This is a genomic window from Gilliamella sp. BG7, from assembly GCF_046635565.1.
In the GTDB taxonomy this organism is placed as follows: domain Bacteria; phylum Pseudomonadota; class Gammaproteobacteria; order Enterobacterales; family Orbaceae; genus Gilliamella; species Gilliamella apicola_P.
Genome location: NZ_JBIDFB010000012.1, coordinates 1 through 57,671, shown reverse-complemented (window position 1 = coordinate 57,671; position 57,671 = coordinate 1). Strand labels below are relative to the sequence as shown.

The following is a 57,671-nucleotide window of genomic DNA, read 5'->3' as shown; positions in this document are numbered from 1 at the left end:
TAAAATATTATCGATAATAAAGTTAATCACATCCATGGTATTCTCCTATTTGTGAATTTAAAGCAGTCCTTTTTGTTGCAATACTGGGCTTAACTTTTCATCAATTTCAGCTTTCGATACAATATTTTTGAGATAGACAATTGAGGTTTGTTCGCTAATATTGAATTTAGCAAACTGAGGCCGGAAATTTTCAGCCGTAATGATAATATCGGCGTTCATTGCCGCGGCAGATGAAATATCGGTATGATCTAACTTAGCCTCAATACCTTTGGCTTTTAGTACATCTTCGGTCGCCATTTGTGCTGCAAAACTACTACCTAACCCTGCGCCACAAACAAATAAAATGGTTAAATTACTCATGTTCTATCCTCCTACAGGTTTAATGGTCAATCCGACTCGGGATCATTAAATAAAATTGTCTTAAATTGCTGTATCGAATGGCACATTGTTAAGCGTTCAAGTTTTTTTTCATCATTAATCAACTCAATCAAACTGCGCATAATATTGAGATGAGAAAACGAATCGATAGCTGCCAAACAAAATATAATTTTTACCGGACCCATTTCACAATTACCAAAATCAACAGCATGACGCATGGTTACCACACTAACCCCTAATTGATTTACGCCGTCTTCAGGTCGAGCGTGAGCCAAAGCTAAATTCTTGCCTATTACTATATATGGACCATATTGTTCAACGGAGCTAATCATGGCTTCAATATAGGAAGGTAAAATAAATTGTTTTTTTAATAACGGCTCAGCAGCAATTTTGATCGCTTGTCGCCAATCTGAACTATCTTGCTGCAATATGATGTCATCATCAGTAAGAATATCTTTCAACATAGGCTGAATTTTCCTTTTATTGATCTTAAGATTATTGAACGCTAAACACTTTTCTAGTTGGTTATAGATAGGAGCAGACACAATACCGCCACTTTTTTTAATTAAATCGACAAGTGAATAAAACAGATCGGTTGCATCAGTTAAATGATTTACAATGCGTTGGTTAGCTCGATGTTTATATAAAAAATCCGTAATAATAGGATGATTTTTTTCTTTCAAAATAGGCTCTAATACCAATACAGGATGACCTGAGTGCTGTAATGGAAATGTAGAAAATATTAAATCAAAATCAAGTTGATCCAACAAAACCAAATCATTACGATCCAAAATTGCCAAGATATCGATACTGAAAAATTCCTTGAGCGTCTGAGCAAGTAAATTAGAAGTCGCAATACCATGATCACATAACACTACAGCTTTAAAATAGTAACTACGATCTTGATTAATTGCGCTAGCAAAAGTCGAAAAATGGATAGTTAAAAATGCGATCTCATCATCTGAAATTTTATGACTCAGCGTTGTTTCAAAATCGTGCATAAAAGTGGTAATAACGGCGTGAATTTCGCTGTAGTTTTGTTTAACGCTATCGAGCAATGGATTGATAATGTGGATATTGTTATTTACTCTAGCGATAAGCCCAGCTAAGTGTTTGCATAGATTCTCGTATAATTGCTCTTGTTTGGTCGAAAATGGAATTTGTGTTTTATCTTCCACATAATTAACTAGTTTTATAGCTAATAACTGGGCATTTAACCATTCGACATAATTATTAATATCCTTGGTATTGAACGCTTCTAACATATAAATGATGTATTGTTGCTCTTGCCTGCTAACCTGCAAAGCAATCTGTTGACAAGTTAAATGAATAAACTTAGCTATTTCGCCCAAATCATTATTATTAAAATCAGTTCTTATCATGGTGAGATGATGATGTTGTTGGTTTCTAACAACCCAAATAGCAGTAAAAATCACAAGTTGTTGAACATAAATTTCATCATGAATTCGATTAATAGTTTGATGAGCTAATTGCAATAATTTATGAAAAAGTGATTGAGGAATATAATTAAACAATTGCTGTTGTATTAAACTTAATTCATGTAAAGGTTTATTTAGTTCTAAATTACCCGCATACTGATTAATAGCTTCATACATCATTAAACGAATAGAACGCTCTACACCAATGAACTGCATACCTTGCTTCGGTTGGCTAATTAACTCAATGTCATATTTCTTTAATCGAGCCTTGATTTTACGAATATCATCATCTAAAACACTTTTCGATACAAAATAAACATTTTCTTTATGGCTTAAAATAGTAGGAGAAGCAGAAAAAGCAATGGACAATAACAAATCAAACTGACGTTCATCTTTACTTAAAACAGAAGAAACAGGTACACCCAATAATGCTTTATAGATTAATAACTTTTGATCTTGAGACGCATTTATGACAAAACCTTTGTTACGTACTGTTGAAATTAAAGGTAACTGTTTTTGTGTTAAAAACTGATTAATTTCCTGAATTTCATTACGAATAGTTCGCACACTAATCTGAAATTCTTCTGACAACATTTCGACAGTAACTGGATAGTCGATTGAAATAAATTTTTTAAATACTTCAATGGTTCTTGTTCGCATAAACTTACTCACTTATACTTCATAAATTAAGTATAAGTGAGATAAATTTGCTTACATAGTTGGTATTTTTGCCAATAAAAATGGCAAAAATTGAATAAAGTCTATTTATATAATAAAAAAAACAATATTTTTTACTGAAACGTAGGGTTACCTGAAACTTTTTGACAAAATTATACTCACTTGTTTACTTAATTTTTTAAAGACAAATGAAAAATTCATGCTAATAAAAAAGATGTTTGCTAATATATTTTTACGATTGTTTTAATTAACCGTATTGAAGTTCAACTAATCTATTGATTTCGTATGAAACTTAAATAGTTAGGTAGCCAATACGGTTATAACCATCTAAATTAGGTTCTGATAGCTGATTTTTGCCGAACAATTTCAAATAAACAAACACCAGTTGCAACTGATACATTTAGTGATGACACAATACCTGCCATTGGAATGCTCACCAATTCATCACAGTGTTCTTTGGTTAAACGACGCATACCTTCACCTTCAGCACCCATTACCAATGCAAGTGCGGTCTGTGTTGATGTTTTATAAAAGTTTGTTTGATAAAGCGCTCTATCCGCTTCTCCAGCGGTGCCCACAATCCAAACTTGGTACTCATCTTGCAGCATTCGCATTGTACGGGCTAAATTGGTCACCCTAACTACGGGCACGCTTTCAGCTGCGCCACAAGCAACTTTTTGTGCCGTTGAATTGAGCGGTGCAGAACGATCCTTTGGTACAATAATAAAATCGACACCAGCAGCATCAGCAGTTCTTATACAGGCACCTAAATTATGCGGATCAGTTACACCATCTAAAATTAAAATAACTGGATTTGGCTGTTGTTCCATGAGCAAAGGTATATCATTTTCTTGATAACCTCGATTCGGCGTAACCATGGCTAAAATACCTTGATGTACACCATTTTTAGATTTTTCATCTAACCATTGGCGATTAGCAACTTTAACTGGCAAACCAAGTTGCTCTAATTGACGCACAACAGCAAGAAGGCGTTTATCTTCACGCCCTTTAATAATAAATACTTCAATAATTCTTTCTGGCGAACGTGCTAATAATGCTTCAATGGCGTGTAGGCCATAAACTGTTTCACTCATTTATTTGTTACTCTTTTATTTTATTAACTATTTAGTTTTATTCGTTGATTTAGATTTACTACGTTTTTTACTTTTGGTTTTCACTTCGACTTTAGCACTTGCTTTCATGTTTGATTTAGCGCTTGATTTTACCTTTTTTTGTGTACTTGATTTAGTACTTGGTCTCGCACTACTTTTTTTACTGGTTGATTTTTTGCCTTTTCGTTTTATTGGTAAATCGGCAATTTGATCGTTTTTTACTTGTTTGGACTTATCTTTTGCCGTTTTACCCTGACGTTTTGGCTTATTATTACTGCCAACCAATGAAAAATCAATTTTACGTTCTTCTGGATTAACATTATCGACTTTCACTTGCACTTTATCGCCTAAACGATAAGTAAAACGTGTATTTTCACCAACTAGGCGATTGTGCGAGGCATCAAAAAAATAGTAATCATTTTCAAGCGATGACACATGCACTAAACCATCGATAAATAGATCGTCCAACCTCACAAAGAAACCAAAATTAACCACGCTTGAAATAGAGCCGTTAAATACTTCACCTACATGATCTTGCATGTAATCACACTTAAGCCAATCCACGACATCACGTACGGCCTCATCAGCTCGCCGTTCGGTCATTGAACAGTGTTCACCAAAGTAAAGCATTTCATTTGTATCATAACGATACCCCCCTGTTTTACTGGTTTTATGTTTTTCATCAGCTAAAATCCATTTGATAGCACGATGCAAAAGCAAATCAGGGTAACGGCGAATTGGCGAAGTAAAATGTGCATACTCCTCAAGTGCCAAACCAAAATGTCCTCGATTTTCTGGGTCATAAATAGCTTGTTTCATAGAGCGTAAAATCACGGTTTGCAACATATCATGATCAGGGCGTGTTTCAACCACTTTCATTAATTCGGCAATATCTTTAGGTTTAGGACTTGCACCACCACCAAGTGATAAACCAAGTTCACTTAATACACTGCGCAAGTTACTCATTCGATCTTCATCGGGTCTGTCATGTACGCGGAATAATGATGGCACTTGGGCACCAATCACTAATTTTGCCGCTGAAACATTGGCTAAAATCATACACTCTTCAATAATTTTATGTGCCACATTTCGCTGTGCCAGTTCAATACTTTCAATACGTTTATCGGCATTAAAAACAAATTTCGGCTCTTCTGATTCAAATCCTATCGCACCACGAATAACCCGTGCTTTATCAAGCACGTTATAAAGTCCATAAAGATTTTCAAGATGAGGGACTAATTCATGATAATATTCACGAAGTTCTTCATCACCATCTAAAATCTTAGCCACTTTAGTATACGTTAACCGAGCATGCGAGTTCATTACCGCTTCATAAAACTCAAACCCCGTTAAACGCCCTCTATTAGAGACGGTCATTTCGCAAACTAAACATAAGCGATCAACTTGCGGATTTAACGAACAAAGCCCATTAGATAATGCTTCTGGAAGCATTGGTACAACTCGTGAAGGAAAGTAAACCGATGTACCTCGTAAACAAGCTTCTTTATCTAACGCCTTACCTGGTCTAACATAATAACTCACATCTGCAATAGCCACCCATAACCGATAGCCACCACCACGATTTTTTTGGCAATAAACCGCATCATCAAAATCACGGGCATCTTCACCATCAATTGTTACCAAAGGTAATTGTCGCAAATCTCTTCGCCCTTTTTTAGCGCTTTCTGGAACTTGTTCGGTGAATTTGCTTACCTCTTTTTCAACAGCCTTTGGCAATTCATAAGGAATTTCGTGATTCCGCAGAGCAATATCAATCGCCAAATTAGTCCCCATTATTTCACCGAGCACTTCTTTTATAATGCCAACAGCTTTTTGACGGCGTTCAGGGCGTTGTTGTAACTCAACCACCACCACCGTTCCCATACGAACCGTGCGGCTAGGTTTACCCGCAATTAAAATATCAAAGTTTAAACGGCTATCATCAGGGACAACAAAACCAACACCTTGCTCAATAAAATACCGCCCAACAATTTGATTATTGCGTGGCTCTAAAATTCGCACAACACGAGCTTCCATTTTTCCGCGATATTTTTTAGTTCCCATTGGCTGAGCTAAGATTATATCGCCTTGTAAAACTTTTTTCATTTGCTCTGGTGATATGAAATAATCTTCAGTACTTCCTTCAACGCGTAAAAAACCAAATCCATCACGATGCGCAATCACACTGCCTTTAACCATATCAAATTTTTCAGGCAAGGCATAACATTTACGGCGTGTAAAAACTACTTGTCCATCACGCTCCATTGCGCGCAAACGACGATGCAATGCCACTTTTTGCTCTTCATTTTTAATATCAACAGCTTGAGCAATTTTTTCTAAACTGGCAGGCTTTGCTTCTTGTTTAAGGTAATCTAAAATAAGCTCTCGACTGGCAATTGGGGAATCATACTTCTCGGCTTCGCGGTCAAAAAATGGATCTTTTATCATAAAAGGAATATCCTGTGACTAATATTAGCGCTAGCATAACATAGAGTGGTATAAGTTAACATCAACATTCTATTTTATAAGCAAAAATCAATGGATTATTAGCTTAATTTTAAAATAATATTTCAGTATCTGAGTTATAGTAAAATAATAACAGTTAAAAATAAGGAAATAAAAAAATGGAAAAATCCCTAACATCAGCATTAAAAATAGTGCATTGGAGTTTAATTATACTACCAGGGTTGTTAGGAGCAAGTTTGTTTGATTACTCAGCAAATAGTTGCTTTGAATTAATACATGAACATATTATTTTAATTTTTGTTTTGTTAATTGTTTCTGTATTAATGATATTTTTCTCATTAAATCAATATTATGAAGACGTATGTGATTTTCTTATTTTATCAATAATAATCACCGTAGCTACATCCTATATTGCAATTTTATCACCGCCTGTTGCTTATTTTGTCAGGGGTTATGGTTTTTATAATTTAATGGCGCTTTTGGACTTTTTATAATTATAAATATGCTGCCAGTTATATTAACATCGATGTCAATGTAGTTTATTTTTTTGGAAAAAACTGGCAAAAAACTTTAATAAAATCAATTCATTTCCTGACCGATTTTTTGGGGTTTTTGTAGTGTTTTTTATAAAAAAGTGACTCATAAAAGCCACTTAAGGTTATGTTATCTGTCTTGTTCCGGCGTCAGACAAATTTGTTTGGAACAAATTTAAACACCTGAGCACAGCGAAGATGGCCTCGTAGAGGCAAGTATCAGGATGATACGAGTAGCGCCCAAAGGCCACATTCTGTAGCCAAAGCGCGGGATTGCAAAGGGAATTCGCTTTAATTCCCTAACACGAACGTGTTCACTGTGGCTATTTTATTCACCCAAAGCCCAAACGTCCGAAACCACCGCACTCAACCCACTCTATGCACTAACAAAAAAAAACTATTTTGATAAAAAATAATTCAGGAAAAGCATTGATTTTATTATAGTTTTTATTGGGTGTTTTTTTAAAAAAAAACACCCATCACCGCTATTTGTTTTGTTCCCGCTCAATTGCACGGTAGCCAATATCATGGCGATAAAAACAACCATGCCAATAGATGTCTTTGGCTTGCTGATAAGCACGTTGTTGAGCTTCAAGTACTGTGTTGCCAAGTGCGGTTACACATAATACTCGTCCCCCATTGGTGTAGACTAGCCCTTTTTCTAAACTAGTACCTGCATGGAAAATTTTGCAATCTTCGGTTGATTCTGCCGGTAGTCCAAGAATTATATCTTGGGTATGATATTCACCCGGGTAACCGCCTGCAGCTAGTACTACACCTAATGCGGATCTTGGATCCCATTTTGATTTGACCGTATCTAATTTGCCTTCTACCGCCGCTAAGCAAAGTTTGACCAAATCTGATTGCATTCGCATCATTATCGGCTGTGTTTCAGGATCGCCAAATCGGCAGTTGAATTCAATAACTTTGGGATTGCCGTTTTTGTCAATCATTAAGCCAGCATATAAAAAGCCGACATAGACGTTGCCTTCTTGCGCCATACCATTGACCGTTGGATAAATGATTTCATCCATTACCTTTGCAAAAACCGCATCAGTTACAACAGGAGCTGGCGAATACGCGCCCATGCCACCCGTGTTTAAACCTGTATCGCCATCGCCAACACGTTTATGATCTTGGCTAGTTGCCATTGGCTCTACATGTTTACCATCCACCATGACAATAAAGCTAGATTCTTCACCCTCGAGAAACTCTTCAATCACTACTCGGTGACCTGCATCACCAAAGGCATTTCCAGCTAACATATCACGAACGGCGTCTTCGGCCTCTTTTAGTGTCATGGCAACAATAACGCCTTTACCAGCCGCAAGTCCATCGGCTTTAATCACGATCGGTGCGCCCTTTTCACGGATATAAGCAATTGCTGGTTCCACTTCAGTAAAGTTTTGATATTCAGCTGTTGGAATTTTATGACGTGCTAAAAAATCTTTAGTAAAAGCTTTTGAGCCTTCAAGTTGAGCGGCCGATTTTGTTGGACCGAAGATTTTCAATCCTGCTTTTTGGAAGCTATCAACAATGCCAATAACCAGTGGTGCTTCAGGACCAACAATGGTCAAATCCACTTGCTGTTGCTGGGCAAAATTAAGCAGTCCACTCACATCGGTGACTTTGATATTAATATTTTCTAAACTTGGTTCCAGTGCAGTACCAGCATTGCCGGGGGCAACAAAAACTTTAGAAACCAATGGAGATTGTGCTGCTTTCCAAGCAAGTGCATGTTCACGCCCACCATTACCAATTACTAATACTTTCATAAAAGATCCTTTTAAGATGCCTTTCATAATATAAAGATATATATAGATAACTAATTTTTAAAAAGCTAACAAAGTGATCACATAATTAATGCCTAAAATGACGCATTTTAGTAAAGATCATCGAGATATTGTGCTCATTTGCGGCTTGGATCACTTCATCATCTCGAATGGAGCCACCGGGTTGAATCACACAAGTCACACCTGCGGCTGCAGCGGCATCGACGCCATCTCTAAATGGGAAAAACGCATCTGAAGCAACAACTGATCCTGCAACGTTTAAATTTTCATCTTTAGCTTTAATTCCGGCTATCTTAGCAGAGTAAACACGACTCATCTGCCCTGCTCCAATACCAATTGTCATATTATCTTTTGCATAGACAATGGCATTTGACTTAACAAATTTTGCCACTTTCCAACAAAATAGCGCATCTGAAAGCTCTTGAGCAGTTGGTTTACGTTTGGTTACTACTGTTAATTCATTTGGCGATATCATGCCTAGATCGCGATCTTGGACTAATAAACCGCCATTGACACGTTTAAAATCTAAACTTACTGATGCTGGTGTTGACCACTCACCACATTCAAGTACACGCACATTTTTTTTAGCTTGAGTAATGGCTAAAGCTTCTTGGCTAACTGATGGGGCAATAATTACTTCTACAAATTGTTTATCAACAATGGCTTTTGCGGTATCTACATCAAGCTGTCGATTAAAGGCTATAATGCCACCAAAAGCTGAAGTTGGATCAGTTTTAAAGGCTTTTTCATAAGCATGTAAAATATTATCACTAACCGCTACGCCACAAGGATTAGCATGTTTTACAATCACACACGCTGGCTCATCAAATGATTTTACACATTCAAGCGCAGCGTCGGTATCAGCAATATTGTTATAAGAAAGGGCTTTACCTTGCAATTGGTTTGCTGTTGCAATCGAGGCTTCTTTGACATCTTGCTCAACATAAAAAGCCGCTTGCTGATGCGCGTTTTCACCGTAACGCATATTCTGTTTTTTAATGAATTGTAGATTTAAAGTTCGAGGAAACTCGCCCGATGGTTGATTGGTTTCACCCATGTAAGGTGGCACTAATCGCCCAAAATAGTTGGCAATCATACCATCATATTTAGCCGTGTGTTCAAAGGCTTTAATTGCAAGGTTAAAACGATATTTAAATGAAAGGGAGTTTTGGTTACTATCCATCATATTGATGATATTTTCATAATCACTACAATCAACTACAATGGCAACATCTTTATGATTTTTGGCAGCAGATCGAACCATTGTCGGGCCACCAATGTCAATGTTTTCAACCGCATCATCTAACGTACAATCTGGTTTAGCGACAGTCTGCGCGAAGGGGTAAAGATTAACAACAACCATATCAATCGGTGCAATTTGGTGTTGTTGCATAATATCATCATCAATACCCCGTCGCCCTAAAATTGCCCCATGAATTTTAGGATGTAAAGTTTTAACTCGCCCGTTCATCATTTCAGGAAAACCAGTGTAATTTGATACTTCAATAACAGGTATTTGGTTTTCCATTAATAATTTTGCTGTCCCCCCAGTCGAAAGGAGTTCCACATTACGTTCTGATAAGGCTTTTGCAAATTCTAAAATACCGGTTTTGTCGGACACACTAAGTAAAGCACGACGGATAGGACGAAACTGCTGCATGAAAGGCTCCGAAATTGATATCTACAATCTAAGTTATTGAGCCAACATTATATATAAATTAAAGATAGAAGTTTAGTGTTAACTTATCAAAAACGATCAAAGTAGTTGAATGATAATATTTGACTTTATTTCGGTTTTGACAAATCAGCTATATTTTATTCTTGACAAAATACCTAACACTTCCAACACGCTTTTTTGACGTGTTATGCTCGCTTATTTGTCAGCATATTTTGACGACGTATAAATGGTTATATTAACCTTTTAACGTTATAAAGATAGGTCTATTTTTCGTTTTACATAACTCAGGTAGTATATTGATTTTATATTTTCTCAAAAGATAGATTGTCGTAATACTGTTACTTTTGGATACATCAGTAGTAGAAAATTTACAACATTTTGGTTGAATAAAACCCTAGACTAGCTAGGGTATTAATTAAGTTTATTGATTTAAATATTTAACTATTAATTCTTCGCTTTATATTCAGCATAATATTCTTCTGCTAATTTACTCATTGATAATCCAATTGCGGCATATTGATATTCATTTAAGTTTGCTAACGATGCTCGAGCAGAAGGATGTTCTACAGCAAATCCCTTACCCGGTAGTAGTACAACACCTGCTTCATCAGCAATTCTGAATAACATTTCAGATGGATTTTTATTTTTTAGGATCCATTTAGCAAATTTATCGTCATATAATTCTCGGCAAATATGTTCAAGATCCACTAGAGTGTAATAATCTACACTGTTTTCATCGGTTTGATGTTTAAGACCTAAATGTTGATAAAGTGATGCTGCGCGGCGTCGAATTAGCGATTTTAATGCTGTTTTATAGCTTTGATCGCTATCCATCATTTCACATAATGCAAATAATACCATTTGTACTTGCTGTGGTGTTGATAGTCCAGCAGTATGGTTTAATGCAACCGCACGACTATCGGCTACTAAGCGGTCTATAAATTTTAGATTTTCAGGGTCAGTAACAATTGAGCTATATCGTTTATTTAAGATCTGTTTGGTTTTGCTTGGTAACGCTTTAATGGCTTTATCTATTACATTATCATGTGCTGTTGCAATAACACCTAAACGCCAACCTGTAGCACCAAAATACTTAGAGAATGAATAAACTAAAATAGTATTTTGAGGGCAAATTGCAAATAAAGATTGGAAATCATCGGCAAATGTTCCATAAACATCATCAGTCAAAATGATCAATTCAGGACGTTTTTTAACAATCTCAGCAATGATTTTTAAACTTTTGTCATCAATTTTAACTGATGGTGGATTTGAAGGATTAACAACAAAAAAGGCTTTAATTGCTGGATCTTCTAATTTACGCAATTCTGACTCAGGATACTGCCAATTTGAGTTAGGATCAGAATTAATTAATACCTCAACTAATTGGTAATCGTTAAGTTCAGGAATTTCGAGATAAGGCGTGAATATAGGTGCGCCAATGGCAATTTTGTCACCTTTTTGGATTAATCCATTTTCTTTCATTGAGTTAAAAATATAAGCCATGGCAGCTGTGCCACCTTCAACAGCAAATAAATCTATATCATTACGATCCAGATATTGAGCACCCATTTGTTGTAAAACATATGCTTTAACCACATCTTCACTAAAATGTAGCATTCTATCTGGTACTGGATAATTACATCCTAAAATACCTTCTACCATTTCTTGTAAAAAGGCGTTTTCGTCAAGCCCTAGTTGATCACGAATATAAGAAAATGCCTTACCTAAAAAGGCAACACCAGGAGTGTTGTAATTTTGGCAAATAAAATGTTCAAAGCGTCCGGTTAGTCCTGCTTTAATTGGCATGCCACCGATACCTTCATTTAAATATGAAAATGACATTTCGGATTCTTGGGTTGCAAATACACCTAATTGGAAAAAAGCTTGACGAGGCCAAGTAGCAAGAAAGTTGGGATTACCTCTACCTGCATTTAACATTACTCGATCAGTATGACTTTGTGCCAGTTTAATTAAGTTATCTTTTAATTCAAAAGGACTTAAATTAGCATATTGACTGTATTCTGTTTTGTTTTTCATACATTTGTATCCTTAATTTGATGGATCAATTAAACAAAAGCAACAACTAATGGTCCTAATAAAGTTAGGAAAACATTAGCTAAAGCATAAGTAATGGCAAAAGAGTTGGTTGGTGTTGAGTTACCAGCTTTATTTAGCACTTCACCAAAAGCAGGATTAGCGCTACGCGAACCCGCTAAAGCACCGGCAAACACCGCTACATTTTTATAGCCTAATACATATTTACCAAAATAAATGGCAAGTAACATTGGCAATAAAGTAACAACAACACCAATTAAAAATAGAGATAAACCTTGTTCTTTAATAGTATTAATCGCTTGAAGGCCAGAACTTAAACCAACAACCGCCACAAAACCAGCCAAGCCAAAATCTTTTAAAAGTTGCACAGCACCAGTTGGTATGTTACCGATAGTTTGATGAACAGAGCGATACCAGCCGAATAATAATCCCGATAAAAGCGCACCGCCGCCAGCTCCTAATGTAATAGGAATATCGCTAACACGTATAACGATTAAACCAATAATAAGACCAACAACAAGCCCTAAACCATGAAATATCCAGTCAGTTTTTTCACTTTTAGTGATTGGAGCACCAATTTTATCTACAACACGACGAAGATCACCATCAGCACCATAAATAGTAATAACATCACCAAGTTTTAAATTAATATCGTTAGTAAGAGGAAGGGATTGTCCATCACGATGAATAGCCAAAAGGTATATTCCATGTTTTAATTTCATAACTTCGTCAGATTGAAGTACTTGAGTAAGATTTTGATCCACATAACGGCTATTACGCATTTCAACATCTAGTTTGTTCATCACTACATCCATACCTGATGCTGAATTTACTTCGCTACCAAGTAGATCTTGTGCTTTAATCATAGCGTCACGATGACCCACAACCAGAATGATATCTTTTGACTTTAATACTGTTTCAGGGGTTGCTTCTATTATTTTATTGCCACGTTTAATACGTTCAATACTGATACCATTTACAGTTTGTTCAATATGGGAAACAGTTTGGTTGATTTTATTGGTAATACGATACAAACGACCACTAATATCAGATAAAGCTAAATTTTGATCATTGCCCAATAAGAGCGAACCATGAAGCTGTTCTGCTTGTGCTTTAATTGCATCATCGCCAATATCTCTACCCATTATTTTTGGTAGAATATTGACACACACTATAATGGCACCTAGTGAACCAAATATATAAGTGACTGCATAACCAATAGTGACATTAGCTTGCATTTTACTTAATTCTTCAGCACTTAATCCAAGCTGGCTTAATGCATCAGAGGCTGTGCCCATAATGGCAGATTGGGTCAATCCTCCTGCTGCTAAACCAGCAGCAAGGCCTTTGTCTAAATTGAATATTTTAGCTAAAATTACAACAGTCACAAAGCTTGCGACAGCAATAAATAATGCTAAGAATATTTCGCGTAATGTTTTCACGCCTAGTGAACGGAAAAACTGAGGACCACTTTCATAACCCACAGCATAAATAAATAGTGCAAAGAGAATCGACTTAACCCCAGCATCAATAGTAACGCCAAAAACACTTAAAGCAACAGCGACAAGTAACGAACCGGCAACACCACCGAGTTGGAATTTACCCATTCGAATGCCACCAATTAAATATCCTAAACTTAACGATAAAAATAATAGAATTTCTGGGGAGTGTTTAAGCCCATCTAAAACCCAATTTGAAAGCCATTGAAACATATTAATTGTCCTCAAGGAGAAACATAAAGAAATGTAATTAAAGGAAAGAGTTTACCCATTAATTTTTATGGATTGTTTATATATTAAACCTATTTAGAATAATGGATATTCAGTTTTGACAATTAATGCTATCGTTAAAAATTAATCAGTTGCTGATAAACTTTTACGTTAAAAGTGAGCTTAATTTATGATTTTTGAATTTTAGGTCTAAGAGGATATAAGTATTTGCTAAATAAAAAAGGGCTATTACAGCCCGTTTTCTTGTCTGAAAAACAATCTTTCTACACTTTTCATCACGTTCTTCGAAATTCTTTCCGATAGCTTTTGCCTACGTTGATAGCAGACTGAGATAATTTTATGTGTTTCTAAGTGAGATAAAATAAAGTCATCACTCGTACTGATTTCGTCAACTAAGCCTTTATTTTTAGCTTGAGTTGCAAACCAGTGTTCGCCTGTTGCAACTTGTTCGATATCAACATTTGGGCGATACTCTTTAACAAAGTCTTTAAATAAAAGATGAGTTTCTTCTAATTCTTGTTTGAATTTTTGACGTCCTTCTTCGGTATTTTCACCAAACATCGTCAATGTACGCTTATACGCACCTGCCGTTTGTAATTCAATATCTACATCATGTTTTTTGAGTAAGCGGTTAAAATTAGGGATCTGCGCAACCACACCAATTGAACCCACAATTGCAAATGGTGCTGCCACAATTTTGTTAGCGGTACAAGCCATCATATATCCCCCACTTGCCGCAACTTTATCAACCACTACAGTGAAAGGTATATCACGCTGTCTAAACCGTAATAATTGCGATGCAGCAAGACCATAACCGTGAACCACGCCACCTGGGCTTTCAAGCTTAATGACAACTTTATCTTCAGGCTTAATAACAGCTAATACAGCAGTGATCTCTTGGCGTAATTCTTCAACTTCGTGTGCGTTCATGCTGCCATTGAAAGATAATACAAATAATTTAGGTTTAACTTGTTGGTTTGTATTACTTTCTACTGGTTTCGCTACATTATCTGAATCTGACGAAGTTTGTTCGGCAGATTTTTCTTGATTTTTAGCTTGTTTCTTTTTTTGTTTAGCTGCTAATTTCGCTTGCTTTCTCTCATTTTTTTTCTGTTTTTTAAGATCTTTCATAAACAGCTTAGCTTCTAACTCGTCCATGCTTGACATTAACATGTCGTCTTTAACTTGTTCATATTCTTGGCTAATATCTTTAACCGATAACCGCCCTGCCACCGTTGCTGATTTACGGCGTTGGCTTAATATAAAAACAAGCACAGCTAAAATTGCAATAACAACTGTTGCTGTTTCAGCTAAAAAAAGAGAATACTCAGAAAACCAATTCATTTAATTATTATCCTTTAATGAAATATATGTTGATTGAATAGATTTAGTAATTATAACAAGATAATTGCGAATTGTGCCGAAAAACGATAAAGATAAAATTGTCGCTTTATTCGGCAAATCAAATTATTTATACTGATAACCCAAATTACTGTTAGATGAGAATTAATATGCCATTACATCCAATTACCGAAATAGCTAAACAATGCAACATTCCAGAAGAATTTGTCCTGCCTTACGGCAAGCATGTGGCAAAAGTTGATCTATCCATTCTTAAAACCAAACCAAACAAACCTAACGGTAAATTGGTATTAGTTACTGCTATCACGCCGACGCCACTTGGTGAGGGTAAAACAGTTAATACTATCGGGCTAAGTGAGGGCTTAAATTATATTGGTAAGTCAGCAATCGCTTGTATCCGTCAACCAAGTTTAGGTCCTGTATTTGGTGTTAAAGGTGGTGCTGCTGGCGGTGGTAAAGCCGAGGTTTTGCCAATGGAAACATTAAATCTACACTTAACAGGTGACATTCATGCCATTACTGCCGCACATGATTTAGCTTCTGCTGCTTTAGATTCAAGGCTTTATCATGAAGAACGTTTAGGTTATGAATTTACTGCACAAACAGGCTTACCGCGTTTAAACATTGATGTAAATCGCATTGTGTGGAAGCGAGTGATAGATCATAACGATCGTGCGCTTCGTAAAATAACTGTCGGTGTTGGTGGTGGCGTTAATGGTGTTACACGCCAAGATGGATTTGAAATTACCGCAGCATCAGAACTCATGGCAATTTTAGCCTTAGCTTCAGATTTACATGATATGCGTGCTCGTATTGGTCGTATTATTCTTGCTTATAATACGCAAGGCGAAGCCATTACCGCAGAACAACTTGAAGTTGCTGGCGCCATGACTGTGTTACTTAAAAATGCAATTAATCCAAACCTGATGCAAACTGTTGAAAACACACCTGTACTTATTCATGCTGGACCTTTTGCTAATATCGCTCATGGTAACTCATCTGTCATTGCTGATCGTATTGCGTTACAACTTGCTGATTATGTTGTGACTGAAGCGGGCTTTGGTTCAGATATGGGCATGGAAAAATTCTTTAATATCAAATATCGCCAAGCTGGCATTAAAGCTTCATGTGTAGTGCTTGTTGCAACAGTTCGTAGTTTAAAATCTAACAGTGGTAAATATAATATTAAACCTGGGCAAGCAATTCCAAAAGAAATTTCAGAATCTAACGTTGAATTACTTGAAATTGGTGCTGCCAATTTAGCATGGCATATCAACAATGCCAAAAGCTATGGATTACAAGTAATTGTCGCTATTAATCGCTTTCCACATGACAGTGAAGAAGAATTAGCGTTTTTACAAAAATATGCGATTGAACATGGTGCATTTGCCTGTGAAGTTAGTGAAGTCTTCACTCAAGGCGGTAAAGGCGCTGAAAAATTAGCAAAACATGTTATTAAGGCATGTGATATACCGAGTGAAGTCAAATTGCCTTATCCTGATAATATGCCACTCGCAGATAAGATTCAAACTATGGTAAAAAAATATGGTGCTAACACGGCTAATTTATCAGACACTGCACTGGAAAACATCAAAGAGATCGAAGAATTAAAACTGGATCATTTGCCACTTTGTATTGCTAAAACGCCAATGTCAATTAGTGCTGATGCAAACTTAAAAAATGTTCCTACCGATTTTGATGTCGATATCAGTCATTTAGCTATATCTGCCGGTGCTGGTTTTATTCGTGTTTATGCTGGTAATGTGATGACCATGCCAGGGCTAGGTACTAATCCTGCTTATAGACAAATCGATATTGACAAAGATGGTAATATTGTAGGTTTAAGTTAATGCAAGAAGTAATTATGCAAACCCAAGAACAATATAAAGCATTTATTGATGAAGAAAACTGTATTGGCTGTGGCAAATGCATTCGTGTTTGCCCAACTGATGCCATTGTCGGCAGTAAGCAAGTGTTGCACACAATTTTGCCACAGTTATGTACCTCGTGCAGTAATTGTATTAATACCTGTCCAACAGACTGTATTACATTAAGCACTTTAGGCACTGTATTAAGTGAATCAGAAGAGTTAGCGCTAACTGAGAAAAAGCAACAGCGAATAAACCATAATCAATTAGTGCCACCAACAATTTTGTTTCCTCGTGTCACACCGATGGCAAACAAAACTAGCACATCGATCGACCGAAAACAGTCTATCGCCGATGCCATTGCTAGAGTAAAAGCCAAAAAAAACCTCGCTAAATAACGAGGTTTTCATATTACGATAGAACTAATATTAATTAGTCTTTGTTACCACTTCTAAATGCACGTTTTCGGTCATTTTCCGTCAAATGACGTTTACGAAGACGAATAGATAACGGTGTTACTTCCACTAATTCATCATCGTCGATAAACTCTAACGCTTGTTCCAATGACATTTTAATTGGTGGTGAAAGTGTTGTTGCTTCGTCGGTACCTGATGCTCGCATATTAGTCAATTTTTTACCCGTTAAACAGTTAACAGTTAAATCGTTTGAACGAGTATGTATACCAATGATTTGCCCTTCATATACTTCAGCACCATGACCTAGGAATAACTTACCACGATCTTGTAAACCATATAACGCATAAGCCAATGCTTTACCTGTACCGTTAGAAATCATTACGCCATTATTACGCTGACCAATTTCGCCTGGGCGAATATCATCATAATGACTAAATGTAGAATAAAGTAAACCTGTACCTGAAGTCATAGTCATAAATTCAGTTCTGAAACCGATAAGTCCACGGCTTGGAATTACATAATCTAAACGTACGCGACCTTTACCATCTGGTAACATGTTTGTTAGATCACCTTTACGTAAACCAAGGGCTTCCATTACTGAACCTTGATGCTGTTCTTCAATATCAAGCGTAACTTGTTCAAATGGTTCTTGTTTTTTACCGTCAATTTCTCTAAAAATAACCTTAGGGCGAGAAACACCTAACTCATAACCTTCACGGCGCATATTTTCAATTAGTACTGATAAATGCAATTCACCACGACCCGATACTCTAAAAGCATCTGGATCTGGAGTTTCTTCAACGCGCAACGCAACATTATGTACAAGCTCTTTATTTAAACGCTCAAGAATTTGTCGAGATGTTACATATTTACCTTCTTTACCAGCAAATGGTGAGCTATTAACATTAAAGAACATCGTTACTGTTGGTTCATCAACAGTTAATGCCGGCAGAGCTTCAACGCAACTGTTATCACAAATCGTGTCAGAGATACCGAGTTCACCAAGACCAGTTAATGCAATAATATCACCAGCTTCGGCAACTTCAGCTTCATAACGTTGCAGCCCTAAATGACCTAGCACTTGCCCTACTTTACCTGTACGTTTGTTACCTTCACTATCAACTATAGTCACTTGTTGATTTGGTTTAACACGACCACGTTTAATACGACCAATACCAATAACGCCAACATAATTATTATAATCAAGTTGAGAAATTTGCATTTGGAATGGACCATCTAAATCCACTTTTGGTGGTTCAACATGTTTAACAATCGCTTCAAATAGTGGCGTCATATCTTCAGCCATATTTTCATGATCTAAGCCCGCAATACCCATTAATGCAGAAGCATAAACAATAGGGAAATCTAGCTGTTCATCAGTAGCTCCTAAATTAACAAACAGATCAAACACTTGGTCAACCACCCAATCAGGGCGAGCTCCTGGTCGGTCTACTTTATTGATAACCACAATCGGTTTTAAACCATAAGCAAATGCTTTTTGCGTTACAAAACGTGTTTGAGGCATTGGTCCATCCATTGCATCAACGAGCAATAATACAGAATCAACCATAGACATAACACGTTCAACTTCACCGCCAAAATCAGCATGTCCTGGGGTATCAACGATATTAATTCGGTAACCATTCCAATCAATAGCGGTATTTTTAGCTAAAATGGTAATACCACGCTCTTTTTCGAGCGCATTAGAGTCCATGATGCGTTCGTTATCGTCACCCCGTAGATTATCTAGCGTACCTGACTGTTTTAATAACTTATCAACCAATGTTGTTTTACCATGGTCAACGTGAGCAATAATGGCAATATTTCTTAAATTTTCAATCACAATTAAAATTCCAATTAGGAGACAGATTCTATAGGCGCAGTATTGTACACCTTTTTAGCCGAAATGTTGATCTATATCACAAAGTTTCTTTAAAAGAAGTTGAACACTTGATATCTTTAGAAAAATATCAATTTATTTGTAAAAAAGTTTCCGGTAACTATACGTTTAAGTATAAAACTGTTCAGCAAATTCATCTACCTTTGCCCAATTTGTATATTCAATAACCGGTTTTGTTACATCAGTGTCACCTTTCCCTAACAACATAATAAAGCGGATCATATTGCGATCAAACCAATTATATTGAGGATAATAAAGCGCGCCAGCAAAAACAGCAGTAAAAGCTGGTTTCCATGCTATTTTAGCTAAAAACTTTTTGGTATATAAATTTGTTTCTGGTGTATTTTTATTGGGTTTCCTCGCAACCATATTTACCCCAAAAAATCCAGACTTCATACTATTTAACTGCTGATAATTCTTATCGATAAATACTTTCATCACTTTGCTATAAAATCCATAACGAATCGAACTTCCCAATAAGGCTGCTTGGTATTGCGTCAAATCGATTTTAGTATCAGGTAACAGTTCAATAACATCACAATCACATCGACCATTAAGTCGTGTTTTTATACGTTGCATAATCTTAAATGTCTGTTTTTCATGTGTGGTATAGAGTAATAAAACTTTTATAACGGAATTCATAACTTGCTGCCTCTTTTGTTAAACTCTTGGGTAAATATCAATTTTACTTTTTTTATGATAAAAATTAAAAGATTGGGGATGATTTCATTAAAAATTTTGATTATAGTGTTACACTAATTCAATCAAATCGGAACCAATTATGGCAATTTCACCACCAAAGCTAAGTGCAATTATTTTGGCGGCAGGAAAAGGCACACGGATGCATTCCAACCTACCTAAAGTTTTACATAAAATTGGCGCCAAGCCGATGTTACAACATGTGATTGATACAGTTCAACAACTTAATACAAATCGCATCAATATTGTTTATGGACATGGCAAACAACAGCTTAAAGATGCGCTTAAAGAGCAACATGTGCAACTGGTATATCAAGCTGAACAACTAGGTACTGGTCATGCTGTGCAACAAGCTATCCCTTACATTCAAGATGACGAAGATATCTTAATTTTATATGGCGACACTCCCCTTATATCGGTTCAAACACTACAAACTTTAATTGCCAGTAAACCCCAGCAAGGTATCGCTTTATTAACTGTTATTCTTGAAGATCCAACAGGTTATGGTCGAATAGAACGCAAAAATGGCAAAGTTGTTGCTATTATTGAACAAAAAGATGCTACACCAGAACAACAAAAAATCAATGAAATTAACACTGGCATAATGCTAGTTAACGGAAAATTATTGAAAAGTTGGTTATTACGTTTAACCAATAATAATGCGCAAAAAGAGTTCTACTTAACCGATATTATTGCTTTTGCTTACCAAGATGGTTATAAAATCTTAACCTCGCACCCAGTTCAACAATTTGAAGTTGAAGGTGTTAATAATCGCCTACAATTGGCAATGTTAGAAAGACAATATCAACATCTGCAAGCTCAAAATTTATTACTAGCTGGTGTAACACTGCTTGATCCAAATCGCTTTGACTTACGAGGCACACTATCGCATGGTAAAGATGTTACGATTGATTGTAATGTAATTATTGAAGGAAATGTCAAACTAGGCAATAACGTATTTATTGGTGCAGGCTGTGTCTTAAAAAATTGCTCAATTGATGACAATTCAACAATCAGTGCGTATAGCATTATTGAAGATTCAACTATCGCTAAACAGTGCACTATCGGACCTTTCGCCCGTCTACGACCTGGTTCACAGCTTGATGAACAAGCCCATGTTGGCAACTTTGTTGAATTAAAAAAAGCACATCTAGGCCAAGCAAGCAAAGCCGGACACTTAAGCTATCTTGGCGATAGCGAAATTGGTAGTAACGTCAACATAGGTGCAGGCACCATCACCTGTAATTATGACGGTGCAAATAAATTTAAAACTATTATTGAAGATGATGTGTTTGTCGGTTCTGATACGCAATTAATTGCACCTGTAAAAGTGGGTAAAGGGGCAACTATTGCAGCAGGGACAACGGTTACCAATAATGTGAATGAGAACGAATTGGTCGTAAGCCGAGTAAAACAAAAACAACTTGCTGGTTGGAAACGACCAACAAAGCTAACTAACGAGGAATAAGATATGTGTGGAATTGTAGGTGCTATCGCCAAACGTGATGTTGCTGAAATATTATTAGAAGGTTTAAAACGATTAGAATATCGTGGTTATGACTCGGCAGGACTGGCAATTATTTCACCACAAGGTGAATTACAACGCGTTCGTCGTGTTGGCAAAGTACAAGCACTTAAAGATGCCATTGAACAGCATCCACTAGAAGGATCTATAGGAATTGCTCATACTCGCTGGGCAACTCATGGTGAACCAGCTGAACACAATGCTCATCCACATGTATCTGGTTTTATTGCCGTTGTGCATAATGGAATTATCGAAAATTTTGAACCACTACGTGAAAAGCTGATCGCCAAAGGTTATCAATTTCGTTCAGAAACGGATACTGAAGTTATTGCCCACTTAATTCATAACATTATATCAACAGAAGATTGTTCCTTATTTGACGCTGTACAAAAAGCTATTCCACAACTACGAGGGGCTTACGGTACAGTCATTATGGACACTCGCAATCCAGATATACTGGTTGCGGCACGTTCAGGCAGTCCTTTAGTTATAGGTTGTGGCGTAGGAGAGAACTTTATCGCATCCGATCAATTAGCACTATTACCCGTCACTCGCCAATTCATCTATTTGGAAGAAGGTGATATCGCACTTATCACTCACCGAAAAGTAACAATCTTAGACAAAAATCATCAAAAAGTAGCAAGACCATGTTTAGAATCTGATGCAAAGTATGATGCGGGTAGTAAAGCAGGCTACAGCCATTACATGCAAAAAGAGATCTACGAACAACCTAATGCAATAAAAAATACGCTTGAAGGCCGCATGGTACATGGTAAAGTTGATTTGTCCGAACTTGGTGATGAAGCCAAAGCCATCCTTAAACAGGTTGAGCATGTTCAAATTGTTGCCTGTGGTACTGCTTATAATGCAGGTATGGTTGCACGTTATTGGTTTGAAGCTTTAGCAGGAATTCCTTGTGATGTCGAGATTGCATCAGAATTCCGTTATCGAAATCCAGCTCGTCGCAAAAATAGCTTATTTATCACCCTTTCACAATCTGGTGAAACGGCTGACACACTCGCTGCATTGCGATTAGCCAAAGAAAATAATTACCTAAGCACCCTTGCTATCTGTAATGTGGCAGCCTCAACACTCGTGCGCGAAGCAGATTTAGTTCTATTAACCAAGGCGGGGGTTGAAATCGGTGTTGCGTCAACTAAAGCCTTTACCACACAATTAACGGTTTTATTGCTACTAGTTGCTAAATTAGGACGCATAAATAATATGGCTGAAAGTACTGAGCAGGCTATTGTGCATGCACTACAAGTCCTACCAAACCGCATTGAACAAGTGCTCACAGCAGAACCTCAAATAAAAAAACTAGCTAGTCATTTTGTGGATAAACATCATGCGCTATTCTTAGGTCGAGGTGATGAGTATCCAATCGCTATGGAAGCTTCGCTAAAGCTCAAAGAAATATCTTATATTCACGCTGAAGCCTATGCTGCTGGTGAACTCAAACATGGTCCACTTGCATTAATTGATGCTGATATGCCAGTGATTGTTATGGCACCAACCAACGAAATGCTAGAAAAATTAAAATCTAATATAGAAGAAGTTCGAGCGCGTGGTGGTCAACTGTATGTTTTTGCTCAAGAAGATGCAGGTTTTGTTAGTGATGATACTATGCATATTATCAATCTTCCCCATATTGAAGAACTTACTGCACCAATATATTACACAGTACCTACACAACTACTTGCGTATCATGTTGCTTTGATCAAAGGAACCGATGTCGATCAGCCTCGTAATTTAGCAAAGTCGGTTACCGTGGAGTAAGTTTGGCTGGATTAAATGTGATAATTATTTGTTTTAATATTTTAATCAAGCATAATAACCTGATGAACTGACACCAAGTAATGAGCATATCCTAGTAACGGGATAGCAGGTTAAATGATTTTTCATATAAGCGTACTTCACCGACTTGGATTGTTGATGAAGTACACATGCGCCTTTTTTAGTATATCATTGGCCATTTTCAGTTCTTTAATCTCTTTTTCTAATGCCATAATCCGCTGTTGCTCAGTTGTTAACTCTCGACGGCTGGTTTTATTTGGGGAAAGTTGCCTAATCTATTTACCTAGGGTTGATTTACCCACACCTAGATGGTTGGCAAGTTCGCTGATAGAAAGGTGTGCATTAGATAACGCATAATCCACTGATTGTTGTTTGAATTCGATACTAAATTTTTTGACCATGATATTTGTCTCCTATGATTTTTTTTATATCATAGAGGTGACTTTTGTCCACTTTTTTGGCGAGGAATATAATGTTAAAACAATCTTTTAATATTGAAGCTATATCAAAAATTATCAGTAAGCGAGATGTATGGAAATGGTCTCTTTGGAATAATAATTCAGAACACGAAAAGTGTTTAATAGAATTAGAAAGAAAGATTAATTCTAACAAATATTCTATTGCACCATTTAAAGAACATATACATAAAAATAAAAAAAACATTTCAAGCTTCCTCTATCGAAGATACATTATCTATCAAACTATTGGATAAATATTTAAGACGAATATATAAGGTAAAACAATCTGATAGGCAAAAATTAATCCTACAAATAAAAAGCTTATTAACCGACAATGAAGATTTTAAAATAATTCGACTTGATATTGAAAAATGTTATGAATCCATTAATTTTTCAAAAATTTTAAGTAGATTAGAATCTGATATGCTTTTAGCACCTAATTGTCTTCAACTTTTAAATTCAATTCATGATATATGTAAAAAACAAAAAATTTCGGGCTTACCTAGAGGATTATCTATTTCTCCTACTTTGACTGAACTTTTTTTAGAAAAAATTGATAAAGGGTTAAAACACCAAGATGGTGTTATATATTTCAGAAGGTATGTTGATGATTATTTTATAATAGTTGAGTGTGGTAAAGAATCAACAATAGAAGGCTACATTATAAATGAATTAGATCAGATAGGGTTAAACATTAATAAAAAATCTGATAAATATGCAATTGCGCCATCAAGAAATTGTTGTTTTGACTACTTGGGATATAACTTTTCGACAAAATATAAAGAAAAAAAAGGAAATACAGTTAATCTTTGTATTTCTAACTCAAAATTATCTAGAATAAAAAGTAAAATTGCCTTGTCCTTTAATGATTACAAAACAAATAAAAATTTCAATCTATTAAAGCAAAGAATTAATTATTTATCCTCGATCCGAATTATAAAAAAACACGAAAATGGTACTCTTTTAGGAGGGATTGCATATAGTTATTGTCATGTAACCGATGATTTTGAATTATTAAAAAAAATTGATGGCTTTTATATAAAAATGATTAATTCAAAAAGGTTTGGATTGACCGTTGCACAACAAAATGAATTGAAGAAAAAATCTTTCTATGGTTTTGTAAAAAATAAAAAAAAGTCTACTTTTACAAGAAAAAAAGTACAACAAATAGTAAGGATATGGAAAAATGCCTAACATCATAAAAATTGATTTATCAGATAAATATCGCACACTTCTAACTGATGTATTACCTTATGAACTTCCTTTATGGTACAACAATTATAATATGTATAACTGTCTTAAAAATAATTTAAGTAATTATATGACAGTTTCAACTTTAAAAAATAAAATTAGTGAAAACTTAATTCCTTTTAACTATAAAGTTTTTAGAGGGGGAAAATAAAAGCCCTCGTGTTTTATCTATTATTCACCCACTATCTCAATTACATGTGTGTGATTTTTATGAAAAATATGCAACTATTATAGAATATTATTGTAGTAAGTCTGATAAATCTCTTAGATACCCATTTAAAATTGCCACTAGCTTTTATGGAAAAGTTAACAAAATGGGGGCTCAAAAAAAAATTGATAGTATTGAAATGTATGAAGATGACCCCAAAACTGCTAGTTCATATTTTAAGTATCTTAAATATCCCTTTCTATATCGTTTTTTCGAGTCTTATGAATATCATAAATTAGAAAAACGTTTCAATCATATGATGCAAGTTGATATATCTAAGTGTTTTCCTAATATATATACACACAGCATTGGTTGGGCGACAAAAAACAAAAGGCTAGCAAAGAATAGAAGTAATGGTTCATTTGAACATCATTTTGATACATTAATGCAAAATACAAACTACAAAGAAACTAATGGTATAGTCGTTGGACCAGAGGTTTGTAGAATATTTGCCGAAATAATTTTACAACAAATAGATATAGATATTGTAAAAATATTAAAATCAAAATATGAAGATGGCATTGATTATGAAATAAGAAGGTACGTTGATGATTATTTCATTTTTTACAGATCCTTAAATGTAGGAGAGGCAGTTCATTTAGCAATTTCAGATGCACTTGTAAAATATAAGCTACATCTGAATGAAGCTAAAACAGAGTATATTGTTAGACCATTTACAACAAAAATATCTATTACTAAAAATAATATTAAAAACACTATTCATAAATTATTTAATTATAAAACTGAAAAAAATGGAGAAATACATAAAATAAATTATCCAGACAGAAAAGCAAATCAAATTATTTCTAAAATTAAAATGGTCATTTTTCAAAATAATGTTTTGTATAGCTCAATTTCTAATTACCTTATTAAATCAATTGAAAACCAATTTACAGTTCTTATAAATGAAATAAATGGATTAGATAAAAAAGAAGAACATCACTTAAATTGGATTTTAGTTGATTTAGATGTTTTATTCTTTTTTTATGCAATGGATATTAGGGTAAGAACAACGGATAAAATTGCAAAACAAGTTGAATTTTTATTAACAACAATATCAACTTGGAAAGAAGAAACAATAAAAGAGGTTATTTATAAAAAAATATTTGACCTTATAAAGCAAGCTATTGATATTTTCCTTATCACAAAAGGTGAATTATACGGTCTTGAGATACTTAATCTATTAGTTTTATTAACATTATTACCTGTCCATTATCAACTAGATGTAAATAGATTAGATCAATATTATCTACGATTAATAGGTACTACATCAGAAGATGATTTTTATTTTATATGGGTTACTTTTTTATTATACATCAAAAATAACAATGTCTATGATGAAATAAAATCGAAGTTAATTACTTTGGCTAAAGATTATTTAACAAATAATAAAGATCTTTTCAACTCATCACATTATTTTATTTTATTTTTTGATTTTGCATCTTGTCCATATGTGGAAAAAAATATTCGGTCTGATGTGATCAATAAAGTAAAAAAAATAAATAAGGCAAATTATAAAGATAAAACAAAAGATTATATTTTAAATAATGATTTTATTGTTCAATGGAAAAAAACTGACTATTTACAAAATAGCTTAAATAAGCGAGAATTTATATTCTCGTATGAGTGATTATGTCCCTCAACCTGATAATTTTTCTTTTGATAGAGATATTGATTGGGTGTTCTGGCACCACACACGAACAAGGTTGAGGGGCTCCAACTGTAACTATCCCCTAAAACAGTACAACAAACTTTTCTGACTATTAATAAACTAACCCAATATTCATCTAACTAATCTCAGCCTTTATTTCCCACTATTGCAATTAGTCGGTATAATGCCAACAATTTTATTGTTAAGTGAGTTATGCATGAAAACGCTATTTGCCAGTACATCTCGTGGGCTTGAAGAGTTATTAAAAAAAGAGTTAGAACAAATTGGTGCAATTAATTGTAAAATTGCGCAAGGTGGTGTTTATTTTGATGCCGATGAAAAAACGCTATATCAATCATTATTATGGTCGCGTTTGGCATCTCGCATTTTACTACCTATTGCCGAGTTCGACATCTATAGCGATTTGGATCTGTACTCTTGTGTGTTTAATATTAAATGGCCAGATATTTTTGCTGTTGATAACTCTTTCGTGATTAATTTTGTTGGCGTAAACGAGTTTATCCGTAATAGTCAATATGGTGCGCTAAAGATCAAAGATGCGATTGTTGATCACTTTTTGCGTCATACTAATGAACGTCCTAATGTAGCAAAACAAGATCCCGATATTCGACTTCATGCTTATTTAAATAAAAACCGTGTCACACTATCTTTAGATCTAAGTGGTAATAGTTTACATGAGCGTGGTTATCGAGAGCAAACAGGGAAAGCCCCACTAAAAGAAAGCCTAGCGGCAGCTATTATTATGCGTTCTGGTTGGAAAATAACTGAGCCATTGCTCGATCCGATGTGTGGTTCAGGTACATTACTAATTGAAGCGGCAATGATCGCATCACAAATCCCTCCTGGTTTACATCGTAAACAGTGGGGATTTTTTGCTTGGAAAGGCTTTAACCCGACATTGTGGAACAAATTGCTTTTCACCGCAAAACATAACGTATCTAAAACAAACACACCATTTATCGGTTATGATAATAATGCGACGGTACTTGAACGAGCCAAACAAAATGCCCTCCAAGCAGGTGTAGGGGATTTAATTACTTTTTCGATGCAAGATGTGACTCAACTGACCAATCCATTGCCAACTGAAACAGTAGGCATGATCATCAGTAATCCACCTTATGGAGAACGCTTAGAAAGTGAACCTGCGCTTATTGCTTTGCATACGGCACTTGGTCGACAAATCAAACAAAATTTTGGTGGATGGCGTTTATCATTATTTAGCGGTGCGCCACAATTGTTAGATTGCTTACAAATGAGAGCAGAAAGACAATTCAAAGCAAAAAATGGCCCTCTCGACTGTCTACAAAAAAATTATGTCATTGCTAAGCGTAATACTGAAGAAGCAATCACAAATTCCACTATTCCAGCTGTGGATTTTGCTAACCGATTACGCAAAAATAAGCAAAAATTAGAAAAGTGGGCAACCCAAGAACAACTAGAATGCTATCGGCTTTATGATGCAGATTTGCCTGAATACAATGTCGCTATCGATCGTTATAAAGATAAAATAGTGATGCAAGAATACGCAGCGCCAAAAAACATCGATCCACAAAAAACTCGCCAACGGCTTTTTGATACTATAAATGCCACCATGTCAGTGCTTGAGCTTACCGCCGATCAGTTAGTATTAAAAACAAGAGAAAAGCAAAAAGGCAAACAGCAATACCAAAAACTAGGACAAAAACAGGACTATTTTTTAGTCCATGAATACCCGATTAATCAGCGCAAAACCACATTTTGGGTTAATGTGACCGATTATTTAGATACAGGATTGTTTTTAGATCATCGCTTAGCACGAAAAATGATTGGTGAAATGAGTGCAGGAAAAGACTTTCTAAACCTATTTGCCTATACAGGTAGTGCAACGGTTTATGCTGGACTTGGCGGAGCAAAATCAACCACCACGATCGATATGTCTCGCACCTATTTGGAATGGGCAGATCGTAATTTAAAACAAAATGGTTTAACAGGTAAAAAACATCGATTAATTCAGGCGGATTGTTTGCTCTATTTATCTCAAGCTGATGAGCAATTCGATTTAATTTTTATCGATCCGCCGACATTTTCAAACTCGAAACGGATGAACGATACCTTTGATGTTCAGCGTGATCACTTAAAATTGATGACCGATTTAAAACGCTTGTTACGCCCTAATGGAACAATTATCTTTTCGAATAATAAGCGTGGTTTTAAAATGGATAGTATCGGTATGCAAAACCTAGGGTTAACCTATCAAGAAATTACCAATAAAACGCTATCGCTTGATTTTAAACGCAATAAACAAATTCACTGCTGTTTTATTGTAAAACATCAATAAACACAAACCGCCATAAGGCGGTTAATTTATTAAAATTATGACAAAATAAAACATTCAACAAAATTAAACCATTTCAGCTGGGTTTGATTTGCTAAATAATATATAAGCAGTAATCACTAATAATAAAATTCAATCTTGTAAAAAAGTTTCAGGTAACTATACGTTTTAGTATATTTTTCTCTTACCACCTTCCAGAAGAGTGATCTTAATCACAAAAATAAAAAATAGACCCATTTTAACAATGTGATACTCATCACACTTATCAATTTTTTTTAATGAATTGAATAACTAAATCCTTCTACAATAACAGCATGATGATTATACAATCAATAAGGAAAGTTTTATATTATGACAAGTTCAAACATCAAATTAAAAGTTCAAAATTTTGGACGATTTTTAAGTAATATGGTCATGCCAAATATCGGCGCATTTATTGCTTGGGGATTTATTACCGCTATTTTTATTCCAACGGGCTGGTACCCAAACGAAACCATTGCCAAGTTAGTTAGCCCGATGATCACTTACTTATTACCACTGTTGATTGGTTATACTGGCGGTAAATTAGTTCACGGTGAACGAGGCGCCGTTGTCGGTGCAATTACGACAATGGGGGTCATTGTTGGTGCAGATATTCCGATGTTCTTAGGTGCTATGATAGTCGGACCACTTGGTGGCTGGGTAATAAAACAATTTGATAAAACCATAGACGGAAAAGTCAAAAGTGGCTTTGAAATGTTAGTCAATAATTTTTCAGCTGGTATTATTGGCATGCTACTTGCGTTGCTTTCTTTTTTTGCAATTGGACCTTCTGTCGTTGTTGCATCAAGTAAATTAACTCTTGCTGTTAATTTCCTAGTTGAGCATAACTTACTACCTTTAACTTCAATTATTATTGAACCTGCCAAGATTCTTTTCTTAAATAATGCAATTAACCACGGTATATTCTCACCATTAGGTATTCAACAAGCAGCAGAGCATTCTCAATCTATTTTCTTTTTAATCGAAGCAAATCCTGGTCCTGGATTAGGTTTATTACTTGCTTATATGTTGCTTGGTAAAGGTTCTGCAAAAAGTTCAGCCAGTGGTGCAGCAATCATTCATTTCTTTGGGGGAATTCATGAAATTTATTTCCCATATGTATTAATGAACCCTCGCCTTATTATTGCAGTGATTTTAGGTGGAATGACCGGAGTATTTACTTTAACACTATTTGGTGCCGGTTTAAGTTCACCAGCATCGCCAGGATCAATCATCGCCGTTCTTGCGGTCACTCCAAAATCATCAATGTTTGGCGTAATTATTTCTGTCATTGCAGCAACAATGGTTACTTTTATCGTTTCCGCTATTTTATTAAAAACCACCAAAGAAGCAGATAAAAGCCTTGAAGAGGCAAAATCGAATATTTCTGCAATGAAAAATGAATCAAAAGGAATTGTAAATGGTACACTTGATCTTGCTAAAGTGAAAAAAATCATAGTAGCTTGTGATGCAGGAATGGGATCAAGTGCTATGGGCGCAGGTGTATTACGTAAAAAAGTTCAAGATGCTGATTTGGATATTTTTGTCACTAATGTTGCGATTAATAATCTACCTGATGATGTTGATATTGTTATCACACATAAAGATTTAACTGATCGAGCAAAACAACATGCACCAAATGCACATCATATTTCATTAACTAACTTTTTAGATAGTCAATTATATAGCCAACTCGTGGCGGATCTTTTAAGTTCTCAAGCAAGTAGTGCCACAATAGAAACTACATTAGAAAACAATCAAACGACTGATACTATTCCGCTATTTAAATTATCACAACAAAATATCTTTTTAGGGTTAACCGCTAGAAATAAAGAAGAAGCCATTCGTTTTGCAGGGCAAAAATTGGTTGATAATGGTTATGTCACACCAACTTACATTGAAGCAATGCTAGAGCGTGAAAAATTAACATCAACTTATTTAGGAGAATCAATAGCCGTTCCACATGGCACTATTGAATCAAAAGACGATGTTATTAAAACTGGTATCGTATTTTGCCAATACCCTGTTGGGGTTCAATTTGGTGATGGAGAAGATGATAAAGCAAAAATTGTGATTGGTATTGCTGCTCACAATAATGAACATCTTGATGTCATAGCAAAACTGACTAATGCATTAGATGATGAAACTATTATTGCAAAATTAGCAACGACAAATAATATTGAGGAAGTTTTAGCAATACTAAGTTAACCTATTTCTACTTCCCACTTTACACGGGAAATAGAGTGAATTATTTCAAATTAAATTATAAAGTTAAGGATTATTATTATGCAAGCACTACACTTTGGCGCAGGTAACATTGGACGAGGTTTTATCGGCAAATTACTATCCGATGCTGGTGTACAAGTTACATTTGCTGATGTCAATCAGGAAATTATTGATGCCATCGCCACTCGTCATGAATATCAGGTAAATGTTGTTGGCGAGCAATCTACCACTGAGATAGTTAAAAATGTTGATGGAATTAATAGCACCTCTAATGAAGTGATCGATTATATTGCCAGCGTTGATTTACTCACCACTGCCGTTGGTCCACAAATTTTAGCGCGTATTGCTCCAACGATAGCCCAAGGAATTATTGCAAGACATAATCGAGGTAACAGTAAGCCACTTAATATTATTGCTTGTGAAAACATGGTACGAGGTACCAGCCAATTTAAACAAGAAATCTTTAAAGCGCTACCAGAAGAACTTCAGCAATGGACAAACGCCCATATCGGTTTTGTCGATTCTGCGGTGGATCGTATTGTACCACCTGCAACATCAAAAACAGGTGATATACTAGAAGTGACTGTTGAGACTTTCTCGGAATGGATTGTTGATGAAACACAATTTGTAGGTATTATTCCAATTATTAAAGGCATGCAACCCGTTGATAATTTAATGGCTTTTGTGGAACGTAAGTTATTTACACTTAATACTGGTCACGCAATAACTGCTTATTTAGGATTTTATAATGGTATTGGCACAATACGTAATGCAATTTTAGACGAACGTATTCGTTTAATTGTACGCGGAGCCATGGAAGAGAGCGGGTTAGTACTTATCAAACGTTACAATTTTGATGAGCAAAAACACATGGCATATATTGAAAAAATATTATCCCGCTTTGAAAATCCTTATTTACAGGATGATACTGCACGTGTTGGTCGTCAGCCAATTCGTAAATTAGGCGCAGACGATCGTTTAATAAAACCATTACTTGGCACCTTTGAATATCAAGTTAAAAATACTAACTTACTAATTGGAGTTGCTGCTGCGCTTAACTATCGTAATAATGATGATGAGCAAGCAGTTAAACTAGAAAAACTCATTACTGAAAAAGGCGTTAAACAAGCTTTTTGTGAAATCTCTGGTATTGATGTTAATAATTCTATTGTTATGAAGGTTGAAGAAATTTATACTGCAATGCAAGATCATCAATTTGTCTAATTCTCAATGCCAGAATCGATATTACAAGAAGATATAATATTAGAAAAACTCAACCAGCAAGCTGATATTCACAGCTTGCTAAAAGTTGCCATTAAATTGATTAATGATAATGTCAACAAATTGATTCTTAAAGTCTTCCGAAAAGAGCCTCACGCCATTAAATTTGTTATTCCCTCATTGGTGGGTAAAAATGGACCGCTTAATGATACTTCAGTGTGCCTAAAACTGCTTTATGTGTTGGGTATTATTTCTCGTGAGGATTACGAAGATATAGAGCTACTGATTGCTGTTTTGGACGAACTAGAGCTAGACGACAAACAATACACTTATTTAGATGATGAAATTTTAGGTCCTATTAGCTTATTACATGATATGGTATTACCACCAAGCTGGGAATCGCAACACGAAAAAGTAAAACAATCAGGTATTGTCGATACTTTAAAATCTTCCATTTACCAAAATCGCTATCAACAAATGATACGCTCGGCACTCATCATCGCTATCACAGAGTTAACGGTTCGAATCATTAATAAACAAAAGATTGACTATTTTCCATAATAATATTGATTGTATATTTTGTTGATACGTTAAATTTACTCTGCTCGTCACTTATATCTATTTAAAGAAATGATTCGCAATTTAAAAAAAATAATTTAACGAGTAAAAACATCGATTAATTCAGGCGGATTGTTTTGCTCTATTTATCTTAAGCTGATGAACAATTCAATTCAATTTAATGTTTATCTTTCCGCCCACATTTTCAAACTCGAAACGCATGAATAATACCTTTGATGTTCAGCGTGATCATCTAAAATTGATGACGGATTTAAAACGTCTGTTAAGACCTAATGATACTATCATTTTCTCCAACAATAAGCGTAGTTTTAAAATGGATAGTAGTGGTATGCAGAATCTGGGGCTCACCTATCAAGAAATTAATAATAAAACCCTTTCGCTGGATTTTAAACGCAACAAACAGATTCACTGCTGTTTTATTGTAAAACATTAATAGACGGAGCTGGAAAACAGCTAATCCACCCGAATATCAAAATAGCCGTTAGAGGGTACTGGGCACTAATACGATGTTAGTATGCTAAACATAGATGTTTGGCATGATTTTACAATGTCCTAAATAATTCACAACTAGTATGTTAAAACCGAGCGATGACTTAAGCTACTCTTGGGTATGTAAACATATCTCCTTAGATTGTTTTTAAAGGCTGTGGTATAACTGGTTTAATTCGGGTGTTGTCATCGTATAGAAATGATCACTGAAGTTTATAACACCCGAAACCTGTAATTCTAAATATTTAAAAAGAATTCATTGGGATATTCACCTAATTTTATTTAATTTTTCAACAAAACTTAATCATCCTACCTAACAACTAACACCGAAGTTTTAGCACCACGAACCACCCCAGAAGCATTAGATCCTAAAAGATGAGTTGAGATATTAGGACGACGTGAGCCTAGAATAATTAAATCGGGTTGAATTTCTTCCGCTAAACGGAGAATCTCATCCCTTGGATTACCAAATGCAATAGAAAAGGATACATTTTCACGCGGTAAATCAATCGAGTCAATAAGTTTATGCAAGTCTTTTTCCGTTTGTACTGTAGCTTTATCCTTAAATTCGTCAAAACCAAATGAGTAAACATTCACAATGGCTGAGGCAACTGGTAATGTATGAAAAAAGATAACTTGGGCATTGGACAGTTTGGCTAAGCACTCTACATGTGGAATCACTTTCTTGGTTAATTGGTCTTCAAGCACATCGATAGGAACTAGAATTTTTTTGTACATAACTCCCCCTTACTTTGTTAAAGATTCAATTATATATTCAGTGAAGCTAAAATAGATTTTACCTAGCTAGTATGATACTCATTTTAAATTTAATCTTTAATTATTTTTTATTCATTTTATGATGGAGATCAACATGAGCTATATTATTTATCAATCCAATTATAAAAATCTAGTTAGAACACATAGTTGATCGTTATGGTCATATCGGGTTTAATGAACACCCTTTTGCTTGGATTTTAAGAGATAATTAAAATGAGAATCATATTAGCATCAACATCTATATCCCGTAAAAAAGTGCTCGAAAAATTAGCTATCCCTTTTGAGTGTGTACCGCCAATTTGTGACGAAACACCCCTAGCAGGTGAGTCAGCTAAGCAATTGGTGGTTCGACTAGCAAAACTTAAAGCCCAATCATTAGCGACGCAGTTTGCTGATAGTTTAATTATTGGCTCTGATCAAGTTGGTGTGTTAAACGGTAATATTGTTTGCAAACCGCATACAATTGATAATGCCCGTAAACAGCTTCGACAAAGCAGCGGTAAAGCTTTCTATTTTTATACTGGTATGGCAGTAATTAATACCAAAACACAACAACAAACTACTATTTGCGAACCATTTAAGGTGACTTTTCGGCATTTAACTGATTCAGAAATTGATGTCTACATTAGCAAAGAGAAGCCACTACAATGTGCTGGTAGTTTTAAATGTGATGAACTGGGCATCACCCTGTTTGATAAACTTGAAGGTGATGATATTAATTCATTAGTTGGGTTGCCATTATTAAAACTCAATAAAATTATGATCGAAATGGGTTGTAATCCACTTTTAATATAACAATTCAGTTAATAAATAAACCCATTAATCAATAAATCGCCCTGCTGACATTTTCATAACTTTTTGGCTATAACGAGCAAAATCGTGATAAGGGCGCTTATTTTTAATACTATTTTATAAATTAAATTAAGAAAATAAACCTGTGAATAAAATAACATTAACCGATATTTTTATTTTTTTATGCATTAAGTATATACTTAGGCAAAATTGAGTTCTGAATATATTGAGTAACAAATCTTATGCCACTATCGACATTAATTGTTTTGCCACTTTTTATTATTACAATTGTTTTTGCCTCACTCTTTAAACAGACAAAATGGCAAATGTTAAGCATAATTTTACTAACAATCTTTATTGTAATGGAGCTAACTTCTATCTATTTTAGTGGTGGCTTTATTGATTATCAGTTTTATGTAAATTTAAACATTAATGACATAATCGAAGGGCTATTTATTTTTAAATTACAAGCAGTCTTAGTTATCGTTGTCTTTTTTGCCCTTATTTTTTTGCTATCAAAACTCGCAGATTTATGCAAACGTAAATGTCATTTAGTGTTTCGTCTGTTACTAGCCTTTGTGGCAATAGTATCCATCAGTTACCATAATGGTCCATTCAGTCGCTTATACGAAATCTATCAAGTTACAAGCGCACCTCGTGAGCCATTTGAGCAGGCGTTACAATCACTTAATATGACTCACTATACCAATAAAGATCAGCTTGTTAGCTATCAAGGTAAAAATATTATTGTTTTATCTTTAGAATCATTTGAACAAGGCTTTTTCGATTTTGAGGATATTACCCCTAATTTACAAAAACTTCGCCAAAATTATACCTTTTTTGCTAATATGCCCATGAGTCCAGGAAGCTCATGGACTACCGCATCAATGTACACTTATATGACCGGTATGCCCTTTCTAATTGGTGGCTACACAACATCACCACTAATGCGCGCAGAAAAGACCAATCTAGTTAGCCTAGGCGATATTCTTAATCAAGCGGGTTATCAAACCCGTTATGTAATGGCTAGCCCTGATTTTGCTGGTATTGGTCACACAGCAGAACTGTTTGGTATGCAAGTCATTTCTGAAAAAAACTATGTCGACCAATATCCACTAGCACCTTTTGGGCTGTATGACAAGGACATTTTTGATGTAGCGCAAAAACAAATTACTGAAATGCGCAAAACAAAAAAACCTTTTGCTTTATTTATTTCAACTGTTTCAACTCATGCCCCAAATGGTTTTGATGATGAAAGAATGAAATCGGTTATTTCACCAAAATCAGATAATATGTCTTTCGTTGCTGCTTCACTAGATCATAATTTGGGAATTTTTATCCAACATCTAAAAGACGAAGGTGTATTAGAAGATACTGTATTTTATATTTTTCCAGATCATTTAATGATGGGAGCAGGCACACCAACAATCAATCGTCTTTCAGAAACAGAACGCAAACTTTATTTATTAACAAATGCACATACGCAAGATCTACAAAAAAACACTGGGCAGACTATTTATCAGATTGACTTACCTCGTTTAATTTTAAATGGAGCCCAAGTCAAAACTAACGCTAAATTTTTGACTGACTATTTAACTGAACCTAATTTTGATAAAAAACAGTTTATTGAACAAAATAAATCTAATATCGCAACGCTCAATAATTCGGCACAAGTATTTAAATAGGCATGAATAATGACGTTTGATACATTAATTTTTGTCTCTACAGTCAGCTTTTTAGGTATGATCTCACCTGGACCTGATTTTTTTGGTGTTAAAAAATAGCTTAAGCTATAACCACAAGATGGCATTGCTCTCTTGCCTAGGCGTCATCATCGCCATCTTAGTTCATATGAGCTATTGTATTGCGGGCATTGCAGTACTTATCACCACAACTCCACTACTTTATAACGCCTTACGCTATGCGGGTGCCACTTACTTAATATGGCTTGGCATAAAGGCACTACTCGCTCAAAATCTGAATACCACCTATATTGGTAAGCCACAACTCACGCAGCCAATTTCAAAAAAATCAGCCTTTATGCAAGGTTTTTTATGTAATTTACTTAATCCTAAAGCAACGTTATTTTTTTAGCTACCTTTACTCAAGTGCTTAATGCAGAATCATCAACACTTGATAAGCTAATCGTTGCGTTTATTATTTGGATTGAAGGTGTTTTTTGGTGGCTTTTTATCGTCTTTATTTTTCAAAGAATAAAGTGTACAACGACGTTACTTTAAAATTCAATTTATAATTGATAAATTACTAGGAGGCATTTTAATTACACTAGGAATTAAAGTCGCCTTAGGTTTTTAGCTTATTAAAAAGTAACTAGCAAATATTAAGGCTAAAATGCATACTTTTTTGAATATTTAAACATTAATTGTTAAACTAATACCTATTCAGTTTTTATAATCATTTCAACCTTGCATCCTGATTATAAATTCACAGATGACTCATTTTATTCAATAGGCTAATTAAATGGATAAATTATTACAATATGGTCGAGAGCTTCTTGAATTAGAGATACACGAAGCACAAAAATTACCAAATCGACTTGGCAGAGATTTTGTTAACGCATGTCAGCTTATTTTAACCACCAAAGGTAAAGTCGTTGTTTCGGGTATCGGAAAATCTGGACATATAGGAAAAAAGATTGCCGCCTCGTTAGCTAGTACAGGAAGCCCTGCTTTTTTTATGCATCCATCGGAAGCCTTACATGGCGATTTAGGAATGATAACTCAAAACGACGTAGCCATTTTAATTTCTTACTCAGGTCGCGCTAAGGAATTCAATTTTATTTTACCAATTCTTATTGAAATGCAGGTACCTGTTATTGCTATCACTGGAGGATTGGATTCGCCACTCGCTAAATCAGCCCAAGCAATTCTTGATATTTCAATTGAGAAAGAAGCTTGTCCCATGGGGCTTGCACCAACATCTAGTTCAACTAATACATTATTAATAGGGGATGCGCTAGCAATTGCAGTAATGCGAGCACGAGGCTTTAAAGAGGAAGATTTTGCACGCTCCCACCCTGCAGGTAGTTTAGGTGCTAAATTACTCAATCATGTCAAAGATGTAATGCGAACTGGTGATCGAATTCCTAAAGTACCGCAAAATGCAACCGTTATGGATGCCATGTTAGAATTAAGCCGTACAGGTGTTGGTTTAGTTGCAATCTGCCAAGATAATAATAAAATAATTGGGGTATTTACCGATGGTGATTTACGTCGATTATTATTAAAAAATGGTACATTACAAGATAGTATTATGGGCGTTATGACTAGTCCGGGTCATTGCATTCCCGAAAACTGGAAAGCAGTCGAAGTGTTAAAATCATTTAATGATCATAATATAACCGCCGCCCCGGTCGTTAATTGCAAAGGTGAATTAGTAGGCGTTTTAAACATTCATGATTTGCATCAAGCTGGTATTAGCTAAAAGTATTGATAAATACCTATTGCCAAAAGGTACTATCTATTGAGATAATTACCGACCTAAATTTTTGTCGTTAGACGGAGATCCAAGAAAAGTTACACAGTGATAAGACGAATGATTTCATAAATCATAATAAGTTGGCATTGTGTTGTATATTTTTAACCAAAATTAATAGATGATGAAACAACAATGGCAGAAAAGCGAAATATCTTTCTAATTGGCCCAATGGGGGCAGGAAAAAGCACAATAGGCCGACAAATTGCACAACAGTTAGGCATGGATTTTTTTGACTCAGATCAAGAGATTGAAAAACGTACTGGGGCTGATATTGCATGGATTTTTGACCTAGAAGGAGAAGAGGGATTCCGTGCCAGAGAAGAAAAAGTCATTAACGAATTGACTGAAAAACAAGGTGTAGTTCTTGCAACTGGTGGGGGTTCAGTCTTATCTAAAGAGACACGAAATAGATTATCCGCTCGTGGAATCGTTGTCTATCTTGAAACAACCATTGAAAAACAGATGGCAAGAACACAAAAAGATAAACGCCGACCATTATTACAAGGCAGTAACACACCACGTGAACTTTATGAAAATCTTGCTAGTGAACGTGAACCACTTTACGAAGAAATTGCCGATATTACAATTAAAACCGATGAACAAAGTGCAAAAGGTGTTGCTGGTTATATTATTGATAAAATAGAGCAAATTTAAACCATTATTTTACTTGGTAGGAAATTATCGCGAAGCAAAAAGCCTATTAATAGGTTAAGGAGTGAGAATGCGTGTAGATAAAGAGGATCGTTATATATCTGAAAAATCTAATAAAGACATTATACTCTCATTAAAATTATCAAGAATACTGCAAGATTTTCTTAATAAAAAGTTAATCATTGTTATTCTATCAACTGTGGTCATTCTGTTATTGCTTAGCTTGATTTTGTTTAAATCTTCAAAAGAAGATAAACCAACACCATTAACACTGCCGGAGAATAATGGTGTTGCAACATCACAAGTACCAGATGATTTGGTAACTCAAAGTCAAGATGATCTAGCACTGGATGCAGTGCAAATGGATTCAATACAAAATATAGGCTCAGAAGCACAAATTAATCAATCAAGTAACGAGCATTTTGAATTACTTCATGATAAAAATGGCAATTTAGAACCAATCATTAATCAGGAATACACACATGAACTAAACCATAATCAGGCTAAGCCATTAACACGACCAAATATTAATAGCATTGCTAGTTCAGATAACGTTAAAAAGAATGCGAATTCAACTAAAACTGGCACAAATAAAAACAACTTTGATAAAAAAATACCTCATCATAAAACTGATGAAATTGTTACTTCAGCAAATAATTTAAAACTAGACAATAATAGTTATAGTATTCAACTTGCTGCATCAAAATCAGTTGACGGTCTAAAAAAATTGATTAACGAACATAAAATAACTAACTATCAAATTTATGGAACTAAACGTAATAATGAAAAATGGTATGTTCTAATTAAAGGTAATTACTCTTCATCTGAAGAAGCACATAAAGCAATCAAGTCTTTACCGAGTGCACTACAAAAAGACAAACCATGGGTCAAATCTAGTGCAACAATTAATAAAGAAAAAGCCGCAAAATAACCAAGGATATTGTTTATTTATCCGATCAACGACAAATAGGAGTATCCGTTGAAGAAGCAACGAGCCTTTTTAAAATGGGCTGGAGGAAAATATGAACTTGTGGAAACAATTAAACGGTATCTACCAGAAGGCGATCAACTAATAGAGCCTTTTGTTGGAGCTGGTTCCGTGTTTTTAAACACCAACTACAAAAGTTATATTTTAGCGGATATCAATCATGACTTAATTTCATTATTTACATTATTAAAATTAAGTCCAGATCAATTTATCCGTGACCTTAGATTACTATTTGTTGCTCAGAATAATCGTCCAGATGCGTTTTATCAGCTGCGTGAAGTATTTAATGGAAGTAAAGATCAGTATATTAGATCGCTTTTATTTGTCTATTTAAATCGGCATGGTTATAACGGTTTATGTCGTTATAATAACAATGGACTATTTAACGTACCGTTTGGGCGGTATAAAACAATTTATTTTCCTGAAAAAGAACTTTATTTTTTTGCAGAAAAAGCTCAAAGGGCAGAATTTATTTGTGCACCTTACCACGAAGTAATGAAGAAAGCGGCAAAAAATTCAGTAATTTATTGTGATCCACCTTATATACCCCCGAATGAATCAGCTGGATTTACGGCTTATTATTCAAATATATTTGGATTTGAAGAACATAAAAACTTGTCGGAATTAGCTGAAACTATGGCATATAAAAAAAATATCCCTGTGCTTGTGTCCAATCATTATACTGATTACACAATGAACCTATACAGCAAGGCAAGCGAGCTTTATCGAACAGAAATGCGACGTTCAATTAGCTGTGCCGGTAAAGGACGAAAAAAAATTGACGAGATTCTAGCATTATACAAAAAGTCTTAAATAGGCTTGAATATAAGGCAAGTTATTATAGGTAAGTTATGAAAGAATACATTATTGCTCCATCAATATTATCAGCTGATTTTGCTCGCCTTGGTGAAGATACTCAAAAAGTGCTAGATGCAGGAGCTGATGTAATACATTTTGATGTTATGGACAACCATTTTGTACCTAATCTCACAATGGGGTCAATGTTTTGTAAAGCTTTACGAGACTATGGTATTAAAGCCCCTATTGATGTGCATTTGATGGTATCGCCTGTTGAAGAGATAATTACCTCATTTGCCAAAGCTGGCGCAACCAATATATCTATCCATCCAGAAGCTACTGTCCATTTGGATCGTTCATTACAGTTAATTAAAGATCATGGTTGCACAGCTGGTATTGTATTTAATCCAGCTACACCGCTTGATTATTTAGATTATGTCATAGATAAAATTGATATTATTTTATTAATGAGTGTTAACCCAGGTTTTGGAGGTCAATCTTTTATACCTTCAACAATTAAGAAATTACAACAAGCCAAACAGCGTATTATTGAATCTGGATGCAATATTCGGTTAGAAATTGATGGTGGCGTAAAAATTGACAATATTGCCAAAATAGCTAGAGCTGGCGCCGATATGTTTGTTGCTGGTTCAGCTATATTTAGCCAACCTGATTATAAAACAGTTATTGACGCCATGCGTAAAGAGTTAGCAGGAGTTGAACATGAATAAACTAGAAAATATTCAAGCAGTAGCTTTTGATTTAGATGGCACATTAGTTGACAGCGTACCAGGACTAGCATTGGCAACACAAAATATGTTAGCAGACTTGAATCTACCTACAATCAGTAACGAGAAAATCAAAAACTTTGTAGGTAATGGTATTGATATTATGCTAGAACGAGTATTCAAAGCAATTGAAGTTGATTCATCATTAGAACTATTTTCCAAAGCTAAAGATCTATTTAATCAACACTATGATAAAGTCATTGATGCAGAAACAAAACTGTTTCCCAACGTTAAAGAGACTTTAAAAGTACTTCACGATAATAATTATCCACTAGCTTTAGTAACCAATAAACCCGCACAATTTTTGCCTGCTTTGCTGACTTCTTTAGGCATAAAAGAGTACTTTTCATTAGTGCTTGGTGGGGGAGATGTGATTAAACTAAAACCACACCCGGCCCCTTTATACCAAGTAATGGCTAAATTTGGATTGTTTAGTGATCAGTTACTTTTTGTTGGTGATTCAAAAAATGATATTACTGCAGCCCAAAATGCTAACTGTCCAACTGTTGCATTAAGCTATGGTTATAACTATGGCATATCGATCGCCAGTAGCAACCCTGATTTCTTATTTGACGATTTTAAAGACATATTAACATTATTACCTCAGCCAAAAGCTAAGGCAAAAAAATAATTAGCATAGATTAGGAATAAATTATGAGCAAACCGATTGTATTTAGTGGCGCTCAGCCATCAGGAGAACTAACACTTGGTAACTACTTAGGTGCTTTAAAGAATTGGGTCGCTCTGCAAGATGAATATGATTGCATTTATTGCATCGTCAATCAACATGCGATTACCGTACGCCAAGATCCAAACAAATTACGTAAAGCTACATTAGACACACTCGCTCTATATTTAGCTTGCGGTATTAATCCGCAAAAAAGTACCATTTTTGTACAGTCACAAGTGCCTGCACATGCAGAACTCGGCTGGGCATTAAATTGTTACACCTATTTTGGTGAACTTAGCCGTATGACTCAATTTAAAGATAAATCATCTCGTCATTCTGAAAACATCAATGCGGGATTGTTTGATTACCCTGTACTAATGGCTGCGGATATTTTACTCTATCAAGCAAATTTAGTACCTGTAGGTGACGATCAAAAACAACATCTCGAATTATCACGCGATATTGCTATGCGATTTAATGCGCTTTACGGTGACATATTTACTATTCCTGAGCCTTTTATCTCGAAAGTGGGTGCTCGCGTCATGTCACTACAAGAACCCACTAAAAAAATGTCTAAATCAGACGAAACCCGCAATAACGTAATTGGTTTACTCGAAAATCCAAAAGATATCGAGAAAAAAATCAAACGTGCAATGACCGATTCAGATGAGCCACCTGTGGTACGTTACGATCTAAAAAATAAAGCTGGTGTTTCAAACCTACTTGACATTTTAACTGGCGTGACAGGTAAGCCTATCTGCGAACTTGAAAAAGAGTTCGAAGGCAAGATGTATGGTCATCTTAAAACTGAAGTAGCAACACAAGTCATTGATATGCTAACTAAACTTCAAGCAAAGTATCATCAGTATCGAGATGATGAAAGTTATCTAATTTCAATAATGCAAGAAGGAGCAGAAAAAGCACGCTCAAAAGCCGAACCAACTTTGAAAAAAGTTTATAATGCAATCGGTTTTGTATAATTGAAAAATTAATAACTGATTGTTAATAAAAATAAAACAGTATGCAATGGCTTTAATATACAGGGAAAATGGGGAACAATTAAAGCCATTTAAATATACAGGTTAGTTATGAAGATTATTATTCTTGGTGCAGGACAAACAGGTAGTGCGCTTGCTGAATATCTTGTTACCGAAAAACAAAACGATGTCACGGTGATTGATGAAAATTATAATAAATTGCAATCATTACAAGAACGTTTTGATTTACAGGTGATTTGCGGAAAATCATCATACCCACAAGTTTTAGAAAGTGCCGGAGCTGAATCAGCTGATATGCTTGTTGCTGTAACTAACTCTGATGAAGTCAACATGATGGCCTGCCAAATTGGTCATGTCATATTTAACATTCCACAAAAAGTCGCACGCATTAGAGCACCTGAATACAATGACGAAAACTACCCTCTTTTCAATAAAGATTGTATAAATATAAATCACATTATTGCTCCAGAAAATCTTATCACCAACCATATTAGTCAATTAGTACAATATCCTGGTTCGCTACAATTTGCATCTTTTTACGACAATCGTGTCTGTTTAGTTGCCGTCACCGCTTATTATGGTGGTGCTTTAGTAGGTAGTGAGTTATCAGAACTTAAAGAACATTTACCGCATGTTGAAGCTCGAGTAGTAGCTATTTATCGTAAAAACCATTTTATTCGACCGCTTGGTTCAACACTTATAGAAGCGGGCGATATGGTCTACTTTATAACTCCCCCCGTTAATATCAAAGCGGTGACCAGTGAGTTACAACGGTTAGAAAAACCATATAAACGAATAATTATCAGTGGCGGTGGTGGTGTAGCTGTCGCTTTAGCAAAACGTTTAGAAAATGACTATCAAGTCAAATTAATTGAGCGGAACGCCGAACGAGCTGAATTAATTGCCGAGCAACTCGTTAATACAACAGTATTACATGGTGAATCATCGGATCAAGAATTGCTCTCACAAGAACAAGTTGAACTTACTGATCTATTTATCGCTGTTACCAGTGATGATGAATCCAACATCATGTCCTCCATGTTAGCCAAAAGAATGGGAGCGAAAAAAGTAATTGTATTAATTCAACGCCAAGCCTATCTTGAACTAATTAATGATAGTGTGATTGATATTGCGATTTCCCCACAACACGCCACAATATCTGAGCTATTAAGCCATGTTAGACAAACTGGGGTTGTTAAAGTTGTTTCATTAAGACAAGGAGAATCCGAAATTGTCGAAATTATTGCTAATGGTAATAGTGAAACATCAAGGCTGGTTGGCAAAAATATTAATAGCTTAAAACTTCCATCAGGCGCAACTATTGGAGCTGTAGTACGTGGAGAAGATGTTATTATCATTAATACTGATTTAACCATTGAAGACAATGATCATCTAATAATCTTCTTACCAGATAGAAAAGCAATTACTGATATTGAAAGATTATTACAATAGCTTGTTAAAAACAAATAATCAGTTCATAATAAAAAATTCATTTTGACTCGGGGTGTTTTTTGTCTAAACAAAAAACTGAGATTTCACCCGTTGAACCTGATCTGGATTATACCAGCGTAGGGAAGTCTAAGCCATAAAAGCCTTAAATTGGCAAATTCTTCCCGACATTTATAAATTAATAAATCAGTAAGAAAGGAAGAAATATGTCAGCAGCTAAATCATACCAAATTACCCAAACCGCTCCTTTTATCAATCATATAAAACAACAACGCCCACTAGTGCATTGCATTACTAATGATGTAGTCCAAAACTTTACTGCCAATGTACTACTTGCTATTGGTGCATCTCCAGCAATGGTGATTGCCGAACAAGAAGTTGCTGAATTTGTCAACATTGCCGATAGCTTACTGATTAATATTGGCACTATTCACAGCAACACAGCCCAAAGTATGCTATTAGCGGCCGCCAAGGCACAGCAAACACAAACCCCATGGGTACTCGATCCTGTTGCTGTAGGAACTGCACTTAATTATCGAACTGAAATTGCACATCAATTATTATCATTTAATCCCACAGTAATACGAGGTAATGCTTCAGAAATTTTAGCACTAAATGGTCAAAAATCTTTCTCAAAAGGCCCCGACGGTCAAGACACAACTCAATCAGCTTTAAACGCTGCCCAAGAGTTTGCGCAAAAATATCAAACTATTGTCACAATGACGGGCGATGTTGACTATATAACTAACGGAAACAGCACATATAGTATAACTGGTGGTGATATTGCTTTAACAAAAGTAACAGGCACAGGATGTTCATTATCTGCAATGGTAGCGGCTTTCATAGCTAATTCGCCTGACCCATTATCAGCCATTGCCTGTGCATGTTTTATGATGAAAAAAGCTGGTGAGCTAGCTAATAAACAACAAGGATTAGGAACTTTCTCGATATCACTATTAGATCAACTCTCAACATTTAACCCATCACTTTAATAAGGAAATCAAATGAAAAAACGACTGGATTTAACCCTCTATTTAGTCCTTGATCCATTATTATGCGGTGGCATTAATGGCATGATAAACACCACAAAAATTGCTGTTTCAAATGGTGTGACTGCAATACAGTTAAGATCTGAACATGAATTTAGCGGTAAAGATTGGTACTACGCTGCCTTAGCATTGAAAGAAGCATTAAGCGACACCTTTGTTCCACTATTTATAAATGACCATGTAGATATTGCTTTAGCGGTTGATGCCGATGGTGTCCATATTGGGCAAAGTGATTTGCCTGTTGATATAGCTCGACAACTTATCGGCAAAGATAAATGGTTAGGCCTTTCGGTAACTAGCCAACAACAACTTGAAGCAGTTCCTTGGCAGCAGATTAATTATATTGGCATAGGCCCTATCTTCCCAACCACAACCAAAAAAAATGCAACGGTAGCAATAGGAACTGAACAATTAACTGAATTAGTCAAACTAAAACAGTGCCCAGCTGTTGCCATTGGTGGTATTGATGAAAGCAATGTAACTAACATTATTCAAACGGGCATTGACGGCGTTGCTGTAGTTTCGGCTATTTGTGGCAAAAAAGATATTCAACAAGCAACATTATCGCTTATCAACAAAATCAAACAAGCTAAATAGGAAATACAATCATGACAACAATTGCATTAACCATTGCAGGATCTGATCCTAGCGGTGGTGCTGGTATTCAAGCCGATTTAAAAACCTTTTCTGCACTTGGTGCGTATGGTATGTCAGTTATCACCGCACTAACAGCACAAAGCACCCAAGGGGTTGATGCGGTATTAGCTATATCGCCCGAATTTGTTGAAGCCCAATTTAATACGCTTTATAAAGATATTCAAATTGATAGCGTAAAAATAGGTATGCTAATGAATAAAAAAATAGTCACAACCGTTCACTACCTACTTAAAACAAACCCTATTCCTGCTATCGTGTTAGATACCGTAATGGTTGCCAAAGGTGGACACCCTCTTTTAAAATCCGATGCTGTAACGGCCATTCGTGAGCTTTTATTACCCCTAGCAACCATTATCACTCCCAACCTACCTGAAGCTGCTGCATTACTTGATTGTGATGAAGCAAAAACCGAAGATGAAATGCAAAACCAAGGGCAAAAATTACTCAAACTAGGTTGCAAAGCAGTATTAATGAAAGGTGGACACTTACCAAGCAAAGAAAGCACAGATTATTTGATCACACACAATAATATAATAAGAATGACCTTTCCACGCATCCAAACTAAAAATACTCATGGAACGGGGTGCACATTATCCGCTGCCATTGCCGCATTATTACCTAAAAACAGCTTACAAAATGCAATAGCTCAAGCAAAAAATTACCTACACGGCGCAATCAGCCATGCCGATTATTTAAATATAGGGAAAGGAATTGGACCAACACACCATTTTTATCAATGGTGGTAATAAGTCTTCAATAATAAATTTTTTATCAAAAATTTTCCAAATATGCTCAAAAATATTATTGATTTTATTTTAAAAAAGAATGAATAATCTAATCTTATTAGTTCGACAAACATTTATGTATGTTTGTCGAAACTATCTTTAGTTAAGCATTTTATGCTTAAATAAATATCGAAATGAACTGAATTAATTAAGGATACTAACAAACTGGTAGCCAGCTTCATCAATCGCCACAATAGCTGATTCTTGCGAAATAGAACTATTTTCGATATCAACCTCGCGTTTGGTTAAATCAACGGTCACTTTTGCATTTGGATCAATATCATTAATTGCTTTTGTTATTGCTTTAACACAGTGTTGGCAACTCATATTATCGACTATTAATTTCATAAAAACCTCTCTTTTCAAATTTCTTTTGTTCAAATAAAAAGCAAATATAGCAATTTTTATCACTATTTGATTCAAAATTATTTATTTTTTCCATAAATATGATAGCTTTCGATTACTTTTTGTACATATAAAATAATTATTATTAAAAAAATAAAATATTTTTTACTACTAATTTGCAGTTTAATACTTATAGGCTGTTCTGAACCTAGCTCTATCGACCGTTGGATTGACAATCCTACTGCTAACCAAATAAAAGTCGCTATCGATGGTAAAGAACTAACTATCCCGGCCAAATCAGGTGTTAATTATACATTTGAATACGGCAAACATACCTTATCGTATAATAATGACGACTTCAATTTTGTCGTAAAACCGGCTCAATTTGGAGAATCAGGTTTTATTAACCCAACTCAAAGCAATTATTATTTATATACAGTCATCTATTCAACCTCTGAAATTAGTGATGAGGAATACGAAAAGATCTTAAAACAAAACAGAGAAATCAATAAAATCCTAGCTATTATTGATGGTAAAGAGCAAGAAATAGAAATGCCAGCAAAATTAATCAATGATATATTGATTGAAAGGAGTGATTATCATTGGAATTATTCTTATGATCAGGCTTTCCCAGAAGAAATAACCCAAGACCTAAGATTAAAGAAAAACCAATCTTATCAAGAAATTTTTAGAAAATTATATCGTGAAAGCGACTTTATTGAGCTCATAAAAGAAGATGAACAAGAAGACATTAGTTTTCCTTACCAGCCTAAAAAGTTCAGCGAGATAAGCCAATATGTTATTCCTAAGATTAACTTAAATAGCATCAAATGCGAAGAAGGTCGCAAATATATGGAAGGCCTGTTAAATGATTGGAATCACCTTATGACATTAAAAGGTAGTGATTTTACAAAACCATACAATAATTTAGCCTCAAATGATGCAATGGCGAAAAGCTATACTTCTGTATGCACAAAAGAAAACGATCCTGAGTAAAGTTACCGTAAAGAATTAAGGCAATTTATTGATGCCCTCCGAAGTACTCGCGATGTTAACTTTAATGTAATTAAATAGCATTGCCCTTAGTCATTTCCAAAATATAAAAGAGGTTGTTAAACAACCTCACTTTAAAGGTATAAGATTATTTTAAATAGTTTTATACCTTAGAATTTATATGACAGACTGCATTCCCTTATTTTTATCACTATAAAAAAATATTTGTTAAAACTGACTTTGTTTAGCTAGTAATAATAAGCGGACGAATAACTAACCATCTGTTATAATTTTATCTATTTTTTACTTCATATACTCATAGTTTTAATATATTGAATTGATTATTAAAGGAAATAATTCAACAATGTTACTTAATAACAACCAAAAATTAGGTCTGTTTTGCCTTGCTCTATTTTCCGTTGGTTTTATTATCTTAATGCAAGTACATTTAATGCCAGCAGTATTTGCTGGTTTATTAACCTATACATTAACTCAAAAATTAGATGATTTTTTATCACGAAAAATGATACGTTTTAGCCATAGGTCAAAATTAATTTCGGTATTAGTACTTACCACTTTAATTATTGGCATTTTTATTGGTGGATTTTGGTATTTATTTGCTTGGTTTGTTGATATGGCTAAACATCCAACCGAAACGTTAACGAATCTAAAATTATTGGTCAACAATGTAATCAACAGCCTACCACCAAGTATTACCCATTATTTACCTGATGATCTAGATGAAGTTAAATCAACTATAATGATTTATCTTAAAGATCATGTATTTTATCTACAATCTGTTATCAAAAAAGTATTTCATGATTTAATTATATTAATTGTAGGAATGATCATCGGATTAATTTTGGGCTATAAAGAAAATCAACGCAACACTAATCAGAATCAAATTACGCAAAGGCCATTAATTAAAGCCTTGAAAACCAGCCTAAACCGATTAGTTGTGGTTTTCCAATATGTAGCTATCTCCCAAGTTGTGATTGCATTATTTAATACCGTAATGACCGCCATTTTACTATTTATTATTTTGCCTTTGTTTGGTATTCATTTACCGTTTAGTAAAAGTTTAGTGCTAGCAACATTTATTTTTGGTCTAATACCAATTATTGGAAACCTGATTGTCAATACATTAATCTTTTTTGTCGCATTTACCGTATCATTTTCTGTTTCAATGATAATTATTGTTTATTTAATTTTAATTCATAAAATGGAATATGTACTTAATGCTAAAATTGTTGGTACAAAAATTCACGCTGGTATCTGTGAATTATTAATCGCGATGTTATTTTTAGAAACTCTTTTTGGCGTTATTGGTTTAATTTTTGCACCTATTTTTTATGCGTTTATAAAATTATCATTAAAGGAGTTACGAATTATTTAAATTTATTCAGATTATGATTTACATAAATTGATAGTTATCTGATTTTTATAAAATAGAATTTCATAGTAAAAAACAAGTTAATTCGTTGAAATATATTCAAAACTTTAAAATTTGTTGAAACATTCAAATAACAATTAAATTTTTATAAAATCAGTCATTAAAAGGAGATTTAGTTAAATTTATTTGGTTTCGGACGTTTTAACTTTTGTGGAAATAAATGCATCAGTGATAACGTCCGAAATCTTACCGAGCAAAAATAGGCAATATTCCGCTAGACTCTGTTTAGCATAAAATTTACTACTTACCGATACAAAACGAACTGAATATACGGCTTAATAAATCATCAGAAGTAAATTCTCCTGTGATTTCGCTTAAGGATTCTTGCGCTAATCTTAGCTCTTCAGCGAGCAATTCACCAGCATGGAAGGTGACTAGTTGGTGTTTACCATTATTTAAGTGCTCGGCTGCCTTTTCAAGTGCTTGAAGGTGGCGGCGACGTGCTAAAAATCCACCTTCTGTGCTACTGGTAAAGCCCATTGTTTGTTTTAGGTGATCGCGTAATAGTGAAATGCCTTCCCCCGTTCGAGCTGAAAGCTGAATCAGTGAGTAGCCATTTACTTCACTATATCCTAGCTTTTCGCCTGTTAAATCGGCTTTATTACGAATTACGGTTACTGGCATATTTTTAGGTAAGCGTTCAATAAATTCAGGCCATAGCTTTTCTGGGTTGGTTTCTGTTGTGGTTGTGCTGTCAACCATAAATAATACACGATCAGCTTGCTCAATTTCTTGCCAAGCACGTTCTATACCAATTCGTTCTACTTCGTCACTAGCTTCTCGTAAACCTGCGGTATCAATAATGTGTAGTGGCATGCCATCAATATGGATATGTTCACGCAGTACATCACGCGTGGTGCCTGCGATATCGGTCACAATGGCAGCTTCACGCCCAGCTAATGCATTTAGTAAGCTTGATTTTCCTGCATTAGGACGCCCTGCTATGACTACTTTCATGCCTTCTCGTAACAGTGATCCTTGTTTAGCTTCTTGGCAAACTTCGCTTAAACCAGTTATGACCTGGCTAAGCTGTGCTTCTATTTTGCCGTCAGATAAAAAGTCAATTTCTTCTTCAGGAAAGTCGATTGCTGCCTCGGTGAATATGCGTAAATGAATTAAGGATTCAACCAATGCATTCACTTTTTTAGAAAATACTCCTTGCAAAGATGATATTGCCGATTTTGCCGCTTGTTCTGAGCTAGCATCAATCAAATCAGCAATAGCTTCGGCTTGAGCCAGATCTAGTTTGTCATTTAAAAATGCACGCTCTGAAAACTCTCCCGGCTTTGCAATACGGATGTTAGGAAGTTCTAATATACGCTTTAAAAGTAGATCCAAAATAACTGGACCACCGTGCCCTTGTAATTCAAGTACATCTTCGCCTGTAAAAGAGTGTGGATTTGGGAAAAACAGCGCAATACCTTCATCTAAGATTGAACCATCAGTAGCTAAAAAAGGAAGATAATGCGCATACCTTGGTTTGGGTATTTGCCCTAATACTGCCTGAGCCACGGCTTGGGCTTGGGGTCCAGAAATGCGCAATATACCTACACCACCACGACCTGGTGGTGTTGCTTGTGCAACAATTGTGTCTGATTTCATATTTATCTGTAGCTGATTTAAATTTTAATAGTTAATGATATCATGGACGCACGGCAAAAACAGTAGTTACCCGTGCTTTTGCCGTAATGTGCCGATGATTTTAGTTAGATGGTTGACTTGGTAATTGGTTTTTAGAGGTTTTACTATCGCTTGGATGGTCAAATAACCAAGAATTTGCTAGTGCTAGGGGTTCTCTTATTAATGCGATATATTTATCGCCATTAGTCAAATCTAATGGCGCGGCTAAGCCTGATACTTCGTTAATTCCTGAACGTTTAGCAAGCATTAGCGATCGCAATAAATGAAAATCATTGGTTACCACAACCGTTTTTCCTAAGGGTAATATACGATTTGCATAGATAAATTGTTGGGCTGTTCGGGTTGATTTGTCTTCTTGATAAATTCGATTAGCATCGATCCCTTTTTCAATTAAATATTGAGCCATTACACTAGCTTCAGTTGCAGATTCGTCTTTGCCTTGTCCGCCACAAACAACAACTTTGGTTGATGGGTTGTTTTGCAAACAATTTATGGCAATATTTAAACGCTAGGCTAAAGTAGGTGGAGCTATGGCAGGTGTATTAATAACTTGTGATCCCAATACAACTACGGTATCGGCATTTTTTATTGTTTTTTGTAACGAAGAAATATAAATCGAAATGTTAGCAATAATGAAATAGGCTAATATTAACGCTATACCATACTTTATTGATTTTACTATCATCCATTTTTTCCCTTATTTTTTATAACAATTTTCAAAATGATCGTTAACTAATCCCATGGACTGCATAAAAGCGTAACAGATGGTAGAACCAACAAATGTAAATCCTTTGTTTTTTAGCGCTTTTGACATTTTTTCTGATATATCAGTACTTATGGGGACTTCGCTTTTGTCGTTAAAATGGTTAATAATTGGTTTATTATCAACAAAAGACCAGATAAATTGCGAGAAATCTTCGCCACTTTTTTGCATGTTTAAATAAGCATGAGCATTTTTTACAATGCTATTTAGCTTTAAACGATTACGAATTAGTCCTTTATTTTTTAAAAGATGTTCAATATCTTCAGGCATTAGCTGAATAATTTTTTGTGGGTCGAAATTAAAAAAGCAACGTCGATATTCATCGCGTTTTTTTAGAACAGTGATCCACGATAATCCCGCTTGTTGCCCTTCAAGGCAAATTTTTTCAAATAGTTTAAGGCTATCATATTGGGGGATGCCCCATTCGTTATCGTGGTAATGAATGTATATTGGGTCATCCAAAACCCAACTACAGCGTACTTTGTTGTTATTTGTCATCAAATTTTATCTAATTTATCCATTATTGATTATGCTTTATCGTGATTTATATTTTTTAAGTTTCGATTAGTTGAATTATAAATCAAATAAGTAGTTTTGTTACATACATTAAATTTTTTTATGATGAAAAAAAAGCCTTTTTTTTGTGGCAGAATGAATCTCACGTTTTTAACTTAAATCAATAAAAGATAGATTTTTTATTTTCTAACTTAATTTAATAATAAGGTTTTTTCATGATTCAGTCTGTAATCAACGCAGAATGGCAGCCTAGTGCTCGACCATTAAATCGGCAGGATTTTAAAACGTTAGTTTTGTCCTCTTTGGGTGGTACATTAGAATTTTATGATTTTGTTATTTATGCGCTTTACATCGATACCATTGTAAAACCACTATTTTTACCTCATTTTTTATCACCATTAACGTTAGATTTATTTGCATGGGGTATTTTTGCTGCTGGTTATTTGGTTCGTCCTGTTGGTGGCATTATTATGGCGCACTTTGGTGATAAAGTGGGACGTAAGCGAATGTTTACCTTAAGCGTGGCTATGATGGCATTACCAACATTTATCATTGGTGTTTTACCAACTTATGAAGTAATTGGTATTTTTGCACCTCTGTTATTATTAGTGATGCGTATGCTTCAAGGTGCTGCTATTGGTGGTGAAATGCCAGGAGCTTGGGTGTTCATTGCTGAGCATGTGCCAAAGCAACGTTATGGTTTAGGTATCGGTACGTTAACTTCAGGTATTACTGGCGGTATTTTACTTGGCTTTATTGTGACTATCATTATTGATCTTTGTTTTACCTCCGTAAATATTTTAGATTATGCTTGGCGTATTCCGTTTATTATTGGTGGTATTTTTGGCGTTATTTCGGTTTATTTACGTCGATTTTTATCTGAAACACCTATCTTTAAAGAGTTAGCGGCACGCAAAGCAATTGAAAAGAATATTCCTGTCGTTACCGTGCTTCAAAAACATAAAACAGCTTGCTTAATTGTAGCTCTTTTGACTTGGTCGTTATCGACGGCTATTATGGTGGGTATTTTGATTACACCGGGTCGTATTGTAGGTGGCATGTACCATTTTGCTAATCTTGATTGGCGTATTGGTGGTTGTATTGCTGCACTAACTTTGACTATCGGTTGTGTTATTTTTGGTTGGTTAGAAGATAAAATAGGTACAACCAAAACAATGCTAATTAGCTGGGGCGGGCTTGCTATTATGAGCATTGTATTTTATAGCTCTTTGTCGCCAGATATGTCCTTAACTAAACTTTATTCGCTTTGGGCTGTATTTGGGCTATTTATTGGTTCTGTTGCAATGACAGCAATAGTTGGTACAAGAGCTTTCCCTCCTGCGATTCGTTATTCGGGTTTGTCATTTTCGTATAATTTAGCCTATGCGCTATTTAGTGCATTTACACCAACATTAACCATTTATCTATTAAGCCCTGAACATTTATTAGGTCAATATAGTTATCTTGGTGCTGGTATTTACATCTCTTTTGTGGCGTTAATTGCGGTTGGGGTCGGTTTCTTTCCTTTAGCTAAAAATGGCTGGCAAAGTGAGGAAAATCATTAATCGATAAAAGCCTAAATAATAAAAACATTAATTATAAAAATATTAGGGCGTGTTGATCTTTCGTGATTATTTTTTAGACGGCATGATGTGAGTTATAATAATTCTGCAAAAAAACAACCATAACTCGATTCATCATGCCAAGAACTGATCCTCGCCAAAATATTAGACAGTGCCCACCTCTATTCATAAAGTTTTCTACTTATTCTTTGGTTTCGTAAATACGGTTTAATTTGAAACTCCATTGACAGAACTAATCCAAGCTCATCTTTCAGGCAGCTTATTGAACTTTGATATCAAACGAGGGTTATCTGTACAGCAGGAAAGTTGTGCCTAAAACAGGGAAATGGCAATAAATAGTAACTTATCTAGAGGTATTTAGATCTAAATATAAGCCCAAATGCCTCAAAAAAGCGCGGTTAAAAATTTAGTTTGAGTGAAGCTTTACTGTACAAAGGTCTCAATAAAAATCAAAGTAGTTTATACATATGGTAATTTATCAGTACCTGATTTTCTCTGGATATTTTGTTAGCCCGCTTTATTTTAAAACCCCATTTTTTGAAAATTGGCATGGCCACTTTTGAAGCATCTACACTTAATTGTGTAAGCTTTTTCTGGTGGGCCAAGTCAAGCACATGGTCATAGAGTTTTCTAGCTATGCCACGCTTTTGAAAGTCAGGATGCACATACAGACAGTCTATGTAACCATCATCTCCAAGTTCAACAAACCCCGCAAGGCTTGAGCCAAAGATAGCCATCCAAGGCTGAGTGTTATTTAAACGTTCTAACCACTTCTGATAATCTGGTGGTGTTGAGCACCATGCTTCTTGCTGTGCTTTGCTGTAAATATCGGTATCAATAGCATGAATAGACGAATGAAACAAATCGCATATTTCAGAGGCATAGAGTGAAGAGTATGGTTTTACTTCGATTTTAGATGCAGCATTACCCAATTTGTTTCCTATTTTCATTATGATTTGCTCTAGCAAGACTTTGCACTTCAATATCGCCAACATTGACAAGGCTGGCTTCCGTACTAATAGCTTCGTGAGTATCCACATCAATAGCTAAGTCTGCTTTGCGCCATGTTCTGCTTTCTTACTTTACATTTACCAAAGACTTTAAGGTCTGTCGAATCAATAACGAAATATCGAATAGCCCTCTCGTTTTATTGCTATATTTGGTGTAAATTGTCTTTGAACTTTTACCTATATTAGTGTAACATCCATTGGCTTGAAAGCCAATTCAAAAAAACCTTGCAGTGCAGGTAACGGCATAGAGAAAGTCCCCTCCATCATCAAGGCAGTTTCAATCGCGGTATTAGAGTACTGGAAGCCTCCACCACGCATACCATGATGAGTTTTGCATTGCCACACATCTATAGCTAAATCATTTACCCAAAACATAGCTATACCATGCTAACACAAACCATTATTGCACTACACCCAGTTAGTTAGTCGATCCTGAAAAATTCACAACCATATGATTAACAATGGTTTATAATGACCATCAAACATGGCAGACCCGCTTTTTTGCCCTCCAGAGCCCAAAACGTTGCAGAATCGTTGATTTATGAAAACGAAGAAAAAGCTTTCAGCCCCCGATTGGAGGATATCGTCAGCTCGACCCATCGGTTGGTACGTTTGGCGAAGGTAATCGATTGGGATCGTGAACTGGATCATCACTTTGCTACGGTAGGTGCGGCTGCGTTACCGACTCGCCTGATGACAGGTCTGATGTATCTGCAACACATGAATAAACTGCCATATCATCCGACCAATCTGATTAAATGGCGTCAGCGATTGGGGCGATGTTGTGCCAAACGTCATTGCTGTAGGAGACGTTCATAGTCTGCTTTCCAATGGTAAATTTGCTCGTTCTTTTCACCCAACAGAGCTTCTTTTTCTGACAACAGCTTCGCTTGCTCAAGCAATAGCTTCTTAAGCAAATCAATATCATCAGGTAAGTCATTCAGCGTCATTTTCATGGCATAGATTATACCAATCATGAGCAGATGAGCGTGCTAAATTTCGTGATAACGGTAGGTTATTTTTGGGTGGGCTTAATCGAGACTAAGAGGTAAGCCATCCAGTAGCCAATTGACCTGCCTTGGCGATACCTGCAAAGACAATTGCGCATCTTCGATGCCCGGCCATTGAAATACTCCTTTTTCTAAGCGTTTGTAATGCAGCCAAAAACCATTAGTAGACCATTGCAGGATTTTGAGCCGATTACTGGTTCGACCGAAAAAGACGAATAAACGATCTGAACATGGTTCTTGTTCTAAGTCGTACGCAACGATAGCCGTCAAGCCATCAATGGATTTACGCATATCGGTTGGGCCACAAATCAGAATGACAGGAAGGGACTCGCTTGATCCTCGCCAAAATATTAGACAGTGCCCTCCCCTATCATTTTTTCGTTTTAGTAATATTGTTGTTCATATTGTTCAGGTGATACCCAGCTATTGGCTGAATGACGGCGTATCCGATTATAATAGATTTCAATATATTCAAATAGTGCTTTATTAGCCTGCTTCCTCGTTTTGTAGTGACAGTCATGAATAATGTGTGTTTTGAGTGTATGAAAAAACTTTCAACAACCGCATTATCAAAGCAGTTTCCTCTTCG

51 protein-coding genes, 5 pseudogenes and 1 riboswitch (1 of these 57 running past the window's edge) are annotated in these 57,671 nt (G+C 35.2%); of the genes and pseudogenes, 32 read left to right on the top strand and 24 right to left on the bottom strand.

Annotation, left to right across the window (positions count from 1 at the left end):
• The 5 genes from ACGH49_RS08765 to rnr all read right to left on the bottom strand — a co-directional run.
• Nucleotides 1–36, bottom strand: partial view of a PTS sugar transporter subunit IIC gene (locus ACGH49_RS08765; RefSeq protein WP_411589039.1) — the 5' end (the start) only. Its footprint begins 1,254 nt before the window's first position; 36 of the gene's 1,290 nt are visible here — the first part of the coding sequence; its start codon is at nt 34–36; its stop codon lies off the left edge, out of view.
• A 21-nt stretch (nt 37–57) separates the two neighbouring features.
• Entirely contained in the window at nt 58–360 is a 303-nt protein-coding gene (locus tag ACGH49_RS08760; RefSeq protein ID WP_065637111.1) for a PTS sugar transporter subunit IIB, read from the bottom strand.
• A 26-nt stretch (nt 361–386) separates the two neighbouring features.
• A complete protein-coding gene (locus tag ACGH49_RS08755; RefSeq protein ID WP_411589038.1) occupies nt 387–2,477 on the bottom strand; it encodes a BglG family transcription antiterminator in 2,091 nt (696 codons plus the stop codon).
• Between the two features lie 350 nt (nt 2,478–2,827).
• Nucleotides 2,828–3,589: a 23S rRNA (guanosine(2251)-2'-O)-methyltransferase RlmB gene (gene rlmB / locus ACGH49_RS08750; RefSeq protein ID WP_065606670.1), complete on the bottom strand. Its 762-nt coding sequence runs from the start codon at nt 3,587–3,589 to the stop codon at nt 2,828–2,830.
• Nucleotides 3,590–3,616: 27 nt separating this feature from the next.
• Nucleotides 3,617–6,055 carry a ribonuclease R gene (gene rnr, locus ACGH49_RS08745; protein ID WP_411589037.1) on the bottom strand — a complete coding sequence of 813 codons (2,439 nt, stop codon included), beginning with the start codon at nt 6,053–6,055 and terminating at the stop codon, nt 3,617–3,619.
• Between the two features lie 176 nt (nt 6,056–6,231).
• Here rnr and ACGH49_RS08740 point away from each other — a divergent pair, with 176 nt between their 5' ends.
• Nucleotides 6,232–6,567: a hypothetical protein gene (locus ACGH49_RS08740; RefSeq protein ID WP_411589036.1), complete on the top strand. Its 336-nt coding sequence runs from the start codon at nt 6,232–6,234 to the stop codon at nt 6,565–6,567.
• Nucleotides 6,568–7,091: 524 nt separating this feature from the next.
• On the opposite strand, the gene purD is transcribed toward ACGH49_RS08740, so the two are convergent.
• The 5 genes from purD to sohB all read right to left on the bottom strand — a co-directional run bounded on the left by purD (nt 7,092) and on the right by sohB (nt 15,206).
• Complete coding sequence (gene purD / locus ACGH49_RS08735) at nt 7,092–8,381, bottom strand: phosphoribosylamine--glycine ligase (RefSeq protein WP_411589035.1); 1,290 nt, start codon at nt 8,379–8,381, stop codon at nt 7,092–7,094.
• 85 nt (nt 8,382–8,466) lie between these two features.
• Entirely contained in the window at nt 8,467–10,059 is a 1,593-nt protein-coding gene (gene purH / locus ACGH49_RS08730; protein ID WP_411589034.1) for a bifunctional phosphoribosylaminoimidazolecarboxamide formyltransferase/IMP cyclohydrolase, read from the bottom strand.
• A 462-nt stretch (nt 10,060–10,521) separates the two neighbouring features.
• The gene (locus ACGH49_RS08725; RefSeq protein WP_411589033.1) at nt 10,522–12,114 is read right to left on the bottom strand and encodes a bifunctional aspartate transaminase/aspartate 4-decarboxylase; all 1,593 of its coding nucleotides are present in this window, start codon (nt 12,112–12,114) and stop codon (nt 10,522–10,524) included.
• A 29-nt stretch (nt 12,115–12,143) separates the two neighbouring features.
• Nucleotides 12,144–13,844, bottom strand: a complete 1,701-nt coding sequence (aspT, locus tag ACGH49_RS08720) for an aspartate-alanine antiporter (protein WP_065610318.1) — start codon at nt 13,842–13,844, stop codon at nt 12,144–12,146.
• 246 nt (nt 13,845–14,090) lie between these two features.
• Entirely contained in the window at nt 14,091–15,206 is a 1,116-nt protein-coding gene (gene sohB / locus ACGH49_RS08715; RefSeq protein ID WP_034912717.1) for a protease SohB, read from the bottom strand.
• A 167-nt stretch (nt 15,207–15,373) separates the two neighbouring features.
• Between sohB and ACGH49_RS08710 the strand changes: the two genes are divergently transcribed.
• Nucleotides 15,374–17,074 (top strand): formate--tetrahydrofolate ligase, encoded by a 1,701-nt coding sequence (locus ACGH49_RS08710; RefSeq protein ID WP_411589031.1) that lies wholly within the window; start codon nt 15,374–15,376, stop codon nt 17,072–17,074.
• On the top strand, nt 17,074–17,490 hold the full coding sequence (locus ACGH49_RS08705; RefSeq protein ID WP_065590068.1) for an RnfABCDGE type electron transport complex subunit B: 417 nt from the start codon (nt 17,074–17,076) through the stop codon (nt 17,488–17,490). The genes ACGH49_RS08710 and ACGH49_RS08705 overlap by 1 nt, the downstream gene beginning before the upstream one ends.
• A gap of 34 nt (nt 17,491–17,524) precedes the next feature.
• Here ACGH49_RS08705 and typA read toward each other — a convergent pair whose 3' ends face one another.
• Both typA and hemG read right to left on the bottom strand, forming a co-directional pair.
• On the bottom strand, nt 17,525–19,351 hold the full coding sequence (gene typA / locus ACGH49_RS08700) for a ribosome-dependent GTPase TypA (RefSeq protein ID WP_065561705.1): 1,827 nt from the start codon (nt 19,349–19,351) through the stop codon (nt 17,525–17,527).
• A gap of 165 nt (nt 19,352–19,516) precedes the next feature.
• Complete coding sequence (gene hemG, locus ACGH49_RS08695; RefSeq protein ID WP_411589030.1) at nt 19,517–20,050, bottom strand: menaquinone-dependent protoporphyrinogen IX dehydrogenase; 534 nt, start codon at nt 20,048–20,050, stop codon at nt 19,517–19,519.
• 139 nt (nt 20,051–20,189) lie between these two features.
• On the opposite strand from hemG, the gene glmU reads away from it, so the two are divergent.
• Both glmU and glmS read left to right on the top strand, forming a co-directional pair.
• Entirely contained in the window at nt 20,190–21,575 is a 1,386-nt protein-coding gene (gene glmU / locus ACGH49_RS08690) for a bifunctional UDP-N-acetylglucosamine diphosphorylase/glucosamine-1-phosphate N-acetyltransferase GlmU (protein ID WP_411589029.1), read from the top strand.
• A 3-nt stretch (nt 21,576–21,578) separates the two neighbouring features.
• Nucleotides 21,579–23,411, top strand: coding sequence for a glutamine--fructose-6-phosphate transaminase (isomerizing) (gene glmS / locus ACGH49_RS08685; protein ID WP_411589028.1), 1,833 nt, complete (start codon nt 21,579–21,581; stop codon nt 23,409–23,411).
• Nucleotides 23,412–23,704: 293 nt separating this feature from the next.
• Here the strand turns inward: glmS and ACGH49_RS08680 are convergent, their stop codons facing one another.
• Nucleotides 23,705–23,830, bottom strand: a complete 126-nt coding sequence (locus tag ACGH49_RS08680) for an IS3 family transposase (protein ID WP_065606649.1) — start codon at nt 23,828–23,830, stop codon at nt 23,705–23,707.
• Nucleotides 23,831–23,901: 71 nt separating this feature from the next.
• Here ACGH49_RS08680 and ACGH49_RS08675 point away from each other — a divergent pair, with 71 nt between their 5' ends.
• From ACGH49_RS08675 to rlmL, 9 genes and pseudogenes are all read left to right on the top strand, one after another.
• Nucleotides 23,902–24,141 (top strand): hypothetical protein, encoded by a 240-nt coding sequence (locus ACGH49_RS08675; protein WP_411589064.1) that lies wholly within the window; start codon nt 23,902–23,904, stop codon nt 24,139–24,141.
• On the top strand, nt 24,050–25,081 hold the full coding sequence (gene drt3a / locus ACGH49_RS08670) for an antiviral reverse transcriptase Drt3a (protein ID WP_411589027.1): 1,032 nt from the start codon (nt 24,050–24,052) through the stop codon (nt 25,079–25,081). The genes ACGH49_RS08675 and drt3a overlap by 92 nt, the downstream gene beginning before the upstream one ends.
• Nucleotides 25,074–25,289 (top strand): hypothetical protein, encoded by a 216-nt coding sequence (locus tag ACGH49_RS08665; RefSeq protein ID WP_411589026.1) that lies wholly within the window; start codon nt 25,074–25,076, stop codon nt 25,287–25,289. The genes drt3a and ACGH49_RS08665 overlap by 8 nt, the downstream gene beginning before the upstream one ends.
• A gap of 46 nt (nt 25,290–25,335) precedes the next feature.
• Nucleotides 25,336–26,976, top strand: coding sequence for an antiviral reverse transcriptase Drt3b (gene drt3b / locus ACGH49_RS08660; protein WP_411589025.1), 1,641 nt, complete (start codon nt 25,336–25,338; stop codon nt 26,974–26,976).
• 238 nt (nt 26,977–27,214) lie between these two features.
• Nucleotides 27,215–29,335, top strand: coding sequence for a bifunctional 23S rRNA (guanine(2069)-N(7))-methyltransferase RlmK/23S rRNA (guanine(2445)-N(2))-methyltransferase RlmL (gene rlmKL / locus ACGH49_RS08655; protein ID WP_411589024.1), 2,121 nt, complete (start codon nt 27,215–27,217; stop codon nt 29,333–29,335).
• Between the two features lie 348 nt (nt 29,336–29,683).
• Nucleotides 29,684–31,561 carry a PTS mannitol transporter subunit IICBA gene (locus ACGH49_RS08650; protein WP_411589023.1) on the top strand — a complete coding sequence of 626 codons (1,878 nt, stop codon included), beginning with the start codon at nt 29,684–29,686 and terminating at the stop codon, nt 31,559–31,561.
• A gap of 78 nt (nt 31,562–31,639) precedes the next feature.
• Nucleotides 31,640–32,803 (top strand): mannitol-1-phosphate 5-dehydrogenase, encoded by a 1,164-nt coding sequence (locus ACGH49_RS08645; RefSeq protein ID WP_411589022.1) that lies wholly within the window; start codon nt 31,640–31,642, stop codon nt 32,801–32,803.
• 6 nt (nt 32,804–32,809) lie between these two features.
• A complete protein-coding gene (locus ACGH49_RS08640; protein WP_065589499.1) occupies nt 32,810–33,361 on the top strand; it encodes an MltR family transcriptional regulator in 552 nt (183 codons plus the stop codon).
• A gap of 166 nt (nt 33,362–33,527) precedes the next feature.
• Nucleotides 33,528–33,812, top strand: a pseudogene (gene rlmL / locus ACGH49_RS08635) (23S rRNA (guanine(2445)-N(2))/(guanine(2069)-N(7))-methyltransferase); the annotation flags it as partial.
• Between the two features lie 365 nt (nt 33,813–34,177).
• Here the strand turns inward: rlmL and ACGH49_RS08630 are convergent.
• Nucleotides 34,178–34,606: a universal stress protein gene (locus ACGH49_RS08630; protein WP_065561310.1), complete on the bottom strand. Its 429-nt coding sequence runs from the start codon at nt 34,604–34,606 to the stop codon at nt 34,178–34,180.
• A 252-nt stretch (nt 34,607–34,858) separates the two neighbouring features.
• Between ACGH49_RS08630 and ACGH49_RS08625 the strand changes: the two genes are divergently transcribed.
• The 14 genes and pseudogenes from ACGH49_RS08625 to thiD all read left to right on the top strand — a co-directional run bounded on the left by ACGH49_RS08625 (nt 34,859) and on the right by thiD (nt 47,729).
• Nucleotides 34,859–35,440, top strand: coding sequence for a Maf family protein (locus ACGH49_RS08625; protein ID WP_411589021.1), 582 nt, complete (start codon nt 34,859–34,861; stop codon nt 35,438–35,440).
• Between the two features lie 239 nt (nt 35,441–35,679).
• Nucleotides 35,680–37,122, top strand: a complete 1,443-nt coding sequence (locus tag ACGH49_RS08620) for an LTA synthase family protein (protein WP_065606633.1) — start codon at nt 35,680–35,682, stop codon at nt 37,120–37,122.
• Nucleotides 37,123–37,131: 9 nt separating this feature from the next.
• Nucleotides 37,132–37,753, top strand: a pseudogene (locus ACGH49_RS08615) (LysE family translocator).
• Between the two features lie 165 nt (nt 37,754–37,918).
• Nucleotides 37,919–38,881: an arabinose-5-phosphate isomerase GutQ gene (gene gutQ, locus ACGH49_RS08610; protein WP_411589020.1), complete on the top strand. Its 963-nt coding sequence runs from the start codon at nt 37,919–37,921 to the stop codon at nt 38,879–38,881.
• Between the two features lie 186 nt (nt 38,882–39,067).
• Nucleotides 39,068–39,589, top strand: coding sequence for a shikimate kinase AroK (gene aroK / locus ACGH49_RS08605; RefSeq protein WP_065606629.1), 522 nt, complete (start codon nt 39,068–39,070; stop codon nt 39,587–39,589).
• Nucleotides 39,590–39,656: 67 nt separating this feature from the next.
• A complete protein-coding gene (locus ACGH49_RS08600; RefSeq protein WP_065606627.1) occupies nt 39,657–40,517 on the top strand; it encodes an SPOR domain-containing protein in 861 nt (286 codons plus the stop codon).
• A gap of 48 nt (nt 40,518–40,565) precedes the next feature.
• The gene (locus ACGH49_RS08595) at nt 40,566–41,387 is read left to right on the top strand and encodes a Dam family site-specific DNA-(adenine-N6)-methyltransferase (protein ID WP_065606625.1); all 822 of its coding nucleotides are present in this window, start codon (nt 40,566–40,568) and stop codon (nt 41,385–41,387) included.
• A gap of 38 nt (nt 41,388–41,425) precedes the next feature.
• The gene (gene rpe / locus ACGH49_RS08590; RefSeq protein ID WP_065606623.1) at nt 41,426–42,103 is read left to right on the top strand and encodes a ribulose-phosphate 3-epimerase; all 678 of its coding nucleotides are present in this window, start codon (nt 41,426–41,428) and stop codon (nt 42,101–42,103) included.
• Nucleotides 42,096–42,791 carry a phosphoglycolate phosphatase gene (locus tag ACGH49_RS08585; protein WP_065606621.1) on the top strand — a complete coding sequence of 232 codons (696 nt, stop codon included), beginning with the start codon at nt 42,096–42,098 and terminating at the stop codon, nt 42,789–42,791. The genes rpe and ACGH49_RS08585 overlap by 8 nt, the downstream gene beginning before the upstream one ends.
• Before the next feature lie 23 nt (nt 42,792–42,814).
• Nucleotides 42,815–43,810 carry a tryptophan--tRNA ligase gene (gene trpS, locus ACGH49_RS08580; RefSeq protein WP_065606619.1) on the top strand — a complete coding sequence of 332 codons (996 nt, stop codon included), beginning with the start codon at nt 42,815–42,817 and terminating at the stop codon, nt 43,808–43,810.
• 108 nt (nt 43,811–43,918) lie between these two features.
• A complete protein-coding gene (trkA, locus tag ACGH49_RS08575; RefSeq protein WP_411589018.1) occupies nt 43,919–45,280 on the top strand; it encodes a Trk system potassium transporter TrkA in 1,362 nt (453 codons plus the stop codon).
• A gap of 38 nt (nt 45,281–45,318) precedes the next feature.
• Nucleotides 45,319–45,420: riboswitch (TPP riboswitch) on the top strand.
• 63 nt (nt 45,421–45,483) lie between these two features.
• Complete coding sequence (gene thiM / locus ACGH49_RS08570; protein ID WP_411589017.1) at nt 45,484–46,269, top strand: hydroxyethylthiazole kinase; 786 nt, start codon at nt 45,484–45,486, stop codon at nt 46,267–46,269.
• A 12-nt stretch (nt 46,270–46,281) separates the two neighbouring features.
• A complete protein-coding gene (gene thiE / locus ACGH49_RS08565) occupies nt 46,282–46,923 on the top strand; it encodes a thiamine phosphate synthase (protein WP_411589016.1) in 642 nt (213 codons plus the stop codon).
• Between the two features lie 11 nt (nt 46,924–46,934).
• A complete protein-coding gene (gene thiD, locus ACGH49_RS08560; RefSeq protein ID WP_411589015.1) occupies nt 46,935–47,729 on the top strand; it encodes a bifunctional hydroxymethylpyrimidine kinase/phosphomethylpyrimidine kinase in 795 nt (264 codons plus the stop codon).
• Nucleotides 47,730–47,912: 183 nt separating this feature from the next.
• Here thiD and ACGH49_RS08555 read toward each other — a convergent pair whose 3' ends face one another.
• On the bottom strand, nt 47,913–48,116 hold the full coding sequence (locus ACGH49_RS08555) for a heavy-metal-associated domain-containing protein (RefSeq protein WP_065606611.1): 204 nt from the start codon (nt 48,114–48,116) through the stop codon (nt 47,913–47,915).
• A gap of 549 nt (nt 48,117–48,665) precedes the next feature.
• On the opposite strand from ACGH49_RS08555, the gene ACGH49_RS08550 reads away from it, so the two are divergent.
• Both ACGH49_RS08550 and ACGH49_RS08545 read left to right on the top strand, forming a co-directional pair.
• The gene (locus ACGH49_RS08550; protein WP_411589013.1) at nt 48,666–49,109 is read left to right on the top strand and encodes a hypothetical protein; all 444 of its coding nucleotides are present in this window, start codon (nt 48,666–48,668) and stop codon (nt 49,107–49,109) included.
• A 361-nt stretch (nt 49,110–49,470) separates the two neighbouring features.
• On the top strand, nt 49,471–50,502 hold the full coding sequence (locus tag ACGH49_RS08545; protein ID WP_296207181.1) for an AI-2E family transporter: 1,032 nt from the start codon (nt 49,471–49,473) through the stop codon (nt 50,500–50,502).
• Between the two features lie 297 nt (nt 50,503–50,799).
• On the opposite strand, the gene mnmE is transcribed toward ACGH49_RS08545, so the two are convergent.
• The 4 genes from mnmE to ACGH49_RS08525 all read right to left on the bottom strand — a co-directional run bounded on the left by mnmE (nt 50,800) and on the right by ACGH49_RS08525 (nt 53,461).
• Nucleotides 50,800–52,161, bottom strand: coding sequence for a tRNA uridine-5-carboxymethylaminomethyl(34) synthesis GTPase MnmE (gene mnmE, locus ACGH49_RS08540; RefSeq protein WP_411589012.1), 1,362 nt, complete (start codon nt 52,159–52,161; stop codon nt 50,800–50,802).
• Nucleotides 52,162–52,261: 100 nt separating this feature from the next.
• Nucleotides 52,262–52,699, bottom strand: a complete 438-nt coding sequence (locus tag ACGH49_RS08535; RefSeq protein ID WP_411589058.1) for a YdcF family protein — start codon at nt 52,697–52,699, stop codon at nt 52,262–52,264.
• A 9-nt stretch (nt 52,700–52,708) separates the two neighbouring features.
• A complete protein-coding gene (locus ACGH49_RS08530; protein ID WP_411589011.1) occupies nt 52,709–52,885 on the bottom strand; it encodes a hypothetical protein in 177 nt (58 codons plus the stop codon).
• Between the two features lie 12 nt (nt 52,886–52,897).
• Nucleotides 52,898–53,461, bottom strand: coding sequence for a DNA-3-methyladenine glycosylase I (locus ACGH49_RS08525; RefSeq protein WP_411589010.1), 564 nt, complete (start codon nt 53,459–53,461; stop codon nt 52,898–52,900).
• A 233-nt stretch (nt 53,462–53,694) separates the two neighbouring features.
• Between ACGH49_RS08525 and ACGH49_RS08520 the strand changes: the two genes are divergently transcribed.
• On the top strand, nt 53,695–55,044 hold the full coding sequence (locus ACGH49_RS08520; protein ID WP_411589009.1) for an MFS transporter: 1,350 nt from the start codon (nt 53,695–53,697) through the stop codon (nt 55,042–55,044).
• A gap of 467 nt (nt 55,045–55,511) precedes the next feature.
• Here ACGH49_RS08520 and ACGH49_RS08515 read toward each other — a convergent pair whose 3' ends face one another.
• On the bottom strand, nt 55,512–56,012 hold the full coding sequence (locus ACGH49_RS08515; protein ID WP_180214384.1) for a GNAT family N-acetyltransferase: 501 nt from the start codon (nt 56,010–56,012) through the stop codon (nt 55,512–55,514).
• A 25-nt stretch (nt 56,013–56,037) separates the two neighbouring features.
• Nucleotides 56,038–56,456 (bottom strand): annotated as a pseudogene (locus ACGH49_RS08510) (transposase); the annotation flags it as partial.
• Nucleotides 56,457–56,606: 150 nt separating this feature from the next.
• Here ACGH49_RS08510 and ACGH49_RS08505 point away from each other — a divergent pair.
• Nucleotides 56,607–56,849 (top strand): annotated as a pseudogene (locus ACGH49_RS08505) (IS5/IS1182 family transposase); the annotation flags it as partial.
• 17 nt (nt 56,850–56,866) lie between these two features.
• Here the strand turns inward: ACGH49_RS08505 and ACGH49_RS08500 are convergent.
• From ACGH49_RS08500 to ACGH49_RS08490, 3 genes and pseudogenes are all read right to left on the bottom strand, one after another.
• The gene (locus ACGH49_RS08500) at nt 56,867–57,049 is read right to left on the bottom strand and encodes a hypothetical protein (RefSeq protein ID WP_411589062.1); all 183 of its coding nucleotides are present in this window, start codon (nt 57,047–57,049) and stop codon (nt 56,867–56,869) included.
• A 54-nt stretch (nt 57,050–57,103) separates the two neighbouring features.
• The gene (gene tnpB / locus ACGH49_RS08495) at nt 57,104–57,391 is read right to left on the bottom strand and encodes an IS66 family insertion sequence element accessory protein TnpB (protein WP_411589057.1); all 288 of its coding nucleotides are present in this window, start codon (nt 57,389–57,391) and stop codon (nt 57,104–57,106) included.
• A gap of 74 nt (nt 57,392–57,465) precedes the next feature.
• A pseudogene (locus tag ACGH49_RS08490) lies at nt 57,466–57,671 on the bottom strand (IS3 family transposase); the annotation flags it as partial.

Bases quoted from the DNA above. Each gene is read 5' to 3' on its own strand.
- mnmE (WP_411589012.1), bottom strand. From the start codon at position 52,161: ATGAAATCAGACACAATTGTTGCACAAGCAACACCACCAGGTCGTGGT.
- ACGH49_RS08600 (WP_065606627.1), top strand. From the start codon at position 39,657: ATGCGTGTAGATAAAGAGGATCGTTATATATCTGAAAAATCTAATAAA.
- ACGH49_RS08625 (WP_411589021.1), top strand. From the start codon at position 34,859: ATGAGAATCATATTAGCATCAACATCTATATCCCGTAAAAAAGTGCTC.
- rnr (WP_411589037.1), bottom strand. From the start codon at position 6,055: ATGATAAAAGATCCATTTTTTGACCGCGAAGCCGAGAAGTATGATTCC.
- ACGH49_RS08755 (WP_411589038.1), bottom strand. From the start codon at position 2,477: ATGCGAACAAGAACCATTGAAGTATTTAAAAAATTTATTTCAATCGAC.
- trpS (WP_065606619.1), top strand. From the start codon at position 42,815: ATGAGCAAACCGATTGTATTTAGTGGCGCTCAGCCATCAGGAGAACTA.
- hemG (WP_411589030.1), bottom strand. From the start codon at position 20,050: ATGAATTCCGTTATAAAAGTTTTATTACTCTATACCACACATGAAAAA.
- ACGH49_RS08740 (WP_411589036.1), top strand. From the start codon at position 6,232: ATGGAAAAATCCCTAACATCAGCATTAAAAATAGTGCATTGGAGTTTA.
- ACGH49_RS08680 (WP_065606649.1), bottom strand. From the start codon at position 23,830: ATGGTCAAAAAATTTAGTATCGAATTCAAACAACAATCAGTGGATTAT.
- ACGH49_RS08620 (WP_065606633.1), top strand. From the start codon at position 35,680: ATGCCACTATCGACATTAATTGTTTTGCCACTTTTTATTATTACAATT.
- ACGH49_RS08530 (WP_411589011.1), bottom strand. From the start codon at position 52,885: ATGATAGTAAAATCAATAAAGTATGGTATAGCGTTAATATTAGCCTAT.
- glmU (WP_411589029.1), top strand. From the start codon at position 20,190: ATGGCAATTTCACCACCAAAGCTAAGTGCAATTATTTTGGCGGCAGGA.
- ACGH49_RS08710 (WP_411589031.1), top strand. From the start codon at position 15,374: ATGCCATTACATCCAATTACCGAAATAGCTAAACAATGCAACATTCCA.
- purD (WP_411589035.1), bottom strand. From the start codon at position 8,381: ATGAAAGTATTAGTAATTGGTAATGGTGGGCGTGAACATGCACTTGCT.
- ACGH49_RS08665 (WP_411589026.1), top strand. From the start codon at position 25,074: ATGCCTAACATCATAAAAATTGATTTATCAGATAAATATCGCACACTT.
- rpe (WP_065606623.1), top strand. From the start codon at position 41,426: ATGAAAGAATACATTATTGCTCCATCAATATTATCAGCTGATTTTGCT.
- ACGH49_RS08525 (WP_411589010.1), bottom strand. From the start codon at position 53,461: ATGACAAATAACAACAAAGTACGCTGTAGTTGGGTTTTGGATGACCCA.
- ACGH49_RS08520 (WP_411589009.1), top strand. From the start codon at position 53,695: ATGATTCAGTCTGTAATCAACGCAGAATGGCAGCCTAGTGCTCGACCA.
- thiD (WP_411589015.1), top strand. From the start codon at position 46,935: ATGACAACAATTGCATTAACCATTGCAGGATCTGATCCTAGCGGTGGT.
- thiE (WP_411589016.1), top strand. From the start codon at position 46,282: ATGAAAAAACGACTGGATTTAACCCTCTATTTAGTCCTTGATCCATTA.
- ACGH49_RS08640 (WP_065589499.1), top strand. From the start codon at position 32,810: ATGCCAGAATCGATATTACAAGAAGATATAATATTAGAAAAACTCAAC.
- trkA (WP_411589018.1), top strand. From the start codon at position 43,919: ATGAAGATTATTATTCTTGGTGCAGGACAAACAGGTAGTGCGCTTGCT.
- ACGH49_RS08545 (WP_296207181.1), top strand. From the start codon at position 49,471: ATGTTACTTAATAACAACCAAAAATTAGGTCTGTTTTGCCTTGCTCTA.
- ACGH49_RS08650 (WP_411589023.1), top strand. From the start codon at position 29,684: ATGACAAGTTCAAACATCAAATTAAAAGTTCAAAATTTTGGACGATTT.
- aspT (WP_065610318.1), bottom strand. From the start codon at position 13,844: ATGTTTCAATGGCTTTCAAATTGGGTTTTAGATGGGCTTAAACACTCC.
- ACGH49_RS08515 (WP_180214384.1), bottom strand. From the start codon at position 56,012: ATGAAAATAGGAAACAAATTGGGTAATGCTGCATCTAAAATCGAAGTA.
- ACGH49_RS08645 (WP_411589022.1), top strand. From the start codon at position 31,640: ATGCAAGCACTACACTTTGGCGCAGGTAACATTGGACGAGGTTTTATC.
- purH (WP_411589034.1), bottom strand. From the start codon at position 10,059: ATGCAGCAGTTTCGTCCTATCCGTCGTGCTTTACTTAGTGTGTCCGAC.
- ACGH49_RS08675 (WP_411589064.1), top strand. From the start codon at position 23,902: ATGTTAAAACAATCTTTTAATATTGAAGCTATATCAAAAATTATCAGT.
- ACGH49_RS08550 (WP_411589013.1), top strand. From the start codon at position 48,666: ATGCCAGCAAAATTAATCAATGATATATTGATTGAAAGGAGTGATTAT.
- ACGH49_RS08725 (WP_411589033.1), bottom strand. From the start codon at position 12,114: ATGAAAAACAAAACAGAATACAGTCAATATGCTAATTTAAGTCCTTTT.
- sohB (WP_034912717.1), bottom strand. From the start codon at position 15,206: ATGAATTGGTTTTCTGAGTATTCTCTTTTTTTAGCTGAAACAGCAACA.
- rlmB (WP_065606670.1), bottom strand. From the start codon at position 3,589: ATGAGTGAAACAGTTTATGGCCTACACGCCATTGAAGCATTATTAGCA.
- ACGH49_RS08760 (WP_065637111.1), bottom strand. From the start codon at position 360: ATGAGTAATTTAACCATTTTATTTGTTTGTGGCGCAGGGTTAGGTAGT.
- ACGH49_RS08705 (WP_065590068.1), top strand. From the start codon at position 17,074: ATGCAAGAAGTAATTATGCAAACCCAAGAACAATATAAAGCATTTATT.
- ACGH49_RS08555 (WP_065606611.1), bottom strand. From the start codon at position 48,116: ATGAAATTAATAGTCGATAATATGAGTTGCCAACACTGTGTTAAAGCA.
- thiM (WP_411589017.1), top strand. From the start codon at position 45,484: ATGTCAGCAGCTAAATCATACCAAATTACCCAAACCGCTCCTTTTATC.
- glmS (WP_411589028.1), top strand. From the start codon at position 21,579: ATGTGTGGAATTGTAGGTGCTATCGCCAAACGTGATGTTGCTGAAATA.
- ACGH49_RS08630 (WP_065561310.1), bottom strand. From the start codon at position 34,606: ATGTACAAAAAAATTCTAGTTCCTATCGATGTGCTTGAAGACCAATTA.
- aroK (WP_065606629.1), top strand. From the start codon at position 39,068: ATGGCAGAAAAGCGAAATATCTTTCTAATTGGCCCAATGGGGGCAGGA.
- ACGH49_RS08585 (WP_065606621.1), top strand. From the start codon at position 42,096: ATGAATAAACTAGAAAATATTCAAGCAGTAGCTTTTGATTTAGATGGC.
- gutQ (WP_411589020.1), top strand. From the start codon at position 37,919: ATGGATAAATTATTACAATATGGTCGAGAGCTTCTTGAATTAGAGATA.
- rlmKL (WP_411589024.1), top strand. From the start codon at position 27,215: ATGAAAACGCTATTTGCCAGTACATCTCGTGGGCTTGAAGAGTTATTA.
- ACGH49_RS08500 (WP_411589062.1), bottom strand. From the start codon at position 57,049: ATGATTGGTATAATCTATGCCATGAAAATGACGCTGAATGACTTACCT.